At 65.8% G+C, this 56,475-nt stretch carries 51 protein-coding genes and 1 other RNA gene (2 of these 52 running past the window's edge); 24 read left to right on the plus strand and 28 right to left on the minus strand.

The annotated features are described in order from the left end of the window. Both ppk1 and sixA read left to right on the plus strand, forming a co-directional pair. Positions 1-1,696, plus strand: partial view of a polyphosphate kinase 1 gene (gene ppk1, locus IB236_RS13650; RefSeq protein WP_192421318.1) — the 3' portion only. 365 nt of this gene lie to the left of the window's left edge; the window shows 1,696 of its 2,061 coding nt (coding positions 366-2,061); its start codon lies beyond the left edge, outside the window; its stop codon occupies positions 1,694-1,696. Further along, positions 1,693-2,157 (plus strand): phosphohistidine phosphatase SixA, encoded by a 465-nt coding sequence (sixA, locus tag IB236_RS13655; RefSeq protein ID WP_056743589.1) that lies wholly within the window; start codon positions 1,693-1,695, stop codon positions 2,155-2,157. The genes ppk1 and sixA overlap by 4 nt, the downstream gene beginning before the upstream one ends. A 64-nt stretch (positions 2,158-2,221) precedes the next feature. Here the strand turns inward: sixA and IB236_RS13660 are convergent, their stop codons facing one another. Together IB236_RS13660 and IB236_RS13665 are read right to left on the minus strand one after the other, a co-directional pair. Continuing rightward, the gene (locus tag IB236_RS13660) at positions 2,222-2,761 is read right to left on the minus strand and encodes a hypothetical protein (protein WP_192421184.1); all 540 of its coding nucleotides are present in this window, start codon (positions 2,759-2,761) and stop codon (positions 2,222-2,224) included. Between the two features lie 52 nt (positions 2,762-2,813). Continuing rightward, complete coding sequence (locus tag IB236_RS13665) at positions 2,814-4,292, minus strand: Ppx/GppA phosphatase family protein (RefSeq protein WP_192421185.1); 1,479 nt, start codon at positions 4,290-4,292, stop codon at positions 2,814-2,816. A gap of 261 nt (positions 4,293-4,553) precedes the next feature. On the opposite strand from IB236_RS13665, the gene pstS reads away from it, so the two are divergent. From pstS to phoR, 7 genes are all read left to right on the plus strand, one after another. Further along, positions 4,554-5,576, plus strand: a complete 1,023-nt coding sequence (gene pstS / locus IB236_RS13670; RefSeq protein ID WP_192421186.1) for a phosphate ABC transporter substrate-binding protein PstS — start codon at positions 4,554-4,556, stop codon at positions 5,574-5,576. A 109-nt stretch (positions 5,577-5,685) separates the two neighbouring features. Continuing rightward, the gene (gene pstC / locus IB236_RS13675) at positions 5,686-6,675 is read left to right on the plus strand and encodes a phosphate ABC transporter permease subunit PstC (RefSeq protein ID WP_369817010.1); all 990 of its coding nucleotides are present in this window, start codon (positions 5,686-5,688) and stop codon (positions 6,673-6,675) included. 41 nt (positions 6,676-6,716) lie between these two features. Then, on the plus strand, positions 6,717-7,571 hold the full coding sequence (gene pstA, locus IB236_RS13680; RefSeq protein ID WP_056067253.1) for a phosphate ABC transporter permease PstA: 855 nt from the start codon (positions 6,717-6,719) through the stop codon (positions 7,569-7,571). A gap of 67 nt (positions 7,572-7,638) precedes the next feature. Beyond that, the gene (gene pstB / locus IB236_RS13685) at positions 7,639-8,421 is read left to right on the plus strand and encodes a phosphate ABC transporter ATP-binding protein PstB (RefSeq protein ID WP_056067255.1); all 783 of its coding nucleotides are present in this window, start codon (positions 7,639-7,641) and stop codon (positions 8,419-8,421) included. A gap of 11 nt (positions 8,422-8,432) precedes the next feature. After that, positions 8,433-9,134: a phosphate signaling complex protein PhoU gene (gene phoU, locus IB236_RS13690; RefSeq protein ID WP_010457902.1), complete on the plus strand. Its 702-nt coding sequence runs from the start codon at positions 8,433-8,435 to the stop codon at positions 9,132-9,134. 21 nt (positions 9,135-9,155) lie between these two features. Then, on the plus strand, positions 9,156-9,863 hold the full coding sequence (phoB, locus tag IB236_RS13695) for a phosphate regulon transcriptional regulator PhoB (RefSeq protein ID WP_015013590.1): 708 nt from the start codon (positions 9,156-9,158) through the stop codon (positions 9,861-9,863). A gap of 165 nt (positions 9,864-10,028) precedes the next feature. Then, a complete protein-coding gene (gene phoR, locus IB236_RS13700; protein WP_116749516.1) occupies positions 10,029-11,372 on the plus strand; it encodes a phosphate regulon sensor histidine kinase PhoR in 1,344 nt (447 codons plus the stop codon). On the opposite strand, the gene IB236_RS13705 is transcribed toward phoR, so the two are convergent. The 5 genes from IB236_RS13705 to trxA all read right to left on the minus strand — a co-directional run bounded on the left by IB236_RS13705 (position 11,326) and on the right by trxA (position 16,722). Then, on the minus strand, positions 11,326-12,693 hold the full coding sequence (locus tag IB236_RS13705; RefSeq protein WP_192421187.1) for an MATE family efflux transporter: 1,368 nt from the start codon (positions 12,691-12,693) through the stop codon (positions 11,326-11,328). The two genes, phoR and IB236_RS13705, sit on opposite strands and share 47 nt — an antisense overlap. Next, entirely contained in the window at positions 12,693-14,393 is a 1,701-nt protein-coding gene (locus tag IB236_RS13710; RefSeq protein ID WP_192421188.1) for a hypothetical protein, read from the minus strand. The genes IB236_RS13705 and IB236_RS13710 overlap by 1 nt, the downstream gene beginning before the upstream one ends. Before the next feature lie 109 nt (positions 14,394-14,502). Then, complete coding sequence (locus IB236_RS13715) at positions 14,503-14,757, minus strand: type B 50S ribosomal protein L31 (RefSeq protein ID WP_015013594.1); 255 nt, start codon at positions 14,755-14,757, stop codon at positions 14,503-14,505. 92 nt (positions 14,758-14,849) lie between these two features. Further along, on the minus strand, positions 14,850-16,112 hold the full coding sequence (gene rho / locus IB236_RS13720; RefSeq protein WP_056067265.1) for a transcription termination factor Rho: 1,263 nt from the start codon (positions 16,110-16,112) through the stop codon (positions 14,850-14,852). Between the two features lie 277 nt (positions 16,113-16,389). Beyond that, the gene (gene trxA, locus IB236_RS13725; protein ID WP_008906761.1) at positions 16,390-16,722 is read right to left on the minus strand and encodes a thioredoxin TrxA; all 333 of its coding nucleotides are present in this window, start codon (positions 16,720-16,722) and stop codon (positions 16,390-16,392) included. Between the two features lie 110 nt (positions 16,723-16,832). Here trxA and IB236_RS13730 point away from each other — a divergent pair, with 110 nt between their 5' ends. The 3 genes from IB236_RS13730 (at position 16,833) to IB236_RS13740 (ending at position 24,380) form a co-directional block, all read left to right on the plus strand. Next, positions 16,833-19,451 carry a PD-(D/E)XK nuclease family protein gene (locus IB236_RS13730; protein ID WP_192421189.1) on the plus strand — a complete coding sequence of 873 codons (2,619 nt, stop codon included), beginning with the start codon at positions 16,833-16,835 and terminating at the stop codon, positions 19,449-19,451. Continuing rightward, entirely contained in the window at positions 19,448-22,957 is a 3,510-nt protein-coding gene (locus IB236_RS13735; protein WP_192421190.1) for an exodeoxyribonuclease V subunit beta, read from the plus strand. Before IB236_RS13730 ends, IB236_RS13735 begins: the two co-directional genes overlap by 4 nt. 106 nt (positions 22,958-23,063) lie before the next feature. Then, on the plus strand, positions 23,064-24,380 hold the full coding sequence (locus tag IB236_RS13740) for a TIGR03862 family flavoprotein (RefSeq protein ID WP_225581169.1): 1,317 nt from the start codon (positions 23,064-23,066) through the stop codon (positions 24,378-24,380). An 82-nt stretch (positions 24,381-24,462) separates the two neighbouring features. Here IB236_RS13740 and ffs read toward each other — a convergent pair. Then, positions 24,463-24,559: signal recognition particle sRNA small type (gene ffs, locus IB236_RS13745), an RNA gene on the minus strand. Positions 24,560-24,661: 102 nt separating this feature from the next. Between ffs and dnaX the strand changes: the two genes are divergently transcribed. The 6 genes from dnaX to IB236_RS13775 all read left to right on the plus strand — a co-directional run bounded on the left by dnaX (position 24,662) and on the right by IB236_RS13775 (position 30,178). Continuing rightward, positions 24,662-26,668, plus strand: coding sequence for a DNA polymerase III subunit gamma/tau (gene dnaX / locus IB236_RS13750; protein WP_192421191.1), 2,007 nt, complete (start codon positions 24,662-24,664; stop codon positions 26,666-26,668). 229 nt (positions 26,669-26,897) lie between these two features. Next, positions 26,898-27,230: a YbaB/EbfC family nucleoid-associated protein gene (locus tag IB236_RS13755; protein WP_055398201.1), complete on the plus strand. Its 333-nt coding sequence runs from the start codon at positions 26,898-26,900 to the stop codon at positions 27,228-27,230. A gap of 243 nt (positions 27,231-27,473) precedes the next feature. After that, complete coding sequence (gene recR, locus IB236_RS13760; RefSeq protein ID WP_192421192.1) at positions 27,474-28,064, plus strand: recombination mediator RecR; 591 nt, start codon at positions 27,474-27,476, stop codon at positions 28,062-28,064. 114 nt (positions 28,065-28,178) lie between these two features. Then, a complete protein-coding gene (locus IB236_RS13765; protein ID WP_056743563.1) occupies positions 28,179-28,604 on the plus strand; it encodes an MAPEG family protein in 426 nt (141 codons plus the stop codon). Positions 28,605-28,758: 154 nt separating this feature from the next. After that, positions 28,759-29,814, plus strand: coding sequence for an ABC transporter substrate-binding protein (locus tag IB236_RS13770; RefSeq protein WP_116749524.1), 1,056 nt, complete (start codon positions 28,759-28,761; stop codon positions 29,812-29,814). 211 nt (positions 29,815-30,025) lie between these two features. Continuing rightward, positions 30,026-30,178 carry a DUF3096 domain-containing protein gene (locus IB236_RS13775; protein ID WP_015013605.1) on the plus strand — a complete coding sequence of 51 codons (153 nt, stop codon included), beginning with the start codon at positions 30,026-30,028 and terminating at the stop codon, positions 30,176-30,178. A 74-nt stretch (positions 30,179-30,252) separates the two neighbouring features. Here the strand turns inward: IB236_RS13775 and IB236_RS13780 are convergent, their stop codons facing one another. Beyond that, positions 30,253-31,782, minus strand: a complete 1,530-nt coding sequence (locus tag IB236_RS13780) for a transglycosylase SLT domain-containing protein (RefSeq protein ID WP_192421193.1) — start codon at positions 31,780-31,782, stop codon at positions 30,253-30,255. Continuing rightward, positions 31,779-32,555 (minus strand): hydroxyacylglutathione hydrolase, encoded by a 777-nt coding sequence (gene gloB, locus IB236_RS13785; RefSeq protein WP_192421194.1) that lies wholly within the window; start codon positions 32,553-32,555, stop codon positions 31,779-31,781. Before gloB ends, IB236_RS13780 begins: the two co-directional genes overlap by 4 nt. Between gloB and IB236_RS13790 the strand changes: the two genes are divergently transcribed. The 4 genes from IB236_RS13790 to IB236_RS13805 all read left to right on the plus strand — a co-directional run bounded on the left by IB236_RS13790 (position 32,554) and on the right by IB236_RS13805 (position 38,742). Next, the gene (locus IB236_RS13790) at positions 32,554-33,408 is read left to right on the plus strand and encodes a class I SAM-dependent methyltransferase (RefSeq protein ID WP_225581147.1); all 855 of its coding nucleotides are present in this window, start codon (positions 32,554-32,556) and stop codon (positions 33,406-33,408) included. The two genes, gloB and IB236_RS13790, sit on opposite strands and share 2 nt — an antisense overlap. Positions 33,409-33,484: 76 nt before the next feature. Further along, the gene (rnhA, locus tag IB236_RS13795; protein ID WP_015013609.1) at positions 33,485-33,934 is read left to right on the plus strand and encodes a ribonuclease HI; all 450 of its coding nucleotides are present in this window, start codon (positions 33,485-33,487) and stop codon (positions 33,932-33,934) included. 193 nt (positions 33,935-34,127) lie between these two features. Next, complete coding sequence (locus IB236_RS13800) at positions 34,128-35,546, plus strand: efflux RND transporter periplasmic adaptor subunit (protein ID WP_192421195.1); 1,419 nt, start codon at positions 34,128-34,130, stop codon at positions 35,544-35,546. 40 nt (positions 35,547-35,586) lie between these two features. Then, positions 35,587-38,742, plus strand: a complete 3,156-nt coding sequence (locus tag IB236_RS13805) for an efflux RND transporter permease subunit (protein ID WP_121943236.1) — start codon at positions 35,587-35,589, stop codon at positions 38,740-38,742. 144 nt (positions 38,743-38,886) lie between these two features. On the opposite strand, the gene IB236_RS13810 is transcribed toward IB236_RS13805, so the two are convergent. From IB236_RS13810 to IB236_RS13840, 7 genes are all read right to left on the minus strand, one after another. Beyond that, a complete protein-coding gene (locus IB236_RS13810) occupies positions 38,887-39,213 on the minus strand; it encodes a thioredoxin family protein (RefSeq protein WP_192421196.1) in 327 nt (108 codons plus the stop codon). Positions 39,214-39,306: 93 nt separating this feature from the next. Continuing rightward, positions 39,307-40,662, minus strand: coding sequence for a gephyrin-like molybdotransferase Glp (gene glp, locus IB236_RS13815; protein ID WP_192421197.1), 1,356 nt, complete (start codon positions 40,660-40,662; stop codon positions 39,307-39,309). Positions 40,663-40,681: 19 nt separating this feature from the next. Continuing rightward, positions 40,682-41,227 (minus strand): GNAT family N-acetyltransferase, encoded by a 546-nt coding sequence (locus IB236_RS13820; protein WP_121943233.1) that lies wholly within the window; start codon positions 41,225-41,227, stop codon positions 40,682-40,684. A gap of 16 nt (positions 41,228-41,243) precedes the next feature. Then, positions 41,244-41,882 (minus strand): molybdenum cofactor guanylyltransferase MobA, encoded by a 639-nt coding sequence (mobA, locus tag IB236_RS13825; RefSeq protein WP_192421198.1) that lies wholly within the window; start codon positions 41,880-41,882, stop codon positions 41,244-41,246. A gap of 26 nt (positions 41,883-41,908) precedes the next feature. Next, entirely contained in the window at positions 41,909-42,340 is a 432-nt protein-coding gene (locus IB236_RS13830) for a nucleotidyltransferase domain-containing protein (RefSeq protein WP_192421199.1), read from the minus strand. Positions 42,341-42,347: 7 nt separating this feature from the next. Beyond that, on the minus strand, positions 42,348-43,484 hold the full coding sequence (gene moaA, locus IB236_RS13835; RefSeq protein ID WP_192421200.1) for a GTP 3',8-cyclase MoaA: 1,137 nt from the start codon (positions 43,482-43,484) through the stop codon (positions 42,348-42,350). 47 nt (positions 43,485-43,531) lie between these two features. Further along, positions 43,532-43,951 carry a BLUF domain-containing protein gene (locus tag IB236_RS13840; protein ID WP_192421201.1) on the minus strand — a complete coding sequence of 140 codons (420 nt, stop codon included), beginning with the start codon at positions 43,949-43,951 and terminating at the stop codon, positions 43,532-43,534. A gap of 188 nt (positions 43,952-44,139) precedes the next feature. On the opposite strand from IB236_RS13840, the gene IB236_RS13845 reads away from it, so the two are divergent. After that, on the plus strand, positions 44,140-44,994 hold the full coding sequence (locus IB236_RS13845; RefSeq protein WP_225581148.1) for a type IV pili methyl-accepting chemotaxis transducer N-terminal domain-containing protein: 855 nt from the start codon (positions 44,140-44,142) through the stop codon (positions 44,992-44,994). Between the two features lie 28 nt (positions 44,995-45,022). On the opposite strand, the gene IB236_RS13850 is transcribed toward IB236_RS13845, so the two are convergent. From IB236_RS13850 to IB236_RS13875, 6 genes are all read right to left on the minus strand, one after another. Further along, the gene (locus IB236_RS13850) at positions 45,023-45,709 is read right to left on the minus strand and encodes a hypothetical protein (RefSeq protein ID WP_225581149.1); all 687 of its coding nucleotides are present in this window, start codon (positions 45,707-45,709) and stop codon (positions 45,023-45,025) included. Beyond that, positions 45,709-46,683 (minus strand): polymer-forming cytoskeletal protein, encoded by a 975-nt coding sequence (locus IB236_RS13855; RefSeq protein WP_192421203.1) that lies wholly within the window; start codon positions 46,681-46,683, stop codon positions 45,709-45,711. Before IB236_RS13855 ends, IB236_RS13850 begins: the two co-directional genes overlap by 1 nt. 397 nt (positions 46,684-47,080) lie before the next feature. Further along, positions 47,081-47,842 (minus strand): SDR family oxidoreductase, encoded by a 762-nt coding sequence (locus IB236_RS13860; protein WP_099729920.1) that lies wholly within the window; start codon positions 47,840-47,842, stop codon positions 47,081-47,083. Between the two features lie 56 nt (positions 47,843-47,898). Next, positions 47,899-48,525, minus strand: a complete 627-nt coding sequence (locus tag IB236_RS13865; RefSeq protein WP_056743536.1) for a DUF2889 domain-containing protein — start codon at positions 48,523-48,525, stop codon at positions 47,899-47,901. Positions 48,526-48,612: 87 nt separating this feature from the next. After that, entirely contained in the window at positions 48,613-50,046 is a 1,434-nt protein-coding gene (locus IB236_RS13870) for an aldehyde dehydrogenase family protein (protein WP_056067777.1), read from the minus strand. Between the two features lie 103 nt (positions 50,047-50,149). After that, positions 50,150-50,854 (minus strand): Crp/Fnr family transcriptional regulator, encoded by a 705-nt coding sequence (locus IB236_RS13875; RefSeq protein WP_056743535.1) that lies wholly within the window; start codon positions 50,852-50,854, stop codon positions 50,150-50,152. A gap of 117 nt (positions 50,855-50,971) precedes the next feature. Here IB236_RS13875 and IB236_RS13880 point away from each other — a divergent pair, with 117 nt between their 5' ends. Beyond that, a complete protein-coding gene (locus tag IB236_RS13880; RefSeq protein ID WP_056067306.1) occupies positions 50,972-51,508 on the plus strand; it encodes a DUF962 domain-containing protein in 537 nt (178 codons plus the stop codon). Here IB236_RS13880 and IB236_RS13885 read toward each other — a convergent pair. From IB236_RS13885 to IB236_RS13905, 5 genes are all read right to left on the minus strand, one after another. Further along, a complete protein-coding gene (locus IB236_RS13885; RefSeq protein ID WP_192421204.1) occupies positions 51,502-52,710 on the minus strand; it encodes an ABC transporter permease in 1,209 nt (402 codons plus the stop codon). The genes IB236_RS13880 and IB236_RS13885 overlap by 7 nt on opposite strands. Continuing rightward, positions 52,710-53,882 (minus strand): ABC transporter permease, encoded by a 1,173-nt coding sequence (locus IB236_RS13890; protein ID WP_192421205.1) that lies wholly within the window; start codon positions 53,880-53,882, stop codon positions 52,710-52,712. The genes IB236_RS13885 and IB236_RS13890 overlap by 1 nt, the downstream gene beginning before the upstream one ends. A gap of 69 nt (positions 53,883-53,951) precedes the next feature. Then, on the minus strand, positions 53,952-54,938 hold the full coding sequence (locus IB236_RS13895) for an HlyD family secretion protein (protein WP_192421206.1): 987 nt from the start codon (positions 54,936-54,938) through the stop codon (positions 53,952-53,954). Positions 54,939-54,955: 17 nt separating this feature from the next. After that, complete coding sequence (locus IB236_RS13900) at positions 54,956-56,389, minus strand: TolC family protein (protein WP_225581150.1); 1,434 nt, start codon at positions 56,387-56,389, stop codon at positions 54,956-54,958. Positions 56,390-56,407: 18 nt separating this feature from the next. After that, a protein-coding gene (locus tag IB236_RS13905; protein ID WP_056743529.1) for a metal-dependent hydrolase crosses the window boundary here: on the minus strand, positions 56,408-56,475 show its 3' portion. Its footprint extends 754 nt past the window's final position; the window shows 68 of its 822 coding nt (coding positions 755-822); its start codon lies beyond the right edge, outside the window — the gene reads right to left on this strand; it ends in the stop codon at positions 56,408-56,410.

Consider the following 56,475-nt stretch of genomic DNA (forward strand, 5'->3'; position numbering starts at 1 on the left):
GCGCGAGGTCCGTCCTCTGTTGATTCCGGTGGGACTCGATCCGGCCCACCCGTTTCCGCAGGTGGCTAATAAGTCGTTGAACTTCATAGTGCGTCTAAAGGGGCATGATGCCTTCGGCCGCGAGAACGAAATCGCCATCGTCAAGGTACCGCGTGCACTGCCCCGCCTGATCCGCATGCCAAAGAAGGTTGCGTCCGACGGGGCGTTGTTCGTCAGCTTGTCCAGCATCGTGCGTGCCCATTTGGAAGACCTCTTTCCTGGCCGCGAAGTGACGGAGTTTTCCCAGTTTCGTGTCACACGCCACTCCGATCTGGCACTGGACGAAGAGGATGTTCGTAACCTGCGCACCGCCTTGCGGCAGGGCCTGCAGCATCGTCATTACGGACAGGCTGTGCGCCTGGAAGTCTCTGCGGGTTGCTCTCGCTTCCTGTCCGACTTCTTGTTGCAGCAATTTGATCTGCCCAACGCGGCCTTGTACCGTGTACATGGTCCTGTGAACTTGGTGCGCCTGAATCAGCTGGTGGACTTGGTGAACGATCCCGCGTTGCTGTTCCCGCCGTGGAGTTCCGCTTGGCCTCGTCAGCTCCAGCCAGGGGTGTCCATCATGGGCCAGCTGCGCGAGCGCGACGTGTTGATCCACCAGCCGTTCGAGAGCTTTGATGGTTTGCTTGCGTTCCTGCGGGAGGCTGTGAACGACCCGGACGTGCTGGTCATCAAACAGACCATTTACCGCACGGGCGCCGACTCCGAACTCATGGACCTGCTCAGCGAGGCGGTACGCCGAGGCAAGGAGGTGATGGCGGTGGTGGAGCTGAAAGCACGCTTTGACGAGGAGGCCAACATCAATTGGGCAGAGGCGCTGGAGTCGATTGGGGCGCAGGTGGTCTATGGCGTCGTGGGCCTCAAGACCCACGCGAAGATGCTGCTCGTCACACGCCGTGAAGGGCGGCAGTTACGCCGTTACGGCCATCTCTCCACTGGCAACTACAACGTGCGTACGGCCAAGCTGTACACAGACCTGAGTTACCTCACGGCAGATGAAGAAACCACTGCCGATATGGACGGTGTTTTCAATCACCTGGCCAGCCAGAACCGGCCTCCCAAGCTGCGCAAGCTCATGCTGGCACCGTTCCATTTGCATCGCCGCATGATCGAAAAAATCGAGCGCGTGGGACTGGCTGCCAGCCGCGGGGAAGACGCACGGATCGTTGCCAAGATGAATGCCCTGACCGACGAGGGATTGATGCGGGCGTTGATCCTCGCTGGGCAGCGCGGCGCACGCATCGATCTGATTGTGCGCGGGGCCTGCATGCTGGCTCCGCAGGTGCCGGGAGTGACGGACAACATCCGGGTGCGCTCGGTGATTGGTCGGTTCCTGGAGCACACGCGTGTTTTCTATTTCCGCGCGGGGGGCGAAGAAGACCTCTATCTGTCGAGTGCCGATTGGATGAACCGCAACATGATGCGCCGCGTCGAGCTGGCGTGGCCAGTGACTGACCCCAAGCTGCGCCAGCAGATCATTGATGAATGTTTGGTGGCCTACCTGTGTGATGACCGCGATGCCTGGACGTTGAATGCCGCAGGCGTCTACGACCGCGCTGTGCACCCGGTGGACGGTAGTGGTGCCCAAAATGCGTTGATGGTGCGCTATGGGCCACGGCCTGCTCTGGGTCGCGAGGAGCCAGGGGTCGCATGATGGATTTGATCCTTTGGCGTCATGCCGAGGCGGAAGAGGCAGAAGACGGTAGCGATGATCTTGCACGCCCGCTCACGGCCCGGGGCGAGAAGCAGGCGGCGCGTATGGCGGCCTGGCTTGATCGTCAACTGCCGGAAGGCCTGAGGGTGGTGGCAAGTCCAGCGCGGCGGACTGAGCAAACTGCCCACGCTTTGGGCCGCAAATTCAAGATGCGCGCCGAGTTGTTGCCTGGCGGTACACCACAGGATTTGCTAGAGCTCGTGCAATGGCCGCGTGCCAAGGGTGCTGTTCTGGTGGTGGGGCACCAGCCCATGCTGGGCCAGACCGTTGCCCAGTTGTTGCAACTACAGGCCCCCGAGTGCCCTGTGCGCAAGGGCTCCGTGTGGTGGTTGCGCCAGCGCCAGCGCTGGGATCAAAGCCAGACCGTGCTCATGGCCGTGCAGTCACCGGAGTTTCTTTAGCTTGCCCGGCGATGTCCGAGGGCCCGAAGCCGTGCCCCTGGACACGCCGTGTCTCGGGACAGGTTTACTTGCGTCCTGCTTTGCCGCTGGACTTGGTCGTTGCCTTGGCTGGGACAGTTGGCGCGGCTTCAGCTGTGTCGGCCTTTGGGCGACCGGTCTTGATGGAAGGCACCGCTTGCAAAGCGCTGCGCAACGCGCTGTCTGACAGACCTGCCAGCACCTTGAGCCCTGCGCGCAACAGCTCGCTTTTCTTGACGGGGTGGGCCAGTGCTGTGGCACGGTCTTTCAGGGTGTCGAGCACCGCGTACTCGTCTTTGGGGATGGTGAAGCTGTCACGGACCAGCTTGGGCTTTTTGCCCTTGGTCTCGGTGGCCTTGCCGGTTTTCACTGCAGCAGCTGCCTTGGCAGGCTTGGTCGCAGCTGCTGGTTTGGAAGTCGGCGCCTTTTCTGCCACGGCCTTTTTGGTGGGCTTGACAGCCTTGGATGCCTTTGGAGCCTTGGGTGCTGTTGCCGGCCTGGTTGACTTGACGGCCTTGGCGGGCTGGGCTGCTGCGGGCGCGGCGGGTGTGGCGGAGGGGTTGGGGGTTGTAGTAGCAGTGGTCATGGCAGAGGATTGATAAACGGTATAAACAGTTTATATCGTTTATTGTTTTCCCTCAAGGCATGCCCACAGCCAGCTCCCAGGGGGTTTTTTGCCAGGCTTGAATTTCTTCGCGCAGAAGGTGGGCAGACTGTGGGTAGGCCATGGCCCAGCCCGGGCGAGCGCTGACCTCAAATCGCTGCCTGTCCAGCTGCAACGACAGTCCTTTGGTATCGGGCTCCCGGCGTGCATGGCAGAGCGCCACGGCCAAGCGCAAGCACAAGAGCTGCAGCACAAAAATCGGATCTTCGAGTTCCACCCCCAGCTTTCGTACCTTGCCCCGCTGCCCCTGCACCAGCACTCCCAGGCGGTGCAGTTCTGGCACCGCAAAACCAGCGGCATCAGTGTTGTCGAGAATGTAAGCGCCGTGTCGGTGGTAGTCGCTGTGGGAAATGCGGCAGCCAATCTCATGCAGGCGGGCTGCCCAGTCCAGCTTGCGGCTGGCACGTTCGCTCCCGGGTGGAGCAGCTTGGTCAAACAGTGCGCAGGCGGTGCGCGCCACGCGGTCTGCATGCTCCATGTCCACGCCAAACCGCTGCATCAGCCCTTGGACGGTGGTGGTGCGAAGGTCGGTGCCGGGTTGCTCCCGATCCAGAAGGTCATACAAGGCGCCCTGGCGTAGTGCTCCTTGCGCCACCTGCATCTCGTGGATGTCCAGCAGGTCAAAAACGGCGCGCAGCACGCTGATGCCCCCCCCGATGACTGCACGGCGCTCTTCCTTGAGTCCGTCCATGCGCAGCCGGTCGGCACTTTGGGCGCGGAGCAAACGCTCCCGCAGCCAGTTCAGCCCATCGCGGGTGATCAGACCCTGCGAACCTCCTGCAGCGGACAGAATGTCCCCCACGGCGCCCGCCGTGCCAGACGACCCATAGGCAACATCCCATGCATCGGGGCGAAAAGTCTCCAGCGCCTCATCGAGTACCGCCTTGGCAGCAATCTCCGCCGCCAGGAAGGCGTGGGCAGAGAACTCTCCCTTGGCAAAGTACCGTTGTGACCAAGCGACGCTGCCAACCCGGAAAGAGGCCACCGCGTGGGGCGTGAATTGCTCGCCGAGGATCAATTCGGTGGACCGACCTCCGATATCCACCACCAGGCGGCGCTCGTCCGACTGAGGCAGCAATCGGGCTACGCCCTGGTAAATCAAGCGAGCTTCTTCCGGGCCAGACACCACGTCGATAGGGTATCCCAGCACCTCACTGCCGCGTGACAGGAATTCTTCGCGATTGCGTGCTTCACGCAGTGTTTGAGTGGCCACTGCACGGACCTGCGCGCGGGGAAAGCCCGCCAGGCGCTCGCCAAAGCGCGCCAGACAAGCCCAGCCGCGCTCCATGGCGTCGCGAGTCAGGTTCCGATCTTCATCCAGCCCGTTGCCCTGGCGCACGGTTTCCTTGAGGTATTCCACCCGCTGGACGTGTCCGAACTCATAGCGCCCGATTTCCAGGCGAAAACTGTTGGAGCCGAGATCGACTGCGGCGAGGCGTGTGCCGTTCTGCATGTGTGTTTGGTGGGAGCTGCGTGCGGCATCGTACCGCGATGCGCGTGGCCTGATCCGAAGCGGGCCGCCATTGGCTGGGCGGGCAAGTGACCGGGAGATGGCGGGAGTGTGACGAGGTTGTGTGACGCATTCATGACGCCAGCGATGCCGCGTCATGAGGGTGTTGCAATGGTCTGAGGTTGGTTATGTATGTCACTGAATTGTCACGATAGGCCTCTAGAGTTCGCTCTGTTCCTGTTAACCCCTGCCGAAAGGTACCTCATGAAACGCGTATTTCTCAAAACCGTCGCAGTAGCTCTGACCGCCTTGGCAGTGGGCAACGCCTTTGCGGCAGACATCACCGGCGCCGGCGCTACGTTCCCCTTCCCGATGTATGCCAAGTGGGCTGAAGCCTACAAGAAGGAAACCGGCGTGGGTCTGAACTACCAGTCCATCGGTTCCTCGGGTGGTATTCGCCAGATCCGCGCCAAGACCGTGGCTTTTGGCGCTACCGATGCCCCTCTGTCGGGCGCTGAACTGGAAAAAGACGGCATGGTGCAGTTTCCTGCCATCATCGGTGGCACCGTGCCTGTGGTGAATCTGGACGGTTTCAAGCCAGGCGAACTGCGCGTGACCGGCACCGTCCTGGCCGAAATGTATCTGGGCAAGATCACCAAGTGGAACGATGCCAAGCTGGCAGCCCTGAACCCCGGCAAGACGCTGCCCGACCAGAACATCACCATCGTGCACCGCGCCGATGGCTCTGGCACCACATTCAACTGGACCGACTACCTGAGCTCTGTCAGCAAGGAATGGGCGGATACGGTGGGCAAGGGTGCTGCAGTGAAGTGGCCTGCTCAGTCTTCGGTGGGAGGCAAGGGCAATGAAGGTGTTGCAGCCAACGTGACCCGTGTGAAGGGTGCCCTGGGCTACGTGGAGTACGCCTACGTCAAGAAGAACAACATGACTTTCCTGCAACTGCAGAACGCTGATGGCAAGTATGTGGCGCCCGACGATGCCACCTTTGCAGCGGCGGCTGCGAGCGCTGACTGGTTCAGCGTGCCTGGCATGGGTATTTCGATGGTGAACGCCAAGGGTGCCAACAGCTGGCCCGTGAGCACGGCATCCTTCATCCTCATGTACGCCGACCCCGCAGACAAGGCCCAGTCAGCCGAAGTCCTGAAATTCTTTGACTGGGCCTTCAAGAACGGCAAAACCATGGCTGCTGACCTGGACTACGTGCCGCTGCCTGACGCTCTGACGGCGCAGATCCGTTCCAAGGTCTGGTCGCAAATCAAGAAGTAAGCGGTTTGCCCCAGAATAGTGCCCATCGGCCGGCTGGTCTGACCGATGGGCGCTGGTTTGTGGGGTCTCCAGAAGCCAGATGGGAGTCAACATGAGCGTGGGAACCACCATGAGTTCGCAACCCGTGTCCGTCAAGATGACGGACGCCCCCACACCGTCCATGGTGTCGATTGCCAAGCGGCAGCGCCTGCAGGACATCGTTTTCCATCGGCTGACCCAGAGCCTGTCGCTGCTGGTGCTGGTGGCGCTGCTGGGCATCATCGTTTCGCTGTTCATCTACGCGTGGCCAGCTTTTCACAAGTTTGGCATCCAGTTCATCTGGCGCGCTGAGTGGGACATCATCAATGAAGAATTTGGTGCGGCGATTGCCATCGTCGGCACCCTGGCCAGCGCAGGCATTGCACTGCTGATCGCCGTTCCACTGGCATTCGGCATTGCGCTGTTCCTGACCGAAACCTGCCCTGTTTGGCTGCGCCGCCCGCTCGGCACGGCGGTGGAATTGCTGGCGGCCGTCCCGTCCATCATCTACGGCATGTTCGGCCTGTTCGTGTTTGCGCCATTGTTTGCAGACCATTTCCAGGTACCCGTGCAAAAGCTGCTCGGCTCCATGCCGCTGATCGGCTTCCTGTTTGGCGGCAGTACCAACGGATTTGGCATCCTGGCCGCGGGCATCGTGCTGGCCTTCATGGTGTTGCCTTTTGTGGCTGCCGTGATGCGCGATGTGTTCGAGATTGTTCCCCCCATCCTGCGCGAGTCCGCCTATGGCCTGGGTTGCACGACCTGGGAGGTGGTGCGTCGCGTGGTGCTGCCCTACACGCAGAAGGGCGTGATTGGCGGAGTGATGCTGGGCCTGGGCCGGGCCTTGGGCGAGACCATGGCCGTCACTTTTGTGATCGGCAATGCCAACCGCATGCCCACCTCGCTGTTCTCGCCAGGCACTTCCATCGCATCCACGCTGGCCAATGAGTTTGGCGAGGCGGCGGACTTTCATTTGTCCACGCTGTTTGCCCTGGGCTTCCTGCTGTTTGTGATCACGTTTGTGGTGCTGTCGGCCGCCAAGATCATGCTGCTGCGCGCCGAGAAGGCCAAGGGCCTGTAAGCCCTGCAGCCCGCTCCCGACCCTCTTCAGAGACGAGCTCCATGGAATTCAATCAACAACTCTACAAAAAGCGCCAGCGCTCCAACGCCATTGGCCTGACCCTGTCACTGGGCGCCATGGCACTGGGCCTGTTCGTGCTGCTCTGGATCCTGAGCGTGCTCCTGTCCAACGGTTTTGCCGCTTTGGACTGGAACATGTTCACGCAGTCCACCCCGGCGCCCGGCTCGGACGGCGGTGGCCTGGCCAACGCCATCGTGGGCAGCCTGCTGATGGTTGGCTTCACCGTGCTGGTGTCCACGCCCATCGGCGTGCTGGCGGGGGTGTACCTGGCCGAATATGGGGACCAGAGCAAGACCGCCGAACTGACCCGCTTTGTGACCGACATCATGCTTTCGGCCCCCTCCATCGTGCTGGGCCTGTTCGTATATGCCATCGCGGTCGCTACCGTGGGCAACTTCTCGGGCTGGGCGGGCAGCCTGGCGCTCTCGCTCATCGCCGTGCCGGTGGTGGTGCGCACCACCGAGAACATGCTGCGCCTGGTGCCCGGCAGCCTGCGCGAAGCGGCTTTTGCCCTCGGTGCACCGCGCTGGAAGGTCTCGACCATGGTCACCCTGCGTGCTGCTCGCAGCGGTGTGATGACCGGCTTGCTGCTGGCTGTGGCCCGCATCAGTGGCGAGACAGCACCCCTGCTGTTCACCGCGCTCAACAACCAGTTCTTCAGCACCAACATGAATGCGCCCATGGCCAACCTGCCGGTCGTGATCTTCCAGTTTGCGCTGAGCCCGTACGAGAACTGGGTTCGCCTCGCCTGGGGCGGTGCGCTGCTCATCACGCTGTCGGTGCTGATCCTCAACGTCGTGGCGCGGGTGTTCCTGCGCGAAAAGAATCGCGTGTGATTCCCTTTGCTGATCCGGCCAACGCCAACGCCATCGACAAGACTGCCTCCATTTTCAGGAATTGACAATGAACGCCACTGCTACCGCCACTGCCAGCAAGAACGCGCTGGAGCTGCGTAACCTGAGTTTTTTCTACGGCAAGTTCCAGGGCCTGCGTAACGTGAGCCTGGACATCGCCGAGCACAAGGTCACTGCCTTCATCGGCCCCTCGGGTTGTGGCAAGTCCACGCTGCTGCGCACGCTCAACCGCATGTACAGCCTGTATCCCGGCCAGCGCGCCGAAGGCTCCATCAGCTTCTACGGCCAGGACATCCTGGACCCCAAGCAGGACATCAACCTGCTGCGCGCCCGCATCGGCATGGTGTTCCAGAAGCCCACGCCGTTCCCCATGTCCATCTACGACAACATCGCGTTTGGCGTGAAGCTTTACGAGACGCTGAGCAAGAGCGAGATGGACGACCGGGTGGAGTGGGCACTGTCCAAGGCCGCACTGTGGACCGAGGTGAAGGACAAGCTGCACCAGAGCGGCCTGTCGCTCTCCGGCGGCCAGCAGCAGCGCCTGTGCATTGCGCGCAGCGTGGCGGTGAAGCCTTCGGTGCTGTTGCTCGACGAACCCACCTCGGCGCTGGACCCGTTGTCCACTGCCAAGATCGAAGAGCTGATCGACGAGCTCAAGCACGACTACACCATTGCGATCGTGACCCACAACATGCAGCAGGCCGCCCGCTGCAGCGACTTCACCGCCTACATGTACCTGGGCGAGATGATCGAGTTCGGTGCGACCGAGCAGATCTTCTTCAAGCCCGAGCGCAAAGAAACCGAAGACTACATCACCGGCCGTTTCGGCTAAGGAGACAGCAGATGCCCGATAAACATCTTTCGTCCCAGTTCGACAGCGAACTCAACAGCGTCTCTGCCCGCGTCATGGAAATGGGCGGCTTGGTGGAGTCGCAGATTCGCCAGGCGGTGTACGCACTGTCGCAATTCAGCCTGGAGGCCGTGGAGACGGTGGCTTCGATGGAGACCCGCATCAATGCGATGGAAGTCGAGATCGACCAGGAGCTGTCCTCCATCATCGCCCGCCGCCAGCCCACCGCGCGTGACCTGCGCCTGCTGCTGGCCTTCTCCAAGGCCACGGCCAATCTGGAGCGCATGGGCGACGAAGCCAACAAGATGGCGCGCATGGTGCGCTCCATCATCGAAGGCGGCGCCCCGCGCTCGTTGCCATCGAGCGACCTGCGGGTGGCGGCCGAGCTGGCCTCGGGCCAGCTGCGCAAGACGCTGGATGCGTTTGCACGGCTGGACGTGAAGGCGGCGGTCGCCATCCTCAAGGAGGACGACCTCATCGACAAGGAGTTCGACGGGTTCGTGCGCAAGCTCATCACCTACATGATGGAAGACCCCCGCACCATCTCGCCCAGCCTGGATCTGCTGTTCCTCGCCAAGGCCATCGAGCGCATTGGCGACCATTCCAAGAACGTGGCCGAGCTCATCATCTATCTGGTCAAGGGCAAGGACGTGCGCCACACAGCCCTCGACGAGATCGAGTCGGCAGTGCTGTAAGTACGGGGCGCTGAAATCACCATGAGAAAGCTTCCCCGTGTCCTCATCGTGGAGGACGAACCCGCGATTGCCGAACTGATTGCAGTCAACCTGCGCCACAACGGTTTCCAGCCCTTCTGGGCGGAAGATGGCGACAGCGCGCAGCGCGAGCTGGATGCCGTGCTGCCCGATGTGATCCTGCTGGACTGGATGCTGCCAGGGCAGAGCGGTCTGTCGCTGGCACGCAAGTGGCGTGCAGACAGCCGCACCAAGCCCATCCCCATCCTCATGCTCACCGCGCGTGGGGATGAGCCGGACAAGGTGGCCGGGCTGGACGCCGGTGCCGACGACTACATCACCAAGCCCTTTTCCACGCAGGAGCTGCTAGCCCGCATCCGTGCGGTGCTGCGCCGCCGCGCACCCGAGCAGGTGAGCGACAGCGTGAGCATTGGCGAGCTGGTGCTGGATGCTGCGACCTACCGGGTCACCTTCCAGGGTCAGCCCCTGAAGGTCGGCCCCACCGAGTTCAAGCTGCTGCATTTCTTGATGAAACACGCCGAGCGTGTGCACAGCCGGTCGCAGCTGCTCGACAAGGTGTGGGGCGACCATGTCTTCATCGAGGAGCGCACGGTGGACGTGCATGTCAAGCGCCTGCGCGAGGCCCTGGGTGCAGCGTCCGTGATGGTGGAAACGGTGCGCGGCGCGGGCTACCGGCTCACTGCACAACCCCAGGTGCCGCTGTCGGCCTGATGGGTAGGCGGGCTGCCGCCTGTGAGTGATGCGACGCGCTCGATGGCTGCTGTGCAGCGGTCCACTGCGGTCGGCGTGCATCGGTGGTGGCGATGGATGGATGTGATGGATCAATGGGCGCGCGTGTCGCGCCCCTGGCGTTTCTGAGAAGGCTTTGCAATCCGCATGCTGTGGCGTATTTCGTTTTTCCTGCTGTGGCAGTTGGCGGGTGGTGGCCTGGGGTGGTGGCAAGGCGGGCCCTGGGGGGCCGCACTGGGGGCCGCCATTGCTGCCTGGGCGTGGTTCGTGTGGGACCTGCTGCGGGGCGTGCGGGTGCTGCGCTGGTTGCGCACGGGCGATCTGGCATCGGTGCCGTCCATGCGTGGCATCTGGGGCGAGGCGGCGGACCGTGCGCGGCGTCTGCTGCGCAAGCAGGAGGCGCAGATACGAGACAGCCAGGACCGTTTGCAGGAGATCCTGGCCGCCCTGCAGGCCTCCCCCAACGGCGTGGTGCTTCTGGACGCGCAGGGCCGCATCGAATGGTGCAACCAGATGGCAGCCAACCAGTTTGGCTTTGACGCGCAGCGCGACGTCATGCAGTCCATCGGCAACTTGCTGCGCAACCCTGAATTCACGGCTTACTTTGCTGCCAAGGACTTCACCAGCGACGTGGTGCTGGAGGGGCGCCTGAGCACGCCGTCGCGGCCCGTACGCATCTCGGTGCACCTGCACCCCTATGGCGATGGCCGCACGCTGCTGCTGTCGCGCGACGTGACGGCGCTGGAGCAGGCCGACGCGATGCGGAGAGACTTTGTGGCCAATGTGTCGCACGAGATCCGCACACCCCTCACGGTGCTCACCGGTTTTGTCGAAACCTTGCAGACCTTGCCGCTGAGCGCCGACGAGCGCTCGCGCTACCTGGGCATGATGGCGCAGCAGGCGCAGCGCATGCAAAGTGTGGTGCAGGACCTGCTCACGCTGTCGCGGCTGGAGGGCAGCCCGCTGCCCGGCATGGCCGAATGGACGCCTGTTCAGTCACTGATGCAGCGTTGCGAGGAAGAGGGCCGCGCCCTGTCCGCGCTGCTCACACAGAACCAGCAGCGTCCCCATGCGATGCGCTTTCCGGCGGCCGATCTGCTGCGGGCCGAAGGCGAGATTGCTGGTGTGCCTGCCGAACTGCAAAGTGCCTTGTCCAACCTCGTCAACAACGCGGTGCGCTACACACCCGGCGGTGGTTCCATCGAGGTGCAGTGGCTGCGCAAGGAGGATGGCAGTGCCGTGTTCTCCGTGCACGACACCGGCCCCGGCATTGCGCCCGAGCACATACCGCGCCTGACGGAGCGCTTTTACCGGGTGGACCGCAGCCGTTCGCGCGAGACCGGGGGCACTGGCCTGGGCCTGGCCATCGTCAAGCATGTGCTGCAGCGCCATGGCGCCACGCTGGACATCGCGAGCACGCTGGGCAAGGGCTCGGTGTTTTCGGTCACTTTCCCGGCCAACCGTTTGCGGGGTTTTTCCCTGCCGGGCTGATGGCTCGCCAGAGCATGGCGACGAACAGCAGTGCGGTGACTGCGAGCGCCGCCGCGCTGGCCGCCCAGAAGGGAGTGGGCGAAGCCACACCCGACCAAGGCCCGATGCCTCCATACGCCAGCCAATAGCCGCCCGCCAAGCCAGCCCCCCACAGCAGCGCGCAGTACACCACCAGTGGCGCCAGCGTGATGCGGTAGCAGCGCAGCACAAACACGCACAGCGTCTGCACCGCATCGGCAGCGTGGTACGCCGCCACCCAGACCAGCACCGTGCCGGCCACGGCTGCCACGCTGGCGTTGTCGGTGTAGATCTGGCTGATCGAGTGTCTTGCTATCAATAATATAGCTGCCAAGGCAATACCCACTAGCGCAGCGAGCGAAAAACCCATCAAAACCACCTGACGGGCTCGCTGGGGCTGCTGTGCGCCCAGCCAGTAGCTCACCCGCGCGCTGGTGGCGATGGACAGCGACAGCGGCACCATGTAGAGCACGGCAGCCATGTTGGCGGCGATCTGGTGGGCGGCCGCCGAGGTGGTGCCCTGGCGCGCGATGAACAAGGCCATCAGGGTGAAGGAGGTCACCTCCACCATCACGGCCAGCCCTGCCGGAATCCCGAGTCTGGCAAAGCCTGCAATGGTGGGCCAGTGCGGGGGCTCCATGCGGCGCCAGAGCCCCAGGGGGGTGTAGATGTCCTGCGTGCGCAGCAGCCACACAGCCAGGGCCAGCATGCTGCAGTTGACGACCAGCGTGGCCCAGGCGCAGCCCACCACCCCCTGCGCGGGCAGGCCCCCGCCGCCAAAAGTGAACCACACCGACAGCGGCAGCTTGATCAGCAGTGAGCCCACCTGTAGCCAGGTGACCAGACGCGGATGGCCCAGGGCCTGGTTGAGGGTGCTGTAGATCCGGAACAGCAGGGCCGGTGGGAGTGCCAGTGCCAGCACAGCCAGGTAGTTTTCTACCTGTGGGCGAAGCGCAGGGGGGACCTCCGTCCAGCGCAGCAGCGCGCCTGGCGATAGCAGCACCGCCATGCCCACCACTGAAGCAGCAGCGCACAGGTACAAGGCCTGTCGCAGTGATCGGCCTACGGCCTCAGGCTGTTGTGCGCCGCGCTGTTCGGCCCACACGGGGAGGAGTGCCTGCAGCACGCCGATCAGGGCGACGTACACACTGATGAAGATGGCCGACCCCACGGACAGCGCGGCCAGCGACGATTCGCTGTAGCGCCCCGCCACGATGGTGTCCGTCACCCCGAAGGCCATGACCGCCAATTGCCCCGCCAGCACGGTCACGGCGTGCCGGGTGATGGTGGACAGCTCCGACATCAGCGGGCCGGGGCCGCACGACGGAACAGCAGCAGGTTCTCGTTCTTGTCGGTGGGGCGGGGCAGAGTGGCCCGGGCTTCCCACAGCTCAGCGCGGACCATGCGCTCGGACGCGGGCCAGGAGGCGCTGTCCACCAGCAGCCACTGGCATTCATCCTGCAGACCCGCGCGCTGCAGCGACAGCTGTCCATGGAACTGCAGAGCCGCCACCTGAGCACGGTTCAGCCCCACGGTCTGAATGCACCCGGGCTCCGGCCCCACGGCTGCCACCACACTGCGCACCTGCGGACCATAGCTGCGTGCGTAGTCCAGCAGGGGCAGCCACAGGGTCATCAGCAAAAGCCAGCCCAGGGCAGCACCACCTGCGGGCAGCACCAGGCTCTTCCAGATGGGGGCCCGGTTGCGGGACGCACGCCACCACGCCAGACCACACCAACCCACTGTGGCCGCCACGGCCACCAGCAAAGCCAGTGCAGAAAACTGCGGCACGAAACCGGGCGCCAGCTTGGCCACGTTGGCGGCAGGTTTGGCAGGCACCCCGGTCTGCATGGCAATCCAGATCACCCAGATTGCGAGGGCCGATGCGGTGAAGAACAGCAGAGTGAACCAGTCGATCAAGGCACCCACGCTGCGGCGCAGCGTAGGCAGGGCAAAGGCTGCCAGCGCAGCCAGAGCGGGCAGGCCCAGCAGCAATGCCCGGTCGGCTGGCTGGGTGGTGATGGTGGCGCCAATCGACACCAGAGTGAACCACAGGGGCAGGAGCAGGTGCCGTTGGCCAGGGCGGCTGAAGATCTGCTGGCGCCAGCGCCACAAGGTCCACAGTGCCAGTGGCCAGGCCGGCCAGCCAAACCACAGCAGCAGGCGCGCCAGGCTCAGCCAGTCCTTGCCACCACCATCGAACCCCACAACACGCCAGCGCCACAGGTCCAGCCCTTGGGCCAGGGCGGCCGCTGCCAGCGTGGCTGCGGCCAGCACGGCGGCCCAGCGCCAGCGGCGGTCGGTGTTGCCAGCGGGCGCAAACAGTGCCAGCAATGCGCCACCCATGCCCAGTAACGTCGTGAGTGCGGGGGCTCCGGACAGCGTGAGCCCGGCCATGCCCAGCACCAGGGCCACGGCGGGCGCCATGGTACGGTGGGGCATGGCGGCCACCGCAAAAAACAGCAAAGCGGTGCAGCCAAGCTGTGCCAGATAGCTCGTGACCTCATGCGAGAGCTGCGCCAGGCCCAGGCAGGCGATCAGCGCCAGCAAGGCGCCGTCGGCAATCGCGCGCGCATAGTCGAGGGGAGAGGCCTCACCCCCAAAGGCAAATGCGACCGGTTGGGCGCCCGGGCTGCGGGCCAGGTAGTACACGCCATACCAGGTGGCCATCAGGGTGATGACCAGGAGCGCGATGAACGGTATGCGGGCCGCCATCTCCGGCGACAGCCAGGCCGGTGCCATCTGCACGGCCCAGGCCCCCAGCCAATAGGGCAACAGCCCTTCGGTTTCGGGGGGCATGCCACCGAGCAGCGGACTGAGCCAGGGAGTGCGTCCCTGGGCGAGCTCCAGCATGTAGCCAAAGGCGGTGACGTCTGCGTTCTTCCACGGATCCCGGCCCACAAAGCCGGGCACTACGTAGGCAATGCACAGCAGCAGCAGCGCCCAGCGGGGCAGTGGGCTGACGGCGTTCTGGGTAACGATGGCGGGGGTGGGTGGAGTCACGCGGCAGTGGGCGGCTGGGCAAAGGAGCCACCGAGAATAAAGGCAAAACCCACGAAAAAAGGCAGCCCGGTTGCCCGGGCTGCCTTTTTGGCGGGATCGCAGGGGCGAATTACTTCGCTGCGGTCTTGCCGAAACGGTTGCGGAAGCGCTCCACGCGGCCACCCATGTTGTCCACGGACTTTTGCGTGCCGGTGTAGAAGGGGTGCGATTCAGAAGAGGTATCCAGCTTGAACAGCGGGTATTCCTTGCCTTCGTGGGTTTCGGTTTCCTTGGTGTTCACGCACGAGCGGGTCACGAACTTGAAACCGTTGGACAGGTCCACGAACAGAACTTCGCGGTAGTTGGGGTGAATGCCTTCTTTCATGATCTTCCTTTGAGTCAACTGCGGGAGCCGCACCGGCCAGTCCGATGTACTTTCCGCAAGAAAAAGCCCTCTATTATTGCACAGGCTGAGAATTAGCCCCCGCGACGCATCATGTCGAAGAAGTCCACATTGGTCTTGGTGGCCTTCATGTTCTTGATCATGAGCTCCATGGACTCGATTTCGTCCATGTTGTACATGAACTGGCGAAGGATGCGGGTCTTTTGCAGGATCTCGGGGGCCAGAAGCAGTTCTTCGCGGCGGGTGCCGCTCTTGTTGAGCTCGATGGCAGGGAACACGCGCTTTTCGTACAGGCGGCGGTTCAGGTGGATTTCGCAGTTGCCCGTGCCCTTGAATTCTTCAAAGATCACTTCATCCATGCGGCTGCCGGTATCGACCAGCGCCGTGGCGATGATGGTGAGCGAGCCACCTTCCTCAACTTTGCGCGCAGCGCCAAAGAAGCGCTTGGGGCGCTGGAGTGCGGCGGCATCCACACCGCCAGACAGCACCTTGCCGCTCGACGGCACGACGTTGTTGTAGGCGCGGGCCAGGCGGGTGATGGAGTCCAGCAGGATCACCACGTCCTTCTTGAGCTCGACCAGGCGCTTGGCGCGCTCGATCACCATCTCGGCCACGTGCACGTGGCGGGCGGCGGGCTCGTCGAAGGTGGAGGCGATGATCTCTCCCTTGACCGTGCGCTGCATTTCGGTCACTTCTTCAGGGCGCTCGTCCACCAGCAGCACCATCAGGTGCACGTCGGGGTTGTTGGCCGTAATGGCGTGGGCGATGTGCTGCATCATCACCGTCTTGCCGCTCTTGGGCGGCGCGACGATCAGCGCACGCTGGCCGCGGCCAATGGGCGCGATGATGTCGATGATGCGGCCGGTGATGTTCTCTTCGCTCTTGACGTCGCGCTCCAGTCGCATCTGCTCCTTGGGGAACAGGGGCGTCAGGTTCTCGAACATGACCTTGTGCTTGTTTTGCTCTGGGGGGCCGTCGTTGACCTTGTCGAGCTTGGTCAGTGCAAAGTAGCGCTCGCCGTCCTTGGGCGTGCGCACTTCGCCTTCGATCATGTCGCCGGTGTGCAGGTTGAAGCGACGCACCTGGCTGGGGCTGATGTAGATATCGTCCGTGCTGGCGGTGAAGCTGGTGTCCGGGCTGCGCAGAAAGCCGAAGCCATCAGGCAGGATTTCCAGCACGCCGTCTGCAAACACCTGCTCACCCGCCTTGGCGCGCTTCTTGATGATGGCAAACATCAACTCCTGCTTGCGCATGCGGCCCGTGTTTTCGATTTCGAGTTCTTCGGCCTGCTTCAGGACTTCAGACACGTGCAGTGCCTTGAGTTCGTTTAAGTGCATGGATTGACTCCTTGGCGGAGCTGGTATGAATCTTGGGGGAGGTGGGCTGATGCCGAATGGGCTGCTGTTTGCAGGTCCGGCTCGCCAGGGATCTTGGTCCGGCTGCCAATGCATGCAGCCCGGTGATCTGTCGGAATTATGACAGGAAAAAATGCGGGGGCCTCAGGGGCGCAAGGTGTGAGGTTGCGCAACTGCCAGCGTGTTGTTTCCCCGCAGGTCTATCGCTTAACAAAAAAGCCCCATCGGCATTCGTACCGAGGGGGCTTGGGGCAGTGGGTCAGGCCAGTTGTTGGTCGATGAAGGCGGTCAACTGGGCCTTGCTCATCGCGCCGACCTTGGTGGCTGCCAGCTGGCCATCCTTGAACAGCATCAGGGTGGGGATGCCGCGGATGCCGAACTTGGCGGGGATTTCGCGGTTCTCGTCCACGTTCATCTTGGCGATCTGCAGCTTGCCTTGGTAGGTGCCTGCGACTTCGTCCAGGATGGGCGCAATCATCTTGCAGGGGCCGCACCACTCAGCCCAGTAGTCCACCAGCACGGCGGAGCCCGGTTGGAGCACGTCGGCTTCAAAGCTGGCGTCGGAGACATGTTTGATGAGTTCGCTGGCCATGGCGGAATTCCTTGATTTTGGGCGGGTTGCGACCGGTGTACGTTTAAAGTCTGGGCATTGTGACAGAAACCAATCCCACGTTCACCGCTGTGGCCGGGTCTTGCGACGCTATGACAGTCATAGCGAAAAGCGATCAAACCAGTGGATTTGCGGCCGCAAGCACCGCCCTCTGGCAACGCGCACTGGCCCGGGTGGCCGCGCATGCCCAAGCCCATGGTGCCCATTTGGCGCGCACGGTGGTGCTGGTGCCCTACGCCCAGCTCATGCCCTGGGCGCAGCGCCATTGGGTTCAGCAGTTCCCGCAGAGCTTTGCACCACGTTTTGAAACCACCCTCAACTGGGCTCGCCAGCTGCAAGCGTTTGAGCCCACGGGCGACGACCTGGCGGGCGACGTTGCGCGCGACACGCTCACCGCCCGCACCTTGCTCGACCGCGTGGGGCAGGGCGGGCAGCGCGAGGTGCTGGCCACGCCACTGCAGGAGGCTGCAGCCCAATTGGCCCCGGTGATTGCTGCCGTGCCCCCAGCCCTACGTGCTGCCTGGGGTGACGAGGCACGGAAGCTGCTGGCCACGCCGGAAGAAGGTACCGCACTGCATTACGAGGCCCTGGTGGCTCTCCTGGCGCTGGAATGGGCACTGGCATCGCGCTACGCGACCGATGTGCTGTTTGAGCCCGGCGTTCGCGGGGCGGTGGATGCGCTGGTGGTGCTGGAGGGATTTCAGTCTGACACGCTGACCCGGGCCCTGCAGGCGCATTGGGGCGAGCAAGGTGTGTGCATTGCGCTCCCCGCGTTGGTCGGTGATGCGGGTTCACCACCGCAGTGGGCCCTGCACGCCGCAACGGACGCCGAAGACGAGGCGCACCGTGCTGCGGCCTGTGTGCTGCGTCATGTCGAGCAGGGGCGGGTGCCCGTGGCCCTCGCTGCCACTGACCGCGCACTGATCCGCCGTGTCCTGGCCCACCTGGACAGCAGTGGCGTATTGGTGCGCGACGAAAGCGGCTGGATTCTGTCCACCACGCGCGCCGCTTCACGGGTCATGGCCGTGCTGCAGGCGGCTGCGTGGAATGCCTCTTCCAACGAGGTGCTGGACTGGGTCAAACACACCCCAGCGCTGATGCCTGGCGAGGTCAATCGCCTGGAGCAATGGCTGCGCAAAGGTGTGGTGCAGCACTGGAGCGCCGCCGCCCAGTGGGGTTTGAAGGGCGACGTAGGTGCGCAGCCCCACCTGGCCCGCACCGTGGCCACCGTAGAAGCATGGCGCAACACCCTGCGCGCTGCACGGCCCCTGGCGCAGTGGCTACCCGCCTTGCGCACGGTGCTGGAGCAGGCCGGCCAATGGCAGGGTCTGCAGGCCGACCCTGCTGGCATGCGGGTGCTGGCAGCCCTGCGCCTTCAGGACGGTCAGCAGTCAGAGCTGGACGGCTGGGGCGACAGTGCGGGCCGCCGCATGACACTGGCCGAATTCACCCGTTGGGCCAAAGACGTGCTGGAGGCCGGGCGCTATGTGGCCGCGCAGGCGGCTGGCGCCCCCGTGGTGGTGGTGCCCATGCCGCAACTGCTGGGCCGCCCCTTCGCCGCCGCCGTGTTGCCGGGTTGCGACGAAAAGCGCCTGCAACCTGCTCCCGAACCCGCTGGCGACTGGACACAGGCCCAGCGCGAGGCATGGGGCCTGCCTACGCGCCAGTCGCTGGAGGCTGCCCAGCGTGCCGCCTGGGCCCATGCCCTGCGCACGCCGGTGGTGGATGTGCTGTGGCGCACCGGTGACGAAGGCGGTGAGCCCTTGCTGGCCAGCGCGCTGGTACTGGCCCTGCAGCTGGATGGTGCCGCCCTGCCGGGAGCCGATGAGCGCGGTGCGCGCGAGGTGGTCGCCACTCCCACGCTACGCCCCTTGCCTGTGGGCCAGGCGCTGCCGGTGACCCACCTGTCATCCACGGCGTATTCCGATTTGCGCCACTGCCCTTACCGCTTCTTTGCCCAGCGCCAGCTGGGCCTGCGCGAGGCAGACGAGCTGGATGCCGAAGTGGACAAGCGGGACTTTGGCACCTGGCTGCACGCGGTACTGCAGCACTTTCACGAAGCCTTGCTGGCGGAGCCGACCGATGGTCTGGATGAGCGCCGTGCGCGCATGGACGCCGCCGCCGAGGCTGTCACCCGCGAGCAGCGTTTGCAAGACGGCGACTTCCTGCCCTTTGCCGCAGGCTGGACGCAACTGCGCGACGGCTACCTGCAATGGCTGGCAGGGCATGAGCAACAGGGCGCCACCTTCCGCCAGGCCGAGGTCAAGGCCCGCCAGCCGCTGGGCGAACTGGAGCTGGTCGGCACCCTCGACCGCATCGATGGCGTCTCGTCCACCGGCGAGCCCACGGTGCTGGTGATTGACTACAAAACCGAAAGCGACAGCGTGACCCGCCAGCGTATCAAGTCCGGGGCGGAGGACACGCAACTGGCCTTCTACGCCGCCTTGCTGAGCCACGACACCTTGCGCGCTGCCTACGTCAACGTGGGCGAGCGCGGCGAGACGCAGCTACACGAACAGGACGAAGTGGTGCACCTGCGCGATGTGCTGATCGAAGGCATCCAGCACGACATGGCCCGCATCGCCGCCGGTGCGCCGCTGCCCGCGCTGGGTGAGGGCTCGGTGTGTGACTACTGCGCCGTGCGTGGCCTGTGCCGCAAAGACATGTGGGCCGATGCCGAGCAGGCGTTGCCCGCGCAAGAGACGCCATGACCGTCAGCATTCCACAACCCACCCAGGCCGCCTATGAACACAACGGCCGCCCCGTCTCGCGCGAGGCCTTCTATGCCATTGCCTGCGACCCTGCCCGCAGCGTGGCGGTGGAGGCCTGCGCGGGTGCGGGCAAGACCTGGATGCTGGTCTCGCGCATGCTGCGAGCGCTGCTCGACGGCTGCGCGCCGCACGAGATCCTGGCCATCACCTTCACCAAAAAGGCCGCGGGCGAGATGCGCCAGCGCCTGCAAGAATGGTTGGAGCAGTTCAGCCACAAGCCGCTCGAAGAACTCACGGCCGAGCTGATTGCACGCGGAATCAGCCCCCAAGGCGCGCTGGAAAAGCGCGAGGCGCTACAAAATCTATACCGCCAGCTGCTCGAAGCGGGTCGCCCGGTGCAAATCCGCACTTTCCACAGCTGGTTCGCCGCGCTGCTGGGCACGGCCCCGCTGGCGCTGCTGCAGCAACAGGGCCTGCCCGCGCACTTTGAGCTGCTCGAAGACGATGCCGAGGCCGTGCGCGAGGTCTGGCCCCCGTTCTTGCAGACCGTGGCCGACAGCGCCAGCCTGCGTGCCGACTACGAAGCCGTGGTGGCCCGCCATGGCCGCTCGCAAACGCACAAGGCCCTGGCAGCGGCGCTGGCCAAGCGGGTGGAGTTCGATCTGGCGGACGAGGCAGGTGTGGTTGATGCCTCGGTGCCGCCGTTCCAGCAGGCCTACCCCGAACTGGCCGCGTTGACCGAGCCCGCCGATGCTTTGCAGACCGAAGCTGCTCTTCAGCGCTGGCGCAGCCGTGCCAGCGCACTGGGCGCGGAGGCCAACAAGACCCCTCAGAAAGCGGCGGACGCCATCATCGACGCGCTGGCCTGCGCCGACCTGAACCAGCGCCTGGACCAATTGCGCCGTGCGATGTTCGTGGCCAAGGAAGACCGCCTGTCCAAGAACCTCGAGAAGTTCCCCGCCGCGCAAGAAGCCGAGCCCGAGCTGCGGCGCCTGCTGACCGCTCGCCGCCAGCACGAAGCCTGGCAGCACCAGCAGCGCATGGCCCGGCTGGCGCGCTGCCTGATTGCGCAGTTTGTGGCCGTCAAGCAGCAGCACGGCTGGGTGGACATGAACGATGTGGAGCGCACGGCCCTGGTCATGCTGGCCGACCCGGTGCTCAGTGGCTGGGTGCAGGAGCGGCTCGATGCCCGCATTCGCCACCTGCTGGTCGATGAGTTCCAGGACACCAACCCGCTGCAGTGGCAGGCGCTGCACGCGTGGCTGTCAGGCTATGCGGGCTCGGGCGGCGGGTCTGCCGCGCCCAGCGTGTTCATCGTGGGTGACCCCAAGCAGAGCATCTACCGCTTTCGCCGCGCCGAGCCGCAGGTGTTCATCGCCGCGCAGGCTTTTGTGCGTGATGGGCTGGGCGGCGATTTGCTGAGCTGCGACCACACACGCCGCAACGCGCAGGGCGTGATCGGTGCCGTCAACGCCGTGATGGGTGAGGCCCAGGCGCTGCACGAGACCAGCGGATTCCGCGACCACACCACAGAATCCAAGCATCCCGGCCAGTTGCTGCGCCTGCCCGCCATCACCGATGCGGACGGCGACAGCCAAGGCGCAGGCCGCGACGCCCTGGCCTGGCGCGATAGCCTGACCGAACCCCGGCACGAGGCCGAAGAAACCCAGCGCATGCGCGAATGCACCCAGGCCGCCGCCTGGGTGGCCGCGCAGATCGCCAGCGGCACGCCGCCCAAAGAAGTGCTGGTGCTGGCCCGCAAGCGCGACCGCCTGGCCAGCATGCAAGACGCCCTGCGCGCCCTGCACCTGCCCTGTGTGCAGCCCGAAAAAGCCGACCTGTTTGACGCGCCCGAGGTGCAGGACATGGTGGCGCTGCTCGACGTGCTGGTATCGCCCACACACGACCTGTCTTTGGCCCGCGCGCTCAAGTCACCCCTGTTTGGCCTGGGCGACGACGCGCTGGTCGCGCTGGCGTTGTTGCGCCGCCAGCCGGAACACGCGGGCTGTAGCTGGTTTGATTTGCTATTGAAAAGTGAGCTGCTAGCGCATGAATATCAAGCGCTTGGAGCTATTTTGGCCCAATATCAGACGTGGGTGGGTACTTTGCCGCCCCACGACGCGCTGCACACCATTTACGAACACGGTGACGTGCTGGCCCGCTTTGCTGCCGCAGCACCGGTCACCCAGCGCCAGTCGGTGCAGGCCAATCTGCGCGCACTGCTGGCGGCATCGCTGCAGCACGACGGGGGGCGCTACCTCACGCCCTATGCCTTTGTGCGGGCCATGAAAAAGGGCGGTGTGCGCGCCCCAGGCCGGGCGGATGCGCAGGCCATCCGCTTGCTGACGGTGCACGGTGCCAAGGGGCTGGAGGCCGATTGCGTGCTGCTGCTCGATACCGACACCCGTCCACAAAAGGCCGAGACCATGGGCGTGCTGGTGGACTGGCCTGGCGAGCAGGCGGTGCCGTCTGCCTTCGTCTTTTTGGCCAGCGAATCGAACCCGCCACCCAGCGCAGTGGATGCGCTCGCCGCCGAGCAGCAGGCCCGCAGCCGCGAGGAACTGAACATGCTCTACGTGGCCATGACGCGTGCCAAGCATTGCCTGGCCCTGTCATCAGTACAGCCCGGTAACTCGGCCCCCGGCAGTTGGTGGAATCGGCTTGCTCCCTTGGTCACTGAAGTGGACACGCAGGCGTTGGCCCCCGCAGAACATGCCGTAGCGACCGTAGCGCCCGCGCAGACCTTCACCATTCCCTGCCTGCCCGTGCTGCCCGAGGAGCTGCAAAGCGCGCGCGTGCAAACCGATGCGGGATTGCCAGGCGACAGCCCTGTGGCCATGCCGGGCGACGGAGAGTCCACCCCCTTGTCGCGCCAGGGCGATGCCATGCACCAGCTGCTGGAGCAAGCCGGCGTGGCTGGTGCCCCACTGGCCGACTTGCGCGCCCAGGGTTGGGCTGCCGCGCGCATTGCCCGCCTGGCTCTGGACCACGACATTGCCCCCGCTGCCGCCGAGTTGGCTGCCCGCATGGCGCAGGCCATTCTGGCGGGCGAGGGGGCCTGGGCGTGGGACGCTGCCCTGGTGCAGACCGCCATCAACGAAGCCCCGCTGCACTACCAGGGGCAGAGCCTGCGCATCGACCGCTTGGTGCAGCGTCGCGCGGCACACGCTGGCGATGCAGAGGCCGGCTGGTGGGTGCTGGATTACAAAAGCGCCACCCAACCCCAGCGCCAGCAGGCACTGGTGGCCCAGTTGCAGCGTTACCGCGAAGCCGTACAGGCCCTGATGCCGGGCGAGGTGGTGCGTGCCGCCTTTCTCACGGGCGATGGGCGGTTGGTAATGGTGGGCGATGCGCCGGGCTCAGCAGGGGCATCGGCGGCCCAGGCCCTTGTGGTGGGGCATACTCGCCCGCCCGTTGCCCCCATTGCGCCGGTTGCCCCAGCACAACCAGAGCGCGCGCCCACCGCGCCAGGCCCTGCGGATTCTCCGCAAGGCTCCCTGTTCTGACGTGCCGCCCCCCGCAACGCGCTCCTTTATTCAGCAAGGCCCTTACGTGTCCCACCCCCTTCCTCCTTCCGATACATCCCCTGCACTTGCCCAGTCTGCGGAGGCTTTGCAGTGCGACGTGGCCGTCATCGGCGGTGGCCCGGCGGGTCTCATGGCCGCAGAGGTGTTGGCCCAGGCGGGGGTGGCCGTGCACGTGTTTGACGCCATGCCTTCGGTGGGCCGCAAGTTTTTGCTCGCGGGCAAGGGCGGGCTCAACCTCACGCATTCCGAGCCGCACGCGCCTTTTGTGAGTCGCTATGCCTGGCGCGAACCACAGATTGAGCCCCTGATTCAGGCTTTTGGCGGCCCTGAGCTGCGCGCTTGGGCGCAGGGGCTGGGGGTGGAGACCTTTGTGGGCACTTCGGGTCGTGTGTTCCCCACCGACATGAAGGCCGCGCCGCTGCTGCGCGCCTGGCTGCAGCGCTTGCGCGGGCAGGGAGTGCTGTTCCACATGCGCCACCGCTGGCTGGGCTGGGCCGAGGAGGGGGTGCTGCGCTTTGCCGCACCGGCTGGCGAGGTGCGGGTGGCGGCCAAGGCGGTGGTGCTGGCGCTGGGCGGCGGCAGCTGGGCGCGCCTGGGGTCTGATGGTGCCTGGGTGCCACTGCTGGCGCAGCGCGGCGTGGCCGTGGCGCCGCTGCGCCCGTCCAACTGCGGCTTTGATGTGCTGCGTGCAGACGCACCTGCGGGCGAGACGCGCCGCGCCTTTCTGCAGGAGCTGCTGGGCCGCACGCCTGCGCCCACCGTGGGCTGGACGCCGCATTTTGCCGAGAAGTTTGTGGGCCAGCCCTTCAAGACCGTGGCGCTCAGCTTTACCGACAGCCGGGGCCACAGCTTCAGCCGTCGGGGCGAGTTTGTGGTCACGGCCACAGGGGTGGAGGGCAGCCTGGTCTATGCCGCCTCGCACCTCCTGCGCGACGAGGTGGAGGCCCATGGCCACGCCACGTTCCACCTCGATCTGCTGCCCGACCATGCGCCTGAGCGCGTGCTGGTGGAAGTGCGCCACCCGCGCGGTTCCCGGTCGCTCTCCAGCCACCTCAAGAGCCGCCTGGGCCTGGATGGCATCAAGGCGGGCATCCTGTACGAACACCTGGGCAAGGACGGAATGAACGACCCCGTGGCCCTGGCCCATGCGATCAAGGCGCTGCCCATCACCGTGGTGGCTGCGCGCCCGCTGGACGAGGCCATCAGCACGGCGGGCGGTGTGGCGTTTGAAGCGATGGACGCACACCTCATGGCGACGGCGTTACCAGGTGTGTTCTGCGCGGGAGAAATGCTGGACTGGGAGGCGCCCACCGGGGGCTATCTGCTGACCGCCAGCATGGCCAGCGGCCGTGTGGCGGGAGAGGGGGCGCTGCGCTGGCTAGGGCAGTCCGCAGGGGCTTGAGCGGCCGCTGAAGCGCACGGCGCGCTGTGGAAATACTGGAGAGAGGGAAGTTTTTGCGCGACCGCGCAAAAAGAAAGAAGAAGTTGACGAGCCTTACCCCCGGCACTGACTCCACAGTTAGGGCTGCTTGGTTCCCCACCTGACCCGGTTGGCCGCTTCACCATGCGAGGAGGCCCGTCACAGCCGATTGTACGTCGGATGAAGGCCCTGATTTTTCAGTGGCTGTTTTGTTTGCCCTGGTGGCGCCAGGGGCGCATGGCCCAGCCCGTAGAATCGACCGCATGTCCTACCTCGTGCTCGCCCGCAAGTACCGTCCCCGCAATTTCACCGAGATGGTGGGGCAGGAACATGTGGTCCAGGCCTTGTCGAATGCGCTGACCCAGCAGCGCCTGCACCACGCCTACCTGTTTACCGGTACGCGCGGCGTGGGCAAGACCACGGTGTCGCGCATCCTGGCCAAGTCGCTCAACTGCCAGGGTGCGGACGGCACTGGCGGCATCACCGCTACGCCCTGCGGCGTGTGCCAGGCCTGCACCGACATCGACAGCGGCCGCTTTGTGGACTACACCGAGCTGGACGCGGCCTCCAATCGGGGCGTGGACGAAGTGCAAAGCCTGCTGGAGCAGGCGGTCTACAAGCCGGTGCAGGGGCGCTTCAAGGTCTTCATGATCGACGAAGTGCACATGCTGACCAACACGGCGTTCAACGCCATGCTCAAGACGCTGGAAGAGCCGCCTGAGTACCTCAAGTTTGTGCTTGCCACTACGGACCCGCAGAAGGTGCCGGTCACGGTGCTGAGTCGCTGCCTGCAGTTCAACCTGCGCCCCATGGCGCCTGAAACCGTGCTCTCGCACCTCACGCAGGTGCTGGCAACCGAGAACGTGCCTGCCGAGCCCCAGGCGCTGCGCCTGCTCTCACGCGCTGCGCGGGGCTCCATGCGCGATGCACTGTCGCTGACCGACCAGGCCATTGCCTTTGGCAGCGGCCAGCTGCAGGAAGCCGGTGTGCGCCAGATGCTGGGTGCGGTGGACCGCTCCTATGTGTTCCGGCTCATCGAAGCGCTCGCCCAGGGTGACGGGAAAACCGTGGTGGAGACCTCGGACACGCTGCGCATGAACGGGCTGTCTGCCGCCTCCACGCTCGAAGAGATGAGTGCCGTGCTGCAGCGCATGGCCGTGTTCCAGGCCGTGCCCCAGATGGCCGGTGCCGTGGACGCAGACGACCCCGAGGCTGCTGAAACAGCCCGCCTGTCTGCACTGATGCCCGCCGATGAAACGCAGTTGCTCTACAGCCTGTGCCTGCACGGGCGCGGCGAGTTGGGCCTGGCGCCCGATGAGTATGCTGCGCTGACCATGGTGCTGCTGCGTCTGCTGGCTTTCAAGCCCGTCAGCGGTGCAGGGGGCGCCGGCGAATCGGCTGAAAAAAAAACTCTGACGCGGGCTGAAACGCCCCCCTCAGGCGCTGTTGCATCAACTGCAGCAGCCCCTGCTGCAGTGGTGGCCACGCCAGGGCCTGTGGGAGGGGCAGCGGTGAAGCCCCCCCAGGCCCTGCCTGTACCGTCGGCGCCTGCAGTCCCGGCCCCCGTTCCGGCAGTGGCTGCAGGCACCGCATCTTCTGGCGCCGGAGACCATCCATCAGAGTCGTTCAACGATTCTGAGCCACCCCCATGGCCAGGTTCTGACGACCCCGGTACTGTGACCACTGCGGCTGCGCCCGCTGCCACTGTGTTGCCGGTACGCACCACCGAGAGGTTTGAGCAAAATCCCGGTGTAGCGCAATCATTCAAAGCACAGAATGCTCCTGAATATGTAGCAATCCCAGTGCGTGAGTCCCCCGAGCCCGGCGAGCGGTTGCAGCCGCTTCCACTGTCTGCACCGACCCCGGTATCTGCCCGCTACACCCCCACCGAAGAGGGGGACGTCTGGCATGCCACGGTGCAGCAACTGGTGGCAGCAGAGGCCATCACGGCTCTGGTGCGCGAACTGGCCCTGCAGTCGCAGCTTGTGGCGCGCGACGGTGGTCACTGGCTGTTGCGCGTCGAGCGCGAATCGCTCAACCAGCCCACGGCGCGCGAGCGCCTGCGTGCGGCCCTTGAAGCTGCGGGCCATGCGACCCAGATCAGCGTGGAAGTGGGCGTGGTCATCGACAGCCCCGCCCGTCGCAACGCCGCCGCCGCTGCCGAGCGCCAACGCCGCGCGGAAGAAATCGTGCACAACGATCCCTTCGTGCAATCGCTGATGCGTGACTACGGCGCGAGAATCGTGCCGGGCAGCATCAAACCTGCGTGAGATGAAACACCCCCTGAGTCGCCTTTGGCGCCTTCCCCCTCTCTCGCTTCGCGGGAGGGGAACGCTCCCAGCGCGGCGGGGCGGCCCTTGCGCGGGAGCACTGGTCTGGGCAGCGGCAGTTTCGATGGCCGCTAACGGTGCAAAGCACAATACCGTGAATTTCGGATACTGAATTTCAGTCCCCACGTGGGAATCGATCAACCAGAAAGAAAGCAAAGGAAACCACACCATGTTCAACAAAGGACAACTCGCCGGCCTCATGAAGCAAGCCCAGGCGATGCAGGACAACCTCAAGAAGGCCCAGGACGAACTGGCTTTTATCGAGGTGGAGGGTGAGTCGGGCGCGGGTCTGGTGAAGGTGGTCATGACCTGCAAGCACGATGTCAAGCGCATCACCATCGACCCGAGCCTGCTGGCCGAAGACAAGGACATGCTGGAAGATCTGGTGGCGGCTGCGTTCAATGCGGCGGTGCGCAAGGCGGAGGAGACATCTTCTGAGAAGATGGGCAAGCTGACGCAAGGTATGCCAGGCCTCCCCGGCGGCATGAAATTCCCTTTCTGAGGGTTGGCTACCGAGCGGGCCATCTGCGTCGTTGGGCGGTGCTCGCCATCCTCACGTACTTCAAGTACGTTCCGGTGGCTGTGCTCCGTCCGCCTAGCAGCTGATCCCGCTCGCTACGCCCTTGAGGGCGGGGTGTGAAGGCAAGGACCACATGCCTGTTGTTTTGCTGGCATCCTTTGGGGCTGAGCTTGTCGAAGCCTTGCCCCGCTCGTTCCTCACATCTTTCCTGCATCGCTCGTTTCCATGTCCACCACCAACTCCCTCGACGTTCTGATCCAGGCGCTGCGCCGGTTGCCGGGGGTGGGGGTGAAGTCGGCGCAGCGCATGGCGTTTCATCTGTTGCAGCATGATCGCGAAGGGGCGCTGGCCCTGTCGCGGGCGCTCTCGGAAGCGGTGGGCACGGTGCACCACTGCGCGCGTTGTCATACGTTCACCGAGGCCGAGGTGTGCAGCACCTGCCTGGACCCGGAGCGCGATGCCACGCGGCTGTGTGTGGTGGAGACGCCCGCTGACCAGTCTGCGCTGGAGCGCACGGGGGCCTTCACGGGGTTGTACTTCGTGTTGATGGGGCGGCTCAGCCCGCTCGATGGTGTCGGTCCCAAGGAGATCGGCCTGCACAAGCTCATGGAGCGCGCCACGGATGGCACCGTTCAGGAGGTGATCCTGGCCACCAACTTCAATGCCGAGGGGGAGGCGACTGCGCATGTGATCAGCGAGGCGCTGAAGAGCCGTGGGTTGCATGTCACGCGGCTCGCGCGCGGCGTGCCTGTCGGCAGTGAGCTGGAGTACGTGGATCTGGGAACGATCGCGCATGCGCTGGTGGATCGCCGGTGACGCCAAGGCGCCTGCCAGCCCGTCGTCCCGACAATGTCTGCGGCTAAAATACTCTCAATTTAATAGCTACCAGCGCTTGTATTTGCTGCGCTGTTGCCCTCAAAAGCCTCGAAAATGAATACCACCTTGCACGTCGCGCGGTTCACCGTGGCCTATTGGTGCGTGCTGTTCGCAGCACTGCTGCCCATCGCTTGTGCCTGGTTGGCCAAAAGTGGCAACTTTGGCAAGTCCCGCAAAGAAGGCGGTTTTGACAACCACGATCCGCGCGGCTGGCTCTCGCGGCAGACTGACTGGCGCGGACGTGCCAACGCAGCGCAGGCCAACAGCTTTGAAGCGTTGCCGTTTTTCATCGGCGCGGTCATCATTGCGCACCTGCTGGGCGCGGGGCAGACGTTGCTGGACCTGCTGGCGTTGTTGTATGTCTTCCTGCGCATCTTCTACGTGATGATGTACGTGGCCGACATGCCGATGGCCCGCAGCGCAGTCTGGGCCGGTGGTTTTCTGGTCAATATTGCCATCCTGTTCATCGGGTACCGTTGAGCGCCCCGGGGGCGCGCCACCCGTCTTGCGGTGTGCTGCGGTTGAAGGCTGTCTATCGCGGTACGTAGTAACCCGCAGGGATTCACCCTGATGCGGTTTCGTCTGTGCTGCGGCACGATTGTTGCAATGCAGCATTGTCTTTTTGCCTGATTCCATGTCTCTGCCTCCACTCACCCGCCGCGCCTTTGGCGCCGTATCTGCCTTGTCGGCGGCTGCGGTGTGGGCGCCTGCCATTCGGGTGCGTGCGCAGACCGATGGTGCTGCTCTCGGGCGGGTGACCGTGGCGGTTGGCGGGCAGGGCGTTCTGTACCACCTGCCGCTGGCGCTGGCCGATGCGCTGGGGTACTTCCGCCAGGAAGGCCTGGACGTGGTGGTGCGGGACTATTCGGCGGGGGCGCTTGCTTGGCAGGCGGTACAGGACGGTGCGGCAGATGTCTGTTCCGGTGCCTTCGAGCACGTGTTGCGTGCGCAGGCGCGAGGTCATGCGTACCGTGCGCTGGTGCTGCAGGGGCGGGCCCCGCAGCTGGCGCTGGGTGTGTCACTGCGGTCGGTGCCTGCGTACAAGGACCTGGGCGACCTGGCGGGGCGCAAGGTGGGGGTGTCGTCGGTGGGCTCATCCACCCACCTGGCAGCCAGCCTGATGCTGATGCGTGCGGGCGTGCCGTTGCGCGATGTGGGTTTTGTGGGGGTGGGCTCGGGCACCAATGCCATGAACGCGCTGCGTTCCGGCCAGGTGCATGCACTGTGCCATGCCGATCCCATCATGACCTTGCTGGAGCAGAAGGCAGATACCCGCATCGTGGGCGATCTGCGCTCTCTCAAGGCAGCGCAGGACATGTTCGGTGGCACCATGCCCGCCAGCTGCCTGTATGCCCCGCAGGCCTTCATCCAGAAGCAGCCTGCCCAGGCCCAGGCATTGGTCAATGGCGTTGTGCATGCGCTCAAGTGGCTGCAGACGGCAGCACCGGCAGACCTGGTGAAGGCGGTGCCTCCCGCCTACCTGATGGGCGACCGGGGGCTCTATCTGGCGGCGTTCAGCCGGGTGCGCGAGACCTACTCCACCAACGGCCTGATGCCGGACGAAGGCCCGGCTACCGCACTGCGGGTGTTGTCGCGCGTGTTGCCCGAACTGGCCGAGGCCAAGGTCGAACTGGCGCGTACGTCCAGCAACGATCTGGTGCGCAAAGCCCGCCAAAAGTACAGCGTCTGACAAGCCGCTGCGGCGGGAGACACCAAGGGCCTGCTTACCTCTCCTGCGAGATCGTCAACAGGCTCTGAGGGCCCTGGCATCGACTACAGTGTCAGCCGCCTGCCCACCTGCCACTGCACCGCAATCACAACGTGCGATACGCATCGCGCAGGCTACGTACGCAGCAGTTGTGCTGCGCCATTCCCGTGCCATTTTTCAAGGACTATCCACCATGTCGCTGAGCCTCAGCATCGGCCCGCTCGTCTCCCTGATCGCAGGCATCCTCATCCTGGTCATGCCGCGTTTGCTCAGCACCATCGTGGCGCTTTATCTCATCATCATGGGAATCCTGGGGCTGCTGGGCATGCACACGCTCCGGTTCTGATGCATGGGCCCAGCGACCGGCCAAGCAATGCCGGGCTCGCCAGTCCCACGCGGCTTTGCTGAGGCGCCTGCGGCTCAGCGGCGCTTGACCTTGGAGGGGGATCCGCCACGCCGCGCAGGCGCTGGAGCCTGCCGTTTGCCCGCGGTGGCGGCCGATGCGCGAACGCTGCCGCCGCTGCTGCGCGCTTGACTCTGGCGCACCGGCAGATACACCACAATCTGCTGGCCCACCTTGAATGCGGCATTCGCCCGCACATCGTTCCAGTCCGCCACGTTGGCGGCTGCCAACTTGTAGCGCCGCGCAATGCTGGCCACCGTGTCGCCCTTGCCGGCCCGCACCGTGGTGCGGCGGGTGACGATCTCGGGGGTAAGGCTCAGTTGGCCGTTGTCGGCCAAGTGGGACGACACGTCTTGCCGGGTGGTGGTGGAGCGGGGCACCATCAGCGCCGAGCCTGCTTTGATGAGCATGCGCGGCGGGATGTTGTTCATGCTGCGCAGATCCGCCTCGCTCATGCCGGCACGTTGTGCCGCCTCGGCCACCGTCATGGTGGTGGGCACAGACCACACGGTCCAGCTCGCGTACTGGCCTTCACGCTTGGCCTCCAGGTTGCGCTGGAAGACCTTGGCGTTGTCCCAGGGCAGCAGGATTTGTGGCGTCCCGGCGGCGAGGATCACGGGTCGCTTGTACGACGGGTTGAGGGCACGGAAATCTTCCTCGCGAATACCCGCCAGTGTGGCCACCAGCGACACATCGATGTCGTGCGTGATGTCCACGGTCTGGAAGTAGGGGTGGTTCTCGATCAGGGGCAGTTCGGTGCGGAAGGCATCGGGGTTGGCAACGATGTTCTTGACCGCCTGCAGCTTGGGCACATACATGCGGGTCTCCGCAGGCATGTTCAGGTCGGTGTAAGTGGTGCCCAGGCCCAGCTTCTGGTTGCGGGCAATGGCCCGGCTTACGCTGCCTTCACCCCAGTTATAGGCGGCCAGGGCAAGGTGCCAGTCGCCAAACATGCCGTAGAGTTTTTGCAGGTAGTCGAGTGCCGCCCGGGTGGACGCCAGCACGTCGCGACGGTCGTCGCGGAAGGCGTTCTGCTTGAGGTCGAAATAATTGCCCGTAGCGGGCATGAACTGCCACATGCCTGCGGCCTTGGCGCTCGATACTGCTTGGGGGTTGAACGCGCTTTCAATGTAGGGCAGCAGCGCCAGTTCGGTCGGCAGCCCCCGGCGTTCCAGCTCTTCAACAATATGGAACAGGTACTTGCTGGAACGCTCCGTCATGCGCTGCATGTAGTCGGGGCGCGTGGCGTACCACTGCTCGCGGTCCTGTACCAGCTCATGCTGCAGGTCGGGCATGGCAAAGCCGCGCCGGATGCGGTCCCACAAGTCGGCGGGGGCCGAGAGCGATGCCACCTCGCCACTCGTGGCTTGCGCGGCAGTGATGGGTTTGAGCGGGCCGTTGGGGATGACAGGGGTGTGGGGCGACGCAGGGCCCTTGGTGCCGGTGGTGTTTCCGCTGGCGGACGCCTGGTCGGGCGTCGAGCCCGTAGTGGCGCAGCCTGTCAGCCACAAAAGGCCGGCCAGGCAGGCAATGTGCAAAATTTTCATCGGAACTCGTTTTTCCATTGACGCAGCGCGGCCAGCACCGCTACGGCGTCGTCAAGGGGCACCTGCGCGTCGTAGCCCTGGGCGGCTTGCGCCACCGGGCCCTGCCGCACGCGCAGAAAGGGGTTGATGTCTCGCTCCAGCGCCATGTGCGAAGGCAGTGTGGGCTGGTTCTGCGCCCGCAGGGCTTCGCATTGGCTGCTGTAGTGGAGCAGGGCGGCGTTGTCAGGTTCCACGGCCCGCGCAAACTTCAGGTTAGACAGTGTGTACTCGTGGGTGCAACACACCCGGGTGTTGCCAGGCAGTGCCGCCAGCCGGTCCAGCGAGTCGAGCATTTGCGCAGGTGTGCCTTCAAACAGCCGGCCACAACCGCCTGAGAACAGCGTATCCCCACAAAAAAGCAGGGGCGCTCCGTCCATCTCGCGACAGTAGTAGGCAATGTGGCCCGCCGTGTGCCCTGGCACGTCGATGACCTGGAACTGCAGCCCCAGCGCGTTGACGGTATCGCCTTGCGCCAGCCGCTCCAGCGGCTCGGGCATGCGCTCCCGCGCTGGGCCATACACCCGTGCACCGGTGGCTTGGCGCAGGGCATCGACTCCGCCGACATGATCGGCATGGTGGTGCGTGACTAGAATGGCTTGCAATGACAGGCCCCAGCGGTGCAAGGCCTGCTCCACCGGCGCGGCTTCTCCCGGGTCCACAACGATGGCCTGGCGGCCGTCGTGCAGCATCCAGATGTAGTTGTCGGTAAAGGCGGGCAGCGGTAGCAAGTTCATGAGCGATCAAATTATAGGTTTGCACCACTGGTTCGACTCCCCCCCTGGCCGCTACCTGCTGGCATGGGAGCAGGCACGCTTTGACGAGGCGGTGGCCGATATTTTTGGCTACCACAGTCTCCAGCTCGGCATGCCGCTGCTGGACGGCCTGCGCGCCAACCGCATGCCCCACCAGTGGCTGGCGATGGGGCAGGAGGCCGTGGAGGGCTCCATCGCCTTTGTGGAGACCGGTGATGACGATGGGCCGCTGCAGCGCCGCGCGGTGGACCTGCTCACCGAGCCTGTGGCCTTGCCCTTCCCCGCAGCGAGCCTGGACCTGCTGGTGTTGCCCCACACGCTGGAGTTGAGCATCGACCCCCATGCCGCGCTGCGCGAGGTGGAGCGGGTGCTGGTCCCTGAAGGGCGTGTGGTCATCAGCGGCCTGAACCCCACCAGCCTGTGGGGCCTGCGGCAGCGGCGTGCGCGGCTGTACCAGCGCCTGGGGCGGGGCACGCTGTACCTGCCCGACGTGGGCGAGTTCATCGGCTATCGCCGCCTGCGCGATTGGCTGCGGCTTTTGAACTTCGAGGTCGAATCTGCCCGGTTTGGCTGTTATCGTCCAGCGGTACGCAGCGCGCAGTGGCTGGAGCGTTTTGGCTGGATGGACCCTCTGGGTGAAAAGTGGTGGCCCATTCTGGGTGCCGCGTATTTCCTGGTCGCCGTCAAACGGGTGCATGGCATGCGTTTGCTGGAGCCCGCCTGGCGCACCCAGCGTCAGCGTGCTGCGGGCTCCGTGCCCGTCGCCAACCGGGTGACCCAACGCGTGGACAATCCTTCGCGGGCTGCGCCTGCTGCGGCTCGACACAAGCCTTGAGCACAGCCTTCTGCGGTTGCCACGGGCTTCCATGCCCGGTCGTAGCAACCAATCACCACATTGTCAGGAACAGAGTTTGAACCAGGTAGAGATTTACACCGATGGTGCCTGCAAGGGCAACCCAGGCCCCGGCGGGTGGGGCGTGTTGCTGCGCTCCGGCGCGACCGAAAAAGAGCTGTTTGGCGGCGAACTGGGTACCACCAACAACCGCATGGAGCTGATGGCGGTGATTGAGGCGCTGTCGGCCCTCAAGCGCCCCTGTGCCGTGACGCTGTACCTGGACAGCGAGTACGTGCGCAAGGGCATTACCGAGTGGATCCATGGCTGGAAGGCCAAGGGCTGGCGCACGGCCTCCAAGCAGCCGGTCAAGAACGTGGAGCTGTGGCAGCGGCTGGATGCGCTGGTCAGCACTGGCGGCCACCGGATCGAATGGCGCTGGGTGAAAGGGCATTCGGGCGACCCGGGCAATGAGCGGGCCGACGCGCTGGCCAACCGGGGCGTGGACCAGGCCCTGGGCCGCAGGTAGATCCATCGCCAGCTGCTCACCGCATGCAAGCCTCTTCGGAGGCTTTTTTTGTGCCCGCGTCCGATGCGGCCAGTACGGCCATCACACACCAGCGGCGAATGCTCCGGGGATATTGCTGCGGGTGGCTGCGGCTGCACAAACCCACTGTTACATTGTGTGACTGCGCATCCCACCTCACTGGATTGATTGACCCATGGCGTCCAAGAGCAAGTACAAGTACCTCGTTTTCGCTGTCATCGGCATCGCTGCCGCATCGGGCGCTGCCTGGTGGCTGCAGAAGCCCGTGCAGTCGCAGCAGCGTGCCGAGGCCGGGGCGGGCGGTGCAGGCGCTGGCGCATCGGCTGGTGGCACCGCGCCCGCTGGTTCTGGCCGCCCCGTGGCCGTGGAAACGGTGACCGTGCGGCAGATGGCGCTGCGCGACGATGCCGAAGCCGTGGGAAGCCTGCGGTCGCGCCAGAGCGTGATGCTGCGGCCCGAGGTGGGCGGGCGCGTCACCCAGCTCAACTTCCGTGACGGCCAGCGTGTGCGGCGCGGGCAAGTGCTGGTGCAGCTGGATGACCAGTTGCCGCGTGCGCAGATCCAGCAAAGCCAGGCCGAGTTGTCGATTGCGCGGGCCAACCACAAGCGCAATCAGGAGCTGGTGGCCCAGGGCTTCATCAGCCAGCGTTCGGTGGACGAGAGTGCGGCCAACCTCGAAGTGGCCCAGGCCAAGCTGGCTTTGGCCCAGGCCACGGCCCAGCGCCTGAAGATCCTGGCCCCGTTCGATGGCATCGCAGGCATTCGGGGCGTGAACGTGGGCGACTACCTCAAGGACGGGGCCGATATCGTCAACATCGAAGACCTTGATGCGGTGTATGTCGATTTCCGCCTGCCCGAGCGGTTGCAGGGCAAGGTGCGCCCGGGGCAGACCGCGCAGGTCACGTTTGATGCACTGCCGGGCGCGCGTTACGCCGCCGTGGTGCAGGCCATCAGCCCACAGATCGATGCAGATGGGCGGGCCATCGCGGTGCGTGGCTGCATCGACAACCGCCGCCTGCAGCTGCGCCCCGGCATGTTTGCGCGGGTGACGACCGTGTTTTCCGAACGCAGCGACGCGCTTGTGGTGCCCGAGGAAGCCATCGTGCCTGACGGCACCAGCCCCTATGTGCTCAAGGTGGTGGAAGGCAAGGAGCCCAGCAGCAAGGTGACGCGCCGCACGCCGGTCAAACTGGGCGTCCGTTCACCTGGGTGGGTGGAGGTGGTGGACGGCTTGAGCGCCGGAGACCTGGTGGTCACGGCGGGCCAGCAGCGCATCCGCAAGGACGGCACCGAGGTGCGCGTGGTGGAGCTGGGCAAGCAGGGTAACGGTGGTGCGGCGGCCGCAGCAACGCGGCCGGCTTCGGCCGCTTCAGGTGCTGCGACTGGGGCGGGCCAAAAGGCATCGCCGGTGGCTGATGCGCCTGCGCCGAGCACCTCTGCGGCATCGGCATCTCCATCTCCTGCTGCCGCCCCCTCGGGAGGCCGCGTGATGGCGGCTCGCAGCGAAACCGATCCGCTGCCCGGCCCCAACCCTTGCCAGCTGGCCGGAACCTCCAGCCGGTCCACGCCCACTGGCAGCCGCCCTCCCGTCTGACGGACTGCCTGTCCTTACCCTCTGATGCCTCTGGACTGCCATGCAACTCGCTGAAATCTCCATCCGCCGGCCGGTATTTGCCACCGTGCTGTCACTGCTGGTGCTGTTGATTGGCGCGGTGAGCTTCACACGCCTGTCCGTGCGCGAATACCCCAAGATCGACGAACCCGTGGTGACCGTCAGCGTGCGGTATGCGGGCGCGTCGGCCGAGGTCATCGAATCGCAGGTGACCAAGCCGCTCGAAGACTCCATCGCCGGTATCGACGCCGTGGATGTGATCACCTCCATCAGCCGGGCCGAGCAAAGCCAGATCAGCGTGCGCTTTCGCCTGGAGAAGGACGCTGACAACGCCGCCGCTGAAGTACGCGACCGCACCGCCCGTGTGCGCAACCGCCTGCCGCTCGCGGTGGATGAGCCCGTGATTGCCAAGGTGGAGGCCGATGCATCGCCCGTGCTGTGGCTCGCCTTCAGCAGCGATACACGCAGCCCGCTGGAGATCAATGACCTGATCAACCGCATCGTCAAGCCCCGGTTGCAGACGGTGACCGGTGTGGCGGATGTGCCGATTTATGGCGAGCGCAAATACGCCATGCGCGTGTGGCTGGACCCCGAGCGCATGGCCGGCTATCGCTTGACCACGCAGGACGTGGAAGACGCCATCCGCCGCAACAATCTGGAGCTGCCAGCAGGCCGCATTGAATCGCAGCAGCGCGAGTTCAGCGTGACGTCCCAGACCGACCTGAAAACCCCGGCGCAGTTTTCCGACATCGTGATCCGCACGGTCAACGGGTTTTCGGTGCGCGTGCGTGATGTGGCCCGGGTTGAAGAAGGCCCTGCCAGCGACCGCAGCCGCGTGCGGCTCAATGGCCGCGATGCGATCTCGGTGGGTGTGATCCGCCAGGCCACGGCCAACCCGCTGGAGCTGTCCAAAGGCGTGCGCGCCATGATCCCCTTGCTCAAGGCCGACCTGCCGCCAGACATCGGCATCGACATTGCCAACGACAACTCGCTGTTCATCGACCGCTCCATCAAGAGCGTGTACTCCACCATCATCGAGGCCGTGGTGCTGGTGGCCCTGGTGATCTTTGTGTTCTTGCGCACGTTCCGTGCGTCCATCATCCCCATCATCACCATCCCGGTCAGCCTGGTGGGCAGTTTTGCGCTGATGTCGCTGGCCGGCTTTTCGATCAACACGCTCACGCTGCTGGCGCTGGTGCTGGCCATTGGCCTGGTGGTGGACGACGCCATCGTGATGCTGGAGAACATCTACCGCCACATCGAAGAGGGGCTCGACCCGTTTTCTGCCGCCATCAAGGGCGCACGCGAAATCGGCTTTGCCATCGTGGCCATGACGCTCACGCTGGTGGCGGTGTATGCGCCACTCGCATTCACACCCGGCCGCACGGGGCGCTTGTTCGTGGAGTTTGCGCTGGCGCTGGCCGGGGCCGTGGTGGTGTCGGGCTTTGTGGCGTTGACGCTCTCGCCCATGATGTGCTCGCTGCTGCTCAAGCACAACCCGAATCCCAATTGGTTTGACCGCTCCATGGAGCGTTGGCTCACCGCACTCTCGGATGCCTATGGCCGCCTGCTGCGCTGGATCGTCACGGCCCGCTGGGGTGGAGCGGGCGCGGGGCGCAGTGGCGTGCGGGGTGCGCTGTTCCAGGCCCGCTGGATCGTGCTGGGCGTCATGGCCCTCAGCGGCGCGGCGCTGGTGCTGGTGTTCCCCAGCATGCGGCAGGAGCTGTCGCCGCTGGAAGACCGGGGCACCATTTTGGCCAGTGTGACCGCGCCCGACGGCGCCACGCTGGACTACACCAACCGCTATGCGCTGGAGCTGGAAAAGATCGGCAACACCTACCCCGAATTCGACCGCGTGTTTGCCAACATCGGCAACCCCACGGTGGCGCAAGGCAGCGTCATCTACCGCACCGTGGACTGGGAAAAGCGCGACCGCACCACGCTGGCCCTGGCCAAGGAGCTCCAGCCCAAGGTGGCGGGCCTGCCCGGCGTGAATGCCTTCCTGATCACGCCGCCATCGTTGGGCCAGGGCTTTCGCTCGCGGCCACTCACCTACGTGATCCAGACCTCGGACAGCTACGAAAACCTGAGCAAGGTGGTGGCTGCCTTCATGGCCGAGATTGCGCAGAACCCCGGCATCGTGTCCCCCGACGTGGACCTGCGCCTGAACAAGCCCGAGCTGCGCATCGAGGTCAACCGTGAACGCGCCGCCGACCTGGGGGTGAGCGTGGAAGTGGTGGCAAAAGCCATCGAGACCATGCTGGGCGGCCGCACCGTCACACGTTACAAACGCGATGCCGAGCAGTACGACGTGATCGTGCAGACCGAGGCGCGGGGCCGCACCACGCCTGAAAACATCGACACCATCTATGTGCGCGGCCGCAACGACGCGATGATTCCGCTGACCAGTCTGGTCAAAGTGCGGGAGAGCGTGAGCCCGCGCGAGCTGAACCACTTTGGCCAGCGCCGCTCGGCCACCATCACGGCCAACCTGTCGTCCGACTACTCGCTGGGCCAGGCCATAACCTTCATGAACGAGACGGCGGCCAAGGTGCTCAAGCCCGGCTACACCACCGACCTGAACGACACCTCGCGGGAATTCAAGAACTCGCAGGGTGCCCTGGGCGTGGTGTTTGTGCTGGCGCTGGTGTTTATCTTCCTGGTGCTAGCGGCGCAGTTCGAAAGCTTCATCGACCCGCTCGTCATCATGGTGTCGGTGCCGCTTTCGATGATCGGCGCGCTGCTGGCGCTCAAGTGGAGCGGCGGCTCGCTCAACGTGTATTCGCAGATCGGGCTGATCACGCTCGTGGGGCTGATCACCAAACACGGCATCCTGATCGTGGAGTTCACCAACCAGCTGCGCGAAGAGGGCATGGAGATGGTGGACGCGCTGGTCAAGGCCTCGGCCCAGCGACTGCGCCCCATCCTGATGACCACGGGGGCCATGGTGCTGGGCGCCATTCCCCTGGCTTTGGCCACGGGCGCTGGCGCCGAAACGCGCACCCAGATCGGCTGGGTGATTGTGGGTGGCATGTCGCTGGGCACGCTGCTCACCATTTTTGTGGTGCCCACCATGTACACGCTGTTTGCCCGCAAGGCGGTGCCGGGGGCCAACACAGCGGTGGCCGTGGATCAGCCGGCCCACCCGCTGCACCCGCACGACTATGTGGCCAAGTAGCCTTCAGTGGGAGTGCAAAGCGAGCTGCCAAAACAGCAAAAGCAAAGCAAGACAAGAAAGGGCCCGGCAGGGCCCTTTCTGCTTTCTGTTGTGCAGTGCCAGCGTGAGGACGGTCTGGGTCCAGCGGGTTGCAGTGCGGGTGGCTTAGACCACCACCGCCTGCACCGCGTCCTGCAATTCCTGGCCGCTCTGCGGGCGCACCAGGCGCGCCACTTCCTTGCCGTCCTTCATAAAGACCAGTGTCGGCCACAGCTTCACGCCGAACGTGCGGCCCAGGCGCTGGCCAGGGCCGTCTTCCACCTTGACGTGGGCAATGTCCGCGTGGTCCTTCAGTGCGGCTTCGATCAATGGCTGGGCGCGCTGGCAGTGGCCGCACCAGGGGGTACCGAACTCGACCACCGTGGCGCCGGGCAGGCGGTCCACATCGTCTCGGGATGGGGGTTGTGCAAGGTGTTGGGCGGCGTAGGGCATGGCGTGATTCGCGGTTTGTGAACAGGGCGAGAGGCTGGTTTCAGGTTACCTTGGCGGCCGATGGCATGCACTGGCTGGCGGCGCATTGCCGTGTCAGATCACGCCCTCAAACACCATCACATCCACTGCATCGCCCACCGCCACATTGCCCTGCCCGTGGTGCAGCACGATGAGCCCGTTGGCCTGCACCATGGAGCTGAGCACGCCCGAGCCCTGGTTGCCGGTGGTGCGCACCTGCAGCGTGCCGTCGGCCGCGGTGGTGACCAGGCCACGCTGGTACTCGGTGCGACCGGGCTTCTTGCGCATGGGCTCGGTGCTGATGGCGCGCAGCAGCGGGGGCGCCGCGCGGGTGCTGCCCATCATGCGCAGCAGGGCGGGGCGCACAAAGGCGAGAAAGGTCACCATTACCGCCACGGGGTTGCCGGGCAGCCCGAAGAGCACTGCGCCACCGGGGGCTGTATTGATATCATTTTGATAGCTGTTAGAGCATGATGCACTGGCGCTTGAGGCCGAAACGGCTTGATTTTCTGCGTTGCCGATGCGCCCCACGGCCATGGGGCGGCCGGGGCGCATGGCGATGCGCCAGAAGGCCACGTCGCCCAGCTTTTTCATCATGGTGCGGGTGTGGTCGGCCTCGCCCACACTCACGCCGCCGCTGGTGATGATGGCGTCGGCCTGCTGGGCTGCCTGGCGAAAGGCGGCTTCGAGCAGTGCAGGTTCGTCGCGCACCACGCCCAGGTCAATCACCTCCACCCCCATGCGCGTCAGCAGGCCGAACACGGTGTAGCGGTTGCTGTCGTACACGGCGCCTTCGCGGGGAGCCTCGCCCAGGCTCAGGATCTCATCGCCGGTGGAGAAGTACGCCACCCGCAGTCGGCGGACCACCGTGACGGTGGGCAGGCCCAGGCTGGCCACCAGGCCCAGGGCGGCGGGCGTCAGTAGCTCGCCACGGGCCAGGGCCACGCGGCCTTCCATGATGTCCTCGCCCTTGAAGCGGCGGTTGTCTCCGGCGCGCAGCACATCGGCTGCGATGGTCACGTGGCCGTCGGCAGTGGTGGTGGTGAACTCCTGTGGCACCACGGTGTCCAGCCCGGCGGGCATGATGGCGCCGGTCATGATCTTCACGCATTCGCCTGCAGCCACCGCGCCTGCCCAGGCCTTGCCCGCCAGGGCGGTGCCCACCACGCGCAGGGTGAGCGGCTGCCCAGCCAACAGTTGCGCGCCCGCAAAAGCGTAGCCGTCCATGGCCGAGTTGTCGTGGGGCGGCACGCTGACGGGCGAGATCACATCCTGCGCCAGCACGCGGCCCAGCGCGCTGAACAGCGGCAGCACTTCGGTGGCGGTGACGGGCTCGACCAGCCGGTCCAGAAACTGGTTCACATCGGCGGCGCTCAGGGCCTGCGGGTCGTAGCCTTGCAACTCGGCGGCAATCTGGGCAATGGTTTTCATGGGTGGGATTCGCTTGAAGTCAGTGGGAGAGCAGCCGCACCATGTGCAGCTTGTCGTAGCCCACGCCATCCACCACGATGGCGTTGGGCAGCAGGCCCCAGGGGCGGAACCCGGCCTGCTCGTACAGGCGCACCACGTGCTGGTTGGACGCGGTGACGGTGAGCACCAGTTGGGTCAGCCCCGGCACCTGGCTGGCGGCCTGCACGCAGGCCTCCACCAGCATCCGGCCAACGCCCCGGCGCTGCGCAGCAGGCGACACCATCATGCCGACCACCACCGCGCAGTGGCGCTGTTTGGTGCGTTGCTCGCGCTCGCAGCCCAGGCAGCCGAGCAGCTGGCCCGCCGTGTCGAAGGCGCCCAGGAAAAACTGGCCGGACTCCAGCGCGCCGAAACGCGCCACGTACTCGCTGGCATCGCGGCCCACGGAGGATTCGTAGTCCGAGGTGAAGGCATCCGGCGCTGTGCGCAGTGCCTCGTCCCGCAAAGCCTTGTAGGCCAATGCGTCTGCGGCAACCAGGGGGCGGATCTGCACCGCGCCAGCGTCCACCGGGGGGCGACTGTTCATGGGGTTGGCGCGCGGGTCAGGCCTGGGGCGCGCTGCTGTTTTCCAGCGCGTGCAGCTCGGCCAGCGTGTTGGCGTTGAAAAAGGCCTGGGGGTTGTCGCCCGGCCGGTCGAACGGCACGATGGCGCAGCGGTGCTGGCCGGTCCACGCGTCGATCTTGCGGCCACCGGCGTGGGTGAAGGCGACCAGGCTTTCCAGCAGGTCCACGCGTAGCAGGCAGAACACCGGCTGAGGGCGCACGGTGATCTGGCCCTTGCCGTCGTCTTCCGGGGCTGCGGCCATGGCAATGTCGGCGCCCTCGGCGTCTGCCGCTGCCGCCAGGCGCTGGGCGAGGTCCAGCGGAAACAGCGGCGTGTCGCAGGGCACCGTGAGCAGCCAGGGGGTTTCGCAGCGCTCCAGCCCGGTCAGAAAGCCTGCCAGGGGCCCGGCGTAGTCGCTCAGCACGTCAGGCCACACCGGCGTGCCAAAGGCCTCGTAGGCCGCCAGATTGCGGTTGGCATTGACCATGGTGGCGCCGGTCTGCATCTGTAGCCGCATCAGCGTGTGCAAGGCCAGCGGCAGGCCGCGAAAGTTCTGCAGGCCTTTGTCCACCCCGCCCATGCGGGAGCCGCGGCCCCCTGCGAGGACCAGGCCGGTGATGTCTTGCTGATTGATCAATTGAGTTCCTGTTTTGAATGAGTTTGCTAGAGAGTCGGCGCTGTCCACAGACACAACGCTTTTTCTTTCGATATCAGCATGTTGCCGGAGCTTGACGAATAGTCTTCCTCAGACTCGCTACATGCGATCCAGCGAACCCCTTCGTAGTTTGCAACTGTTGCAGATTCCAAGCGCCATTTCAGATTCTTGAGGGACCCACGTTTGTTTTGCCACGGATCGCAGTAGTCGTTTCCGTTGTAAACCACGAGGGCGTCGATCTTGAGTGGGGTGGGAATGTCTCGCTTGAGTTCCTCGATTAAAGGTGAAGAACCGAATACCAACAGATCCCAGTCGGATTGCTCGGTAGCTCTTCCGTTAGCTTGCGATCCGATCAGCCAAACAGATGCTGGGCGATGGGCTAGACCACACAGTGCATGGATAAACGCCTGCACGTCTAGCGCTAGATCATCTACGCCCATAGCGCCGCTATCCCCCGATATAGCTCATCTCAACGCGGCGAGCACCCTGGCCGGTGTCGGCAGGCAGGCTGCTGCGCAGCTCGGAGTAGCGGTCGTTGCGCTGCTGCCAGATGGGGGCGATGGCCGAGGCAATCTCTGCATCGCTCGCGCCCCCGCGCAGCAGGCTGCGCAGGTCGTAGCCCTGGCTAGCAAACAGGCACAGGTAGAGCTTGCCTTCGGTGGACAGGCGTGCGCGGTTGCAGTCGTGGCAGAAGGCCTGGGTCACGCTGCTGATCACGCCGACCTCGCCCAGTGCGGGGTCATGCCGGCCCTTGGTATCGGCATAGCCCCAGCGCTCGGCGGTTTCTCCGGGGCTGCTCGGGTCCAGCTGCACCAGCGGCAGTTCGGCGCGCAGGCGTTCGATGAGTTCGGCAGAGGGCAGCACCTCGTCCATGCGCCAGCCGTTGGTGGCACCCACGTCCATGTATTCGATGAAGCGCAGCGTGGTGCCGGTGCCCCGAAAGTGCCGCGCCATGGGCAAGATCTCGTGGTCGTTGGTGCCGCGCTTGACCACCATGTTGACCTTGATGTGCGACAGGCCCGCCGCATGCGCGGCCTCGATGCCGGCCAGCACATCGGCCACCGGAAAGTCCACATCGTTCATGCGGCGAAAGATCGTGTCGTCCAGGCCGTCGAGGCTCACGGTCACGCGGTTCAGGCCCGCGTCCCTCAGGGCCTGGGCCTTGCGCGCGAGCAATGAACCGTTGGTAGTGAGCGTGAGGTCGGGCGCCACGCCATCCACGGTGCGCAGCTGGGCCAGTTGCGCCACCAGGTCTTCGAGGTTCTTGCGCAGCAGGGGCTCGCCGCCCGTCAGGCGGATCTTGCGCACGCCATGCGCCAGAAACAGCCGCGCCAGCCGCGTGATTTCTTCAAAGCTCAGCAGCGCCCCGTGCGGCAGGTAGGGGTAGTCCTTGTCGAACACTTCCTTGGGCATGCAGTAGTTGCAGCGGAAGTTGCAGCGGTCCGTCACGCTGATGCGCAGGTCGCGCAGCGGGCGGCCCCGCGTGTCGGTGAGTTGGCCCGTGGGGCTCACCAACCGCGCTGGCACCGTGGCTGCCAGCGCGGCCAGGCGCTCATCGACCAGCGGAATCACGCGTTCAGACATGGGTGGGCTCGTTCAGCAGGGCAGGAGGGCGCATGGCCCGCATTTTCTCACTCCAGCCAGCGCACGTTCTGCAGGATCTCGTCGAAGAAGCTGCGCAGCATCAAGGTGCTCATGCTGAAGGGGTCGAAATCGGGGGTGCTGGAGTATTTGAGGAACAGCTGCCGGTTGGCGTCCACCGAGCCCAGAAGCCCCATGGACCAGCTGGTGAAGCGGCGGTGCGGGATCTCGCCAAAGTCCAGCACGGCCGTGTCCTTGTGGCGCGTGTCCTTGAGCAGGCGGTGGTACAGCGCGTTGACCGCAGCACGATCGCCTTCGAGCTGCTGCAGGAAGATGCCGTTGTTCAGGCACAGCGCACCAGTGATGCCCGCGCGGGCATTGTTGCGCTGCGACGCGCCCAAGATGTCCTTGATGTCCGCAGGGCCGAGCACACGGGAGGTGCGGCTGGCATAGGTCAGTTGTATCAACATGTGTGTCTCCTGAACGGCGCAGTGTGTCAGGTTTGGTGCGCATCAGTGGGCCCGCCCGCCAATGACCCTGAAGATGGGTTCTGTGTCTTCGCAGGTGTGGGCCCCGCGGATGGGGGATGTTTGATCTGGCGCAGGGCGTCGAAATGCTGCGTTGCAACAATACGGGCATCCGATTTCAGGGGGTTCCCATGCCAGTTCGCGAGCTATTGAACAGGTTCTCCGCCGACGCCATGCCATGCCAGCGCCGTGTGGCGGTGCAATGGGTGGCGGCGGGCATCCTGCTGCCCACCTGGGCCAATGGGGCCCAGGCACAGATGGGATTGTCGGGGGCCATCAACTATGCGGGCTGGTTCCGTGCGCTGTCGCAACGCATGGCCAAGGCCTATTGCCAGCAGTACCTGCAGGTGCTGCCGGGCGCTGCGGTGGACGTGATGGGGCTGGCACGCAAGATGGTGCAGTCCGGCAGCAACGAGCTGGCCCGGGGCATGCAGTCAGGGCAATGGCCCGCCGATGTGGGGCGCCAACTGGCCGATGTGCAAAAGCAGTTTGCCCTGCTCAACCAGTTGACGGCAGCGCCGGCCACCCAGACCGCACTGGTCGTTGCGGCGTCCGAGCAGGCGGACCGCACGCTGCTGGTCGCGCAGACCGTGACCGAGTCCATCGAGAAGATGGCACAGGCCCCCAGCGCCCGCCTGGTCAACCTGGCGGGCCGCCAGCGCATGCTGTCGCAGCGCCTGGCCAAGAACTATTTTCTGAATGCGGCCAAGGTGGAGTCGAAGGTGGTGCAGGCCCAGCTGGTGGCCGATGCGGCCGACTTCCGGCAGGCGCTGCAGACGCTGAAAGCAGCGCCGGTGTCCACGCCCGCGATCCGCAGCGAGCTGGAGCTGGCCGACTCGCAGTGGCTGTTCTTCGACTCGGCCCTGCGCCGCCCGGCCGATGACGCAGGGCTCAGTGCCGTGGCGACCACCAGCGAACGCCTGCTGGGCGTGATGGACAAGCTGACCAGCCTCTACGAGGCCGCCCTGCGCGAGGTGCTGGGCTGAGCCGCACCGCACGGCTGGGCGCATCCGCTCAGTGGCCGCCACAGGCGGCGGGCAGCGTGAATTCCGCCAAACGGCAATCGCGCCCCACCAGCACCAGCCGCGTGTCCAGCGCGTCGAAAAATCCCGGCGGCGGGGGCAGCGGCAAGTGCTGCACGCGCTTGTGCGCGTCGATGCGGACCGCCGCCAGCTCATAGTCGCGGGCCAGGGCCATCCACAGGCCGTGCGCGCCGGCAGACTGGCGTGCGCCGGTCATGAGGCTGCGGCCAGAGTCCAGCCACCAGCGGTAGATGGCGGTGGCAATGCCCATGCGCCGGTAGCCGTGCGCTACCTTGGTGTGGGGTGCGCGCAGGTGGCGGTCGGTGCGCCGGTCCACCTCCACCAGACGGTTGAACACGGTGTAGGCCACGATGCGGTTGCGCAGCGGGTCGATGGCGTACACAAAATATTCGCCATCGGCCTCGCGCAGGCGGAACACCAGCCCGCGCACATGCAGGGGCAGCGGCTGCATCGCATCGCGCGTGCGGTGGTTGGTGCGAATGCGGTCGTACAGCGCATCGAACTCGCGCTGGATGTCGCGGCCCGACAGGTCCACGTCGATGCGCAGTTCGGTCAGCCACCGGGCCCAGCGGCCCAGCAGGCCGTGGCTGGTCGATGGCTTGGTGGTTCCGGTGGTGGTGGCATGGCCGGGCAGGGGCAGGCAAAGGGCGCTGGCCATCATGGCGTGCTCCCCGTGCCCCCGGTCCAGCAGCCGCTCAACAGGCGTGCTGGTTGTTCGCGGGCGCACACCTGGGCGCTGTGGGGCCAGTCGGGCAAGGGCACATCCAGGCCCGCATACACGCCGTAGGCGTCGCCCGCGGCAATCGTTTCACCCGCCCAGAGGCTCTCGCCCGCACGGATGGCCCCGCCGGCGTGGATGTGACCACCGGCCCGCACACCCCAGCCCACCTGCAGGTGGCCCTTGCAGTCCACATTGCCCATGGCCCACACGCCCCGGGCGGCCTGCACGGCGGCATCGGCTTGCAGATGCCCGCCCACCTTGATGCCGCCGTCGCAGCCCAGGTCGCCCACCACCCGCAGATCCTGGGCCACCCGGCAGTGGCCACCGATCTGGACGGCGGCGCCGCAGTCCAGCTCTCCGCCCACGCGCAGGCTGCCCGTGCATTGCAGCCGCTGCGCCACAGTCAGCGACCAGCCCACGCGCATATCGCCCTGCAGCCGTGCGCTGCCCTCGCAGCGCACCGCGCCCGCCACGCGCAGGTCTTCGCCCACCCGCAGCGCACCGCCCACCCGCAGGCCGCCCTGCACACTCAGGCTGCGGCCGGTGCGCAGCACACCGTCCACGTCCGCGCTGCCCCGGCAGTGCACGCTGCCGGCAAACACCAGCGCGTCGGCCTCCAGGTGGTCCACCTCCAGCACATCGTTGGTGGGGCCGAACTGGTCCAGCATCCAGCACGCGTCTTCCACGCGGCCTTCGCGCACCAGGTCGTCCAGCAGCGCCTGGTAGTTGCTGGCGCCCTCCTGGCGGCGCAGGTACCAGCGGTAACCGTCGGCACAAGGCCGCTTGGCGCGGATGAAGTGGCGGGTGATGTCGGTGGCGGCAGACGCGTTGGCGATGGCCTCATCGGCGGGCAGGCTGTGCGCAAGGGCGCATGGGGCGAGCGAAATCTCGCCCGAAGGGAACGGGGGCATGGACACTCCTGACGTCCGCGCCCCGGCGGTTGCCAAGGCGCAAGCTGGCGCTGGGCGTGGGGCCCGGCGACAAGAGGTGCGCGAAAAGAATGCGGAGGGGAGGGGGTGTCGCCGGGCTCAGGAATCTGCAGCGAGGGTGCAGAGAGCGCGGTCACCGGCCTGGAGCGTGGCCTGCGAGCGCGCGCCACGGCGCAGCGGCGCGGTGGCGCTGGCGGCTGTGGCGGCTGTGGCGGCTGTGGCGGGAGAGTGGCTCGCAAACATCGGCGGCACTATAGGCAGCAGGGCCTGCACCGTCAAATCAATCCGCACTGCCCTAGTGCGGATTGGGCCGCTCAAAAAGGGGCGTGGTGGCTGCTTCACAGAGCATGCCGCGACGCCTGTTTGTTTGCTTGCTGACTTAAACGCAGCGCCCGCCATCCACCTCAATGCACACGCCGCTGATGAACGACGCCTCTTCGCTCGCCAGGTACAGCGCGGCGTTGGCCACGTCCAGTGCGGTGGAGAAGCGGCCCAGCGGAATGGTGGCCAGGAACTTGGCGCGGCGCGCATCGTCCACCGGGCCGCCCGCAAACTCGGCGGCCAGGCCGGTGTCGGGGTTGAACACGGGGTTGATGCAGTTCACGCGGATGTTGTCGGGGCCCAGCTCAGCGGCCATGGACTTGCTCGTGATGATGACGGCGCCCTTGGAGCCGTTGTACCAGGTCAGGCCTGGGCGGGGGCGCAGCCCGGCGGTGGAGGCGATGTTGATGATGCTGCCGCCCCCCGCCTGGCGCAGTGCGGGCACGGCGTGGATGGCGCTCAGGTAGATGCTCTTCATGTTGATGGCATAGACCTTGTCGAACTCGTCCTCGCTCACTTCGAGCATGGGGCGGTTGCGGTGCGTCCAGCCTGCGTTGTTCACCACCACGTCCAGGCGGCCGTACAGGCGCACGGCTTCGTCGACCATCGCCTTCACTTCGGCGGACTTCGTCACGTCGGCTTTGAAGAAAGCGGCGGTGCCGCCGGCGGCCGTGATCTCGGCCACCACGCGCTGGCCACCGGCCTCGTTGATGTCGTTGACGATGACCTTGCCGCCTTCAGCGGCCAGGCGCTTGGCGATGCCTTCGCCAATGCCGTTGCCGGCGCCGGTGACGATGATGGATTTGTTCTGCACACGCATGGGTGTCTCCGATGGGTTGTGGTGATATATCAAAATTGATAGCTACCAGCGCATATTCAGCTAGCGCTAGCGCCCGATGGGGCTGAAATTTCAGTGGCCGAAGCTGTATCGGCCGCAGGGGCTGCCGGGGCGGGTGCCTTGGGCTCCCGGCCGTAGAACTGGGGAAAGAATTCCTTCACGCCGTTGCCGTTAAAGTCCCACCCCGTGCACTGGCCCAGATGGCGTGGCGGCTCGTCGGGGTGGCTGGCGGCAAACACGGCAGGCACTGACTGGAACGCCGCCGTGGCCAGATTGAACAGCAGCTCGCGCAGGTGCGTGCAGCTTTCCACGCCGCCCAGGTGCTTCTGGATGGCCTGGCGCCAGCCGCGTGCCATGCTGCAGCCCACCATGCGCTGCAGCGCTGCCTGGGCCTCGGTGCAGCCCTTGAGCGGGTGTGAATCCATGGACACATCCACCGCCTGCACCACCAGCTGGCGGTTCACGGTCACGCGCAGCCACATGTGGTGGATGGCTTCGCCCGCCAGGCGCGTGCGCGTCGGGTCGCGGTGCGAGGGGGCGTCGTAGGCCTTGCTGTCGTGTAGCTCGCCTTCGATGTCCCACAGGCCATCGTCGCGTTCAAAGCCCTGGTAGTTCACCCGGCGGACATGCTTCAGGGTGCGGGGGGCGGGGGGGCTCAGGGGCATGGGGAAGAAAAATCGTCGTACAGAAGCAGCCGAGGTTAGCGGGGCCTGCCCATGCCGTCGTGCGCGGGCGGGACACCTTGTGGTGCTTCAACCGTACTTGATGGCAACGGTCTTCAAGGTGGTGAAGCCGTACAGCGCCTCAAAGCCCTTTTCGCGTCCATAGCCGCTGGATTTGACGCCGCCAAACGGCAGCTCCACACCGCCGGCCGCGCCGTAGTTGTTGATGAACACCTGGCCGCTGTGCACACGCTTGGCCATGCGGAACTGGCGCGCACCATCGCGCGTCCAGATGCCGGCCACCAGGCCGAATTGCGTGGCGTTGGCCAGCTCGACCGCGTGGTCCTCGTCCTGGAAGGCCATGGCCGACAGCACGGGGCCGAAGACTTCTTCCTGTGCCAGGCGGTGGCCCACGGGCACATCGCGCAGCAGGGTCGGCGCCTGGTAGTAACCGGTCTCGGGCGCTTCGTCCACCACCACGCCCTGGGCCACCATGGGGATGCCGGCCACTTGCGCGTCCGATAAAAAGTCCCACACGCGCTGCTGCTGCGTCTGGCGGATCAGCGGGCCCACATCCAGGTCCATGGCAGCGGGGCCGACGCGCAGCTTTTCAAACGCCTTGCCCAGGCGCTCCAGCAGGGGTTCATAAATCAGCGAGTCGATCAGCACGCGCGAGCCCGCCGAGCAGGTCTGCCCGGCGTTCTGCACGATGGCGTTGATGACCACGGGGATGGCGGCGTCCAGGTCGGCGTCGGCAAAGATGATCTGCGGGCTCTTGCCGCCCAGCTCCAGCGTCACGGGGCAGTGGCGCTCGGCAGCCACCTGCTGGATCAGCGTGCCGATCTTGGGGCTGCCGGTGAAGCTGATGTGGTCGATGCCGGGGTGGCGCGCCAGCGCGTCGCCCACCTCGTGGCCGTAGCCGGTGACGATATTCAAAGCTCCGGCTGGGAACCCCACCTCGGCTGCCAGCTGCGCCACGCGGATCAGCGACAGGCAGGCGTCTTCGGCCGGCTTGACCACGCACACATTGCCCGCCGCCAGGGCGCCGCCCACGCTGCGGCCAAAGATCTGCATGGGGTAGTTCCAGGGGATCACATGGCCCGTGACGCCGTGGGGCTCACGCCAGGTCAGCACGCTGTAGCCGTCGGGGTAGGGGATGGTCTCGCCGTGGAACTTGTCGCACGCACCGGCGTAGAACTCGAAATAGCGGGCCAGCGCAATGGCGTCGGCGCGTGCTTGCTTGGTGGGCTTGCCGCAGTCGCGTTGCTCCAGCGCCGTCAGCTCGTCCGCATGCTCCAGGATCTTGGCCGAGAGCTTTTGGAGCAGGCGGCCGCGCTCCACCGGGGCCAGCTTTTGCCACACCGCGTGGTAGCACTGGCGGGCCGCATGCACCGCCGCGTCGATGTCGTCGGCGTTGCTGCGCTGGATCTCGTCGAAGGGCTGGCCGTCGGACGGGTCGATCACGGGGATCGTGCGGCCCGAGGACGAGGGCACCGAGGCGTTGGCGATGTAGTTCAGTTGCATGGCCGTCATTTTGCCCGGAAATGGAATGTGTGCTTAGTATTTGTGTGAAAACACGCCGATGTGCTAGTGCAATATGCCTTGGTTGCTATCGATTTAATAGTAATCAGGCGCAGGCACCCCGCAGGCCGGCCAGGTCCAGAATCTCCACCTCGCCGCGCTGCACGCGCACCAGGTGGCGCGACTCCAGGTCCTTGAGGATCTGGTTGGTGGTCTGGCGCGAGATCGCCAGCATCAGCGACAGCTGCTCTTGCGAGATCTCGATCACGCGGCGCGACTGCCCCTCGGCCGTCCACTGGCCGTAGCCCTCGGCCATCATCACCAGGCGCCGCGCCAGGCGCTGCGGGGCGGGCAGCAGGGCCAGCTCTTCCATCGCCACGAAGGCCGAGCGCAGCTTGTCGGTCATCAACAAGGCCAGCGCATGCCAGTGCTGCGGGTGGGCCTGCAGCCAGTGCTGCAGCCGCTCGTGCGGGATGTGCACCAGGGTGGTGGGTTCGGTGGCCTGTGCATCGTGGGTGCGGGCCGAGTTGTCAAACACCGAGATCTCGCCAAACCAGTGCGGCGGCTCCAGGCGGATCAACAGCGCCGCACGCGCCTCGTCGGCCCGCCCCCCGGTGCCCGAGATGCTGACCGCGCCGCGCACCACCGCATACAGGCCACAGGGCGCATCGCCGCGCCGGAACAGCACCTCGCCCGTCGGCAGATGGCGCAACTGCGCCATGGCAATCAGCGGCTGGGAAAAGTCGGGCGGCAGGTGGGCAAACCAGCGGCCAGACTGGAGGACAGGCAGGTAGGCGGAAGGGGTGGACATGGGATGCGATTGAACGGGGCAGGAGGGCGCGGCGGCTTTTTGTCGTCTGCACGACAGACGCTGGCGCGGCCTGAGAGCGAGTATTGATGCTGCGCAAAACACATGCTGGAGACACCCATGAAAACCCTGATCGACCACCTGTCCCAATACGCCGACTACCACCGCGACCCGCGCAACATCCACACCCATTTTGTGGGCGTGCCCATGATCATGTTCGCCGTCGTCATCCTCCTGTCGCGTCCGACCTGGATGGTGGGTGCGCTGCCGCTAAGCCCGGCGCTGCTGGCAGCGCTGGTGGCCAGTGTTTTCTACTTCCGGCTGGACATGCGTTTTGGCCTGGCCATGGCCGCGCTGCTGGCCGCCATGCTGGTGGGCGGGCAATGGGTGGCGGCACAGACCCTGGCCGTCTGGCTGGCCACGGGCATTGGCCTGTTTGCGGTGGGCTGGGTGATCCAGTTCGTGGGCCACTACTACGAAGGCCGCAAGCCCGCGTTTGTGGACGACCTGGTGGGCCTGATCGTGGGCCCGCTGTTTGTGGTGGCCGAGTGGGCGTTTGCACTGGGCCTGCGCAAGGAGGTGCAGGCGGCGGTGGAAGAGCGCAGCGGCCCGGTGCGCTTGCGTACCGGGCAACAGGCTGCTGCCCACCCTCAGTAAGCTCTGCGCTCGCGCTCCGCCGCGTTTGCTGCTTGAGCGCCAGGGCTTGACGGCCTCGCAAGGGCCAGCACGGCCCCTGCGCACACCGCACCCAGCGCCACCAATGCACACAGGTAAGGCAGCGCGGCGGACAGCGGCGCGCCCAGCTGGTTGAGCCGCAGCGACGCCTGCACGCCCGAGGTGCTGGGCAGCAGCCAACGCAGCCACTGCAGCGGCTCGGGCAGCGCCTCCACCGGCCACGAGAAGCCTGCGACGAACGCGATGGGCAGTGTGGTGAACAGCAGCACCTGCAGCGCGCGTTCACGGTTGCCAAACCACAGCCCCAGCAGCGCACCCAAGGCCGCGATGGCCGGGATGTAGCAGGCCAGCAGCGCCAGTGCCCCCAGCGGGTTGCCGCCGCGCGGGTAGTCGTGCAGCACAAAGATCCAGCCAAAGTAGAAAAGGCCGCTGGCCCAGCCCAGTGTGCACAGCGCCAGCAGGCGGCCCAGCCAGGTGGTGGCGCGGGCGCGGTGCTGGCCGCTTTCCACCCAGGTGCCGGTGAGCATCGCAGCGCCCATCAGCAAGGTCTGCTGCAGGATGAGCAGCGCCACCGCAGGCACCACAAAGCTGCCGTAGCCCTCGGTGGGGTTGAACAGCGCCACCATCTGCAGTTGCACCGGCGCGCGGCTGGCGCGGGCCTGGGGGGCGCTCTGGCCGCTGGCCTGCAGCTTGCGGATCTCGACTCCGGCAGACACGGTGCCGACGGCCTCTGCGAAACCGTATTGCACGGCCTTGTTCAGCAGCGCGTAGGCGCCGTTGGCCTCGATGCTGACCACGGCGTTTTCGCCGCGCACCACGCTGCGCTTGAGCCCGGCAGGGATCACCGCGTAGCCTTCGATCTCTCCGCGCCACAGGGCCTCCTGCGCCTCGCGTTCGCTGGCGGCGACAAAACGCACTTCAATGCGGGGGTCGGCGTCGGCAAAGCGGGTGATCTGGCGCGACAGGCTGGTGTGGTCCCTATCCACCACGGCCACAGGCACGCGGGTCAGCACCTCGTCGGCATAGAACCAGGGGTAGAAAAAACCGTAGAGCACAGGCGCTCCTACCAACAGCAGCAGCACGCCCTTGTCGCGCACCACGGTGGCCAGCGCTTGCAACCAGGCGCCCAGCAGGCCCTGGCGGGGTGGCGTGGTCACCGGCATGGGTTGCATCGGGGTGTTCATCAGCGGCCTCCCCAGGTGTCTGGGCGTTCGTGCGCCAGCGTGAGCGCGGTGGCGCCTATCAGCCACAGCGCGGTGGTGGCGATGGTCAGCGCCACCATCGTCGAGACGCTGGTAGCCACCGGTGCGCCCATTTGCAACTGCTCGATCTGCAGACGGATGTAGTGGGTGAACGGCATGGCTTCGGCCCACGCGCGTGCGCTGCCGGGCATGCCCGCAAGGGGAAACGCCACGCCGCTGAACGCAAACGCCGGGGCTGCAAAAAAGCCCGCACCCGACAGTGCGGTGCGCAGCGACCGCGTGATGCCTGCCAGCGCAGCGCCTGCGGTGATCGACACCGCTAACAGCAGCGCCAGCGCCGCAGCCACCCACCACAGATTGCCCGGCGGGTGCCAGCCCCGGCCCCAGGTGATGCCCACCAGCGCCAGCAGGCCCACCAGCGTGAGTGTTACCCAGGGCACGGCGAGCTTGCCGACCAGCGCGCCTGCAGTGCGCATCCAGCCCCCTGCGCCCAGCCATTCGCCCAGCGTGCGGTCGCGCAGCTCGCGGCCCACCGTCCAGGCGCCGGCCGTCATGGCCAGGATGTGCAGCAGGGCGGGGATCAGCGCCGCGCCCAGAAACTGCTCGTAGTTGCTGGACACATTGAACAGCGCCACCATCTGCGTGTGGATGGGCTCCATGCTCACGTGTACGGCCTGGGCGCTTTCGCCGCGTTTGTTGCGCGCGGCCATCTCGACACCGGCCGACAAGGTGCCCACGGCCGTGCGCACATCGCGCTGCAGCAGGCCCGAGTGGGTGGACATCTGCGCGTTGTGCAGCAGCGTGACCTGCGCTGCGCGGCCTTCCTTCAACGTGCGCGCAAAGTCGCGCGGGATGGAAACCACGGCGTACACGTCCACCGCGCGCAGCGCGCGTTCGGCTTCGGCCGCGTTGGTGAAGTGCTGGGTGATCTGCACGCCCGGTGTGGCGTCCAGCATGCGCACCAGCTGGCGCGACAGGCTGGAGTGGTCGTCATCCACCACGCCCACCGCCAGGTGGCGCGGCAGGCCGGCCGAGAAGATCCACCACAGCAGCGCCACGCCCAGCAGCGGCACCCAGGTGACCATGGCCAGGTCCCACGGATCGGCCGCCAGGCGGCTGGCTTCGCGGCGAAGGCTGTTTGCTATTGAATTCATAGCTGTATGCGCATATTGCAATAGCGCTACCGGTACTTTTGACTCAAATCGCTGTGCATCAGGCGCATGTCACTGCACCAGCACCGTCATGCCGGGGCGTGCGCCTTCGATGGGGGCCGCCGGGCGCGCGCGCACTTCAAACGTGCGGGCGTCAAAGCCCTGGCCTGCGCGTGTGGCGCGCCAGGTGGCAAAGTCGGGCAGCGCAGCCGTGTGGTAGACCTTGAACTTCACGGTTTTGCCGCCCAGCGCGGGCAGCGTGGCGTCAAATTCGTTGCCGATGGCAAAGCGCTGCAGACGGTCTTCGCGCACATTCAGTACCACCCACTGGTCCTTCAGGTCCACCACCGTGACCACGGCCACGCCCTGCGGCGACAGTTCGCCCGTGCGGGCCAGCACCTTGGCCACTTCGCCGGCGACGGGGCTCTTGAGCTCGGTCTCGGCCTGGGCCGCCTGCACCTCCGCCACCACGCCCGCCACCTGGCGCGCCTGGGCGCTAGCGGCGGATCGGTCTTCGCTGCGGGCACCGGCGCGGGCCAGGTCGTACTGGGCCTTGGCGGCCAGCGCCTGGTCGCGCGAGGCCTTGAAGTTGGCCTCGGCCTCGTCGCGTTTTTGCGTCGCCACCAGGCCCTCGCGGGCCAGGCCGTCCACGCGCTTGAAGGACGATTCGGCCAGGTCGGCGGCGGCCACGGCGCGCTGCCAGTTCAGACGGGCCATTTCAATCTCTTGCGGGCGCGCGCCGTGCTGGGCCTTGTCGGCCACGGCCTGGGCAGCCTCTTGGGCGGCGGTGGCCTGCGCCAGCTTGGCTTTCACCTCGGGGCTGTCCATGCGGATCAGCGGGGCGCCCACGGCGATCTGGTCGCCTTCCTTCACCAGGATCTGCGCGATGCGCGCTGTGACCTTGGGGGCGATGTCGGCCTCTTGCGCTTCGATCTGGCCCTGGAACACCTCGGGTGCAGGCTGCGAGGCCTTCCACAGGCCAAAGCCCACAAAGCCTGCCACGGCCACAAAGGCCACCGTGCCGATCACGGCCGCCTTTTTGCTGTTGTTCTTGCTCATGTTCGTTCCACCTTTACTCATTCCACCCGCACCGCATCAGCGCGCGCCATGTATTTGCCAAAGTCTTCCGACAGGCCGCAGGCCTCCAGCAGATCGGCCAGCGCCTTCACGTAGTCGTGGGCGGCCTGCGCGCGTTCGGTCTGGGCCTTGGCCTGGTTGACCTGAGCGTCGATCAGGTCCAGCGTGGTGCTGGTGCCCGCCTTCAGACCCGAGATGCGCAGGCGCAGCACTTCGTCGGCCAGCTCCAGACCCGGCTGCAGCGCAAAGTAGGCGCGGCGCGCCTGCTCCAGGGCCAGCCAGCGCTTTTCCACCAGCAGGGCAATGTCGTTCTGCGCCTGCGCGCCGGTGCGCTCAGCCTGCTCGATCTGGCGGTTGGATGACTCGGCCAGTGCGTTGCGGTCGACGGAGTCCCACAGTGTCCAGCGCACGCCCACGCCGGCCACCCAGTCGGCATCGCGGCCGGTCTTGAGCTGGCGCTGGCCAAAGGCAAACACCTGGGGCTTGCGCAGTGCCTCCTGTGCGGCATGCAGTTGTGTGGCTTGCTCTTTCTTGGCGGCCACCTTGTCCAGCCCGGGGTGGTGGGCCAAGGCGGTGTCGATGAAGTGGGGCAGGGGCTCGACCGGCTGGCTCAGCACAAACAGGGGGCTGGTGGGCGTCACAGGGTCGGATGCCTTGAGGGTGCGCGTCAGAGCCGTGGCGGCCAGGTCGGCATCGTCGCGGGCCTTGCGCGCGTTGCGGCGGGCCTCTTCCAGCGCGGAGCGGGCCTGCAGGCGTTCGACGCGTGCGATCACGCCGGCGTCCAGCATCTTCTGTGCGGCGGCGTCGTGCTGCTCAATGGTGGCCAGGGCCGATTCGCGCAGCAGGGCCGCGCGCTGCGCCAGCTGGGCGCCAAAGTAGCGCTGCACCAGCAGGGTGGTGGCCTCATGGCCGGTTTTGGCGGCGTCGGCCTGGGCTTCTTGCGCCTGGGCATCCAGCAGGCCCCGGGCCGCATTGCTGGCGCCCCCCATGTAGATCGGCCAAATGGCAGAGACCGAGGCTGTGGTGTCGCTCTTGCTGCGGTTGAGCGTGTAGCTGGACGGCAGATGCGGCAACTGGGCCAGCGAGCCCGCCAGCTGGGGTGGCAGCTGCGACAGCACGCCGGGCAGGGCGCGGTTCAGCGGGTTCAGGTCCACGTCCAGGTTGGCGTTGTAGGTATAGGCGGCGCCGCTCAGGTTGACCACCGGGCCGCCCAGGCGCTGCATGGCGTCGCGGCGCAGCTGGGCGCTTTCGACGGCGCTGCGCGATGCGGCCAGCTGGTCGGAGCGCTGCTGCAGCTGCTGCAGCGCTGCGTCAAACGCCAAAGGGGCGGCGTGGGCCTGCAGGGGCAGCAGGGTCAGGGTGGTAGATGCAAGCAGGCAGAGCAAAGCCGCGCCTGCCCGGCCTGTGTGCCGGGGCGTGGTGGGATGGGTCATGGTGTCAGGTTGTGGTTGTCAGCGCGCACCCACCGGGGTGTAGGCGTTGCTGTGCTCTGCCAGCCAGCGTGCCGACAAGTCGGTGC

Source organism: Acidovorax sp. ACV02, from assembly GCF_014851475.1.
Classification (GTDB): Bacteria; Pseudomonadota; Gammaproteobacteria; order Burkholderiales; family Burkholderiaceae_C; genus Acidovorax; species Acidovorax delafieldii.

Bases quoted from the DNA above. Each gene is read 5' to 3' on its own strand.
- IB236_RS13705 (WP_192421187.1), bottom strand. From the start codon at position 12,693: ATGTCGGAGCTGTCCACCATCACCCGGCACGCCGTGACCGTGCTGGCG.
- IB236_RS13865 (WP_056743536.1), bottom strand. From the start codon at position 48,525: ATGCCCCTGAGCCCCCCCGCCCCCCGCACCCTGAAGCATGTCCGCCGG.
- phoU (WP_010457902.1), top strand. From the start codon at position 8,433: ATGCCCGATAAACATCTTTCGTCCCAGTTCGACAGCGAACTCAACAGC.
- glp (WP_192421197.1), bottom strand. From the start codon at position 40,662: ATGAAAACCATTGCCCAGATTGCCGCCGAGTTGCAAGGCTACGACCCG.
- pstC (WP_369817010.1), top strand. From the start codon at position 5,686: ATGAGTTCGCAACCCGTGTCCGTCAAGATGACGGACGCCCCCACACCG.
- IB236_RS13775 (WP_015013605.1), top strand. From the start codon at position 30,026: ATGTCGCTGAGCCTCAGCATCGGCCCGCTCGTCTCCCTGATCGCAGGC.
- pstA (WP_056067253.1), top strand. From the start codon at position 6,717: ATGGAATTCAATCAACAACTCTACAAAAAGCGCCAGCGCTCCAACGCC.
- IB236_RS13875 (WP_056743535.1), bottom strand. From the start codon at position 50,854: ATGTCCACCCCTTCCGCCTACCTGCCTGTCCTCCAGTCTGGCCGCTGG.
- IB236_RS13765 (WP_056743563.1), top strand. From the start codon at position 28,179: ATGAATACCACCTTGCACGTCGCGCGGTTCACCGTGGCCTATTGGTGC.
- IB236_RS13735 (WP_192421190.1), top strand. From the start codon at position 19,448: ATGACCGTCAGCATTCCACAACCCACCCAGGCCGCCTATGAACACAAC.
- IB236_RS13810 (WP_192421196.1), bottom strand. From the start codon at position 39,213: ATGCCCTACGCCGCCCAACACCTTGCACAACCCCCATCCCGAGACGAT.
- IB236_RS13800 (WP_192421195.1), top strand. From the start codon at position 34,128: ATGGCGTCCAAGAGCAAGTACAAGTACCTCGTTTTCGCTGTCATCGGC.
- sixA (WP_056743589.1), top strand. From the start codon at position 1,693: ATGATGGATTTGATCCTTTGGCGTCATGCCGAGGCGGAAGAGGCAGAA.
- IB236_RS13900 (WP_225581150.1), bottom strand. From the start codon at position 56,389: ATGACCCATCCCACCACGCCCCGGCACACAGGCCGGGCAGGCGCGGCT.
- IB236_RS13755 (WP_055398201.1), top strand. From the start codon at position 26,898: ATGTTCAACAAAGGACAACTCGCCGGCCTCATGAAGCAAGCCCAGGCG.
- IB236_RS13780 (WP_192421193.1), bottom strand. From the start codon at position 31,782: ATGAAAATTTTGCACATTGCCTGCCTGGCCGGCCTTTTGTGGCTGACA.
- IB236_RS13895 (WP_192421206.1), bottom strand. From the start codon at position 54,938: ATGAGCAAGAACAACAGCAAAAAGGCGGCCGTGATCGGCACGGTGGCC.
- IB236_RS13820 (WP_121943233.1), bottom strand. From the start codon at position 41,227: ATGAACAGTCGCCCCCCGGTGGACGCTGGCGCGGTGCAGATCCGCCCC.
- IB236_RS13885 (WP_192421204.1), bottom strand. From the start codon at position 52,710: ATGAACACCCCGATGCAACCCATGCCGGTGACCACGCCACCCCGCCAG.
- moaA (WP_192421200.1), bottom strand. From the start codon at position 43,484: ATGTCTGAACGCGTGATTCCGCTGGTCGATGAGCGCCTGGCCGCGCTG.
- IB236_RS13845 (WP_225581148.1), top strand. From the start codon at position 44,140: ATGCCAGTTCGCGAGCTATTGAACAGGTTCTCCGCCGACGCCATGCCA.
- pstB (WP_056067255.1), top strand. From the start codon at position 7,639: ATGAACGCCACTGCTACCGCCACTGCCAGCAAGAACGCGCTGGAGCTG.
- IB236_RS13730 (WP_192421189.1), top strand. From the start codon at position 16,833: ATGACAGTCATAGCGAAAAGCGATCAAACCAGTGGATTTGCGGCCGCA.
- phoB (WP_015013590.1), top strand. From the start codon at position 9,156: ATGAGAAAGCTTCCCCGTGTCCTCATCGTGGAGGACGAACCCGCGATT.
- IB236_RS13830 (WP_192421199.1), bottom strand. From the start codon at position 42,340: ATGGGCGTAGATGATCTAGCGCTAGACGTGCAGGCGTTTATCCATGCA.
- phoR (WP_116749516.1), top strand. From the start codon at position 10,029: ATGCTGTGGCGTATTTCGTTTTTCCTGCTGTGGCAGTTGGCGGGTGGT.
- IB236_RS13850 (WP_225581149.1), bottom strand. From the start codon at position 45,709: ATGGCCAGCGCCCTTTGCCTGCCCCTGCCCGGCCATGCCACCACCACC.
- IB236_RS13855 (WP_192421203.1), bottom strand. From the start codon at position 46,683: ATGCCCCCGTTCCCTTCGGGCGAGATTTCGCTCGCCCCATGCGCCCTT.
- IB236_RS13790 (WP_225581147.1), top strand. From the start codon at position 32,554: ATGAGCGATCAAATTATAGGTTTGCACCACTGGTTCGACTCCCCCCCT.
- IB236_RS13665 (WP_192421185.1), bottom strand. From the start codon at position 4,292: ATGCAGAACGGCACACGCCTCGCCGCAGTCGATCTCGGCTCCAACAGT.
- IB236_RS13870 (WP_056067777.1), bottom strand. From the start codon at position 50,046: ATGCAACTGAACTACATCGCCAACGCCTCGGTGCCCTCGTCCTCGGGC.
- IB236_RS13770 (WP_116749524.1), top strand. From the start codon at position 28,759: ATGTCTCTGCCTCCACTCACCCGCCGCGCCTTTGGCGCCGTATCTGCC.
- trxA (WP_008906761.1), bottom strand. From the start codon at position 16,722: ATGGCCAGCGAACTCATCAAACATGTCTCCGACGCCAGCTTTGAAGCC.
- IB236_RS13715 (WP_015013594.1), bottom strand. From the start codon at position 14,757: ATGAAAGAAGGCATTCACCCCAACTACCGCGAAGTTCTGTTCGTGGAC.
- recR (WP_192421192.1), top strand. From the start codon at position 27,474: ATGTCCACCACCAACTCCCTCGACGTTCTGATCCAGGCGCTGCGCCGG.
- gloB (WP_192421194.1), bottom strand. From the start codon at position 32,555: ATGAACTTGCTACCGCTGCCCGCCTTTACCGACAACTACATCTGGATG.
- IB236_RS13805 (WP_121943236.1), top strand. From the start codon at position 35,587: ATGCAACTCGCTGAAATCTCCATCCGCCGGCCGGTATTTGCCACCGTG.
- IB236_RS13860 (WP_099729920.1), bottom strand. From the start codon at position 47,842: ATGCGTGTGCAGAACAAATCCATCATCGTCACCGGCGCCGGCAACGGC.
- rho (WP_056067265.1), bottom strand. From the start codon at position 16,112: ATGCACTTAAACGAACTCAAGGCACTGCACGTGTCTGAAGTCCTGAAG.
- IB236_RS13840 (WP_192421201.1), bottom strand. From the start codon at position 43,951: ATGTTGATACAACTGACCTATGCCAGCCGCACCTCCCGTGTGCTCGGC.
- IB236_RS13660 (WP_192421184.1), bottom strand. From the start codon at position 2,761: ATGACCACTGCTACTACAACCCCCAACCCCTCCGCCACACCCGCCGCG.
- dnaX (WP_192421191.1), top strand. From the start codon at position 24,662: ATGTCCTACCTCGTGCTCGCCCGCAAGTACCGTCCCCGCAATTTCACC.
- pstS (WP_192421186.1), top strand. From the start codon at position 4,554: ATGAAACGCGTATTTCTCAAAACCGTCGCAGTAGCTCTGACCGCCTTG.
- IB236_RS13890 (WP_192421205.1), bottom strand. From the start codon at position 53,882: ATGAATTCAATAGCAAACAGCCTTCGCCGCGAAGCCAGCCGCCTGGCG.
- IB236_RS13880 (WP_056067306.1), top strand. From the start codon at position 50,972: ATGAAAACCCTGATCGACCACCTGTCCCAATACGCCGACTACCACCGC.